We start from the raw sequence: 51,017 nt of genomic DNA, 5'->3' as shown, positions 1-51,017 counted from the left end.
ATACCTTTAAATTTTTCTGTTAACCTACTTACTGTATAGTTAGTATTTTTTTGCTTATTCTTCATAAAAAATCACTTTTTTAGAGCTAGGCAACATTTGATGCTAATTATTTATGTTGATGAGTTTTTATTAATACCAATTTTAAAAATATTGCAGGAGATGCAAAACTGTAAAGCTGATACAGTAAGTATTTTAAAAATAAAAATCTAAAATCTAAAATCCACAATGGTATAAATGAATAATTCAAATTCAGATGAGAGTAAATATATTCATCAAGCTTTTATATATAAAGTATCTTAATTTACTTTTTCTTCATAATTTATCATTAATTTACAGTTAAATTGTTTCTAGATAGTTGGTAGAGAAAAATCACTATATGAAAAGAAATTTTTTCTCTATTCTTTGTGCATCCTCTTCATCCCGATAACTTAAATTATAACCTGCCTGCAAATCTTCGAGGAATTAATTGCATGAAAGCGGTGATTTTAGCTGGAGGACTTGGTACACGCCTCAGTGAAGAAACCAGTATCAAACCCAAGCCGATGGTTGAGATTGGTGGTAAGCCAATTCTCTGGCATATCATGAAAATTTATTCTTCCCACGGAATTAATGAATTTATCATTTGTTGTGGTTACAAAGGTTACATCATTAAAGAGTATTTTGCTAACTACTTCTTACATATGTCAGACGTGACATTTGATATGAGATTTAATCAAATGAGTATACATTCTGGATATGCTGAACCCTGGCGCATCACCTTAGTAAATACAGGTGATAATACCATGACAGGTGGGCGCTTAAAAAGAGTCAAAGAACACATTGGTAATGACACTTTTTGCTTTACCTATGGTGATGGTGTCAGTGATGTAAATATCACAGAATTAATTAAATTTCATAAAGAGCAAAAAAGTTTAGCAACACTCAGTGCCGTACAACCAGCGGGAAGATTTGGCGCAATTTCTCTCGGACAAGAACAAACCAAAATTGCGAGTTTTCGAGAAAAACCTGAAGGTGATGGTGCTTGGATTAATGGCGGTTATTTTGTTCTAGAACCAGAAGTAATCAACTTTATTACTGATGATGATACTGTTTGGGAAAAAGAGCCATTAGAAAAATTAGCTGATATGGAACAATTATCGGCTTTTAAACATAATGGATTTTGGCAACCAATGGATACTTTAAGAGACAAAAACTACTTAGAGGATCTATGGCAAAGTAATAAAGCTCCGTGGAAAATTTGGTAATACCAATTTTAGATGTTAGATTTTGGATAGGGGAAAAATTACTAATGTATGATTTTGCGATTATCGGCGGGGGAATAGTTGGACTTTCCACAGCAATGGCTATAGGAAATCGCTATCCTGATGCACGGATATTAGTGCTAGAAAAAGAAAGTCAATGGGCATTTCATCAAACAGGCAATAACAGCGGTGTAATTCATTCAGGAGTTTACTACAAACCAGGCAGCTTTAAAGCTAAATTTTGCCGTGATGGTAGTCGCTCAATGGTAGAATTCTGCCAAAAATATGAAATTGAACATGATATTTGTGGTAAAGTTATTGTTGCTACAGAAGAACAAGAACTCCCACGATTAGAAACTCTCTATCAACGAGGTTTAGAGAACGGTATACCAGTTCAAAGAATCAGTGCTGAAGAAGTCAAAGAAATTGAACCTCATGTCAGTTGTGTAGGTGGAATTCGGGTATTTTCAACAGGAATTGTTAATTACAAACAAGTTTGTTTAAAATACGCTGAAATCATTCAACAGCAAGGTGGAGATTTACGCCTCAATACCAAAGTTTTACAAATTTCCCAAAGTGGGAAGAATCAGGTAATTGAAACCAATAAAGGTAGTTTTGAAACTCAATTTGTGATCAATTGTGCCGGATTGCATAGCGATCGCATTGCAAAATTAGGTAAAGCTGACCCCCAAGCCAAAATAGTTCCTTTCCGGGGCGAATATTACGAACTAACCCCAGAAAAACGCTATTTGGTCAAAACGCTCATTTACCCGGTTCCCAACCCCGATTTCCCCTTTCTGGGTGTCCACTTTACTCGGATGATTGACAGTAGTGTCCATGCGGGACCAAATGCAGTTCTCAGCTTTAAACGTGAAGGTTACAAAAAAACCGACTTTGACTTGCGAGATTTTGCCGAAGTAATCACCTATCCTGGTTTCTGGAAACTAGCAGCTAAACACGCTGATGAAGGAATTCAAGAAATCATTCGTTCCTTTAGTAAAGCCGCTTTTGTCAGAAGTTTGCAAAAGCTAATTCCTGAAGTCCAAGCCGCAGATTTAGTTCCCACTCATGCAGGAGTTCGCGCTCAAGCATTAATGAATAATGGTTCCTTGGTAGACGACTTTTTAATCGTCCAAGGTAACAACTCTATTCATGTTTGCAATGCTCCCTCTCCCGCTGCGACTTCTTCTTTAGAAATTGGTAAAGCAATTGTGGCGCAAATACCCCAAGAGTCCTTTCTTGTAGAAATGGCAGCAAAAAATTAACTTTTGATGAATTACGAATATAGCGGTTATCGGTTGAGTGAGGGACAAAAACCCCACCCCCAACCCCCTAAGAGCAAGCGATGAGGGGGCTATGATGTACCTAACGCTATAACTGCTGCATTGACATGAAATCTTCGTCAAGATGGCGGGATGTTTTTTGGGGAATGGTGAGGCGAAAATCCATGAAATTAACATCAATAACTACCTCTAAACTCTAAAAATATTGTGCAGAAATACTCATTTACTGATTCTAAATGAGTCATGAACACATATTTTATAGTGGATGTTGGTTTACAACATAGTTTGGTGATTTATCTGTGAGCATTATCAGTTAATTACCGCATCTAACCCAACTAACAAGATGTTCACAACCTCCGCAAAGATTGCTATACATCCTTTGCTGTTGGTGCTATGGCAAAGAGAATTTATCCCCAAAAAAGCACCCTTTAATGGAAATAATCCACAAACAAGGAAATAAAAACAATGAAAATATTAGTAACAGGAACAGAAGGATATCTTGGTTCTTTACTACCTCCTATGTTAATTGCCAGAGGTCATGAAGTTCTCGGTGTAGATACTGGATTTTATAAAGTTGGTTGGTTATATAACGGGACTGACGTAACAGCTAAAACCCTCAACAAAGATATTCGTAATATTACTCCTGAAGATTTGCAAGGTGTGGAAGCAATCGTTCACATGGCGGAACTTTCCAATGATCCTACAGGACAATTATCACCCAATATCACCTATGAAATTAATCATTTAGGTTCGGTTCGTCTTGCTAATCTAGCAAAAGCTGTGGGTGTACGTCGCTTTGTTTATATGTCTTCTTGCAGTGTTTACGGCGTTGCTAGTGAAGATGATGTTACAGAAGAATCACCTGTTAATCCACAAACAGCTTATGCAGAATGTAAAACATTAGTAGAAAGAGATGTTCAGCCATTAGCTGATGATGATTTCTCTCCTACTTTCATGCGGAATGCTACTGCTTTTGGTGCTTCTCCGAGAATGCGATTTGATATTGTTTTAAACAACTTATCAGGATTAGCATGGACTACCAAAGAAATTAAAATGACTAGTGACGGTACACCTTGGCGGCCATTAGTTCATGCTTTGGATATTTGTAAAGCCATTGTTTGCGCTTTAGAAGCACCTAGAGATGTTGTCCACAATCAAGTCTTTAACGTCGGAGATACAACCAATAATTATCGGGTTAAAGAAATCGCAGAAATTATTGCTGATACTTTCCCCGGTTGTAAATTATCTTTTGGTAATAACGGTTCAGATAACCGCAGCTATCGAGTTTCATTTGAGAAGATTAATACAATTCTTCCCGGATTTAAGTGTGATTGGAATGCTCAACGCGGCGCTCAACAATTATTAGATTTATTCAGTCAAATCCACATGACTGAAGATACTTTCCTGTTCCGAGGATTCACAAGATTAAAGCAGTTAGAGTATCTAATTCGTACTCAACAAATTGATCAAGATTTTTTCTGGAGTCAACAATAGTTTGAAGATAAATTAGGACGATTTTCCGAATCAAATCAAATATATTTGGTTCGGAATTCTTTAATATACTCAGTAGAATTCTGATTTTTTCACCAAGGAAACTCCTAATTATTGAGGATTGATTAACATATCATGAATAAATTACTTACCATTGCTATTCCTACATATAATCGTGCTGCTTTGCTAGATAAACAGTTAGCATGGCTGGCTAAATCTATCAAAGGTTTTGAATCTGAATGTGAAATTATTGTTTCTGATAATTGTTCAGAAGATAATACACAGGAAATAATTAAGAAATGGCAGTTACTTTTAGCAAATTCAACATTTCATAACAACAAAAATAGCGAAAATGTTGGGGTAATGAAAAATATTGCTTATTGCATACAAGCCGCAACAGGCAAATATGTTTGGACTATTAGCGATGATGATATTATTGCCGATGAAACTATATCTTACCTCGTCAATACCTTAAAGCAAGAGCCAGATTTAACTTTACTGATATTAAATTTTTCCTGTCGTCATGAAGTCACAGGGGAATTATTATATCAACGCTGTTATGAAGTTGATCATGAACAAGTTGAGCATGATGGCAAAGCAGCATTTGAGCGTTCTATACAAAAACATCGCGCTGGTGTACAACTAATGACTGCTCAAGTATACAGGACAGAATTAGCTCAGTCCGCTCTGCAAAAATGGCCTGATGGTTTAAAAAACTTAGATTACCAGGTCTTTTTAACTGGTTTTTGTGCTTGTCATGGCAGCGTCAAAATAACTAAAGATGCTTATTTGGAAAATGCTTTTGGAGCTAGTCATTGGATGGTAAAGCCAAAAATATTGCTGAAAATGCAATATACTTATTCACCGGAAGTTAATATCAAACTAAGGGAGATAGGATATTCTCACAAGTTTTGTAGTCAATTAGTTGTCGCTCACTTCAAAAATAATAATTGGAAAGTTTTTTTTGGTGCTTTGAGAAGATGGCCTATCATGGCAGTTACCACCATAATTCCTTATCTTAGTTTAGTGAGTGTGTCAATTTTAGAAAGCGCTGTTGCTTATCAGCAAATGGAAGATAAAACTTCATAAGCGAGAAGTGTAAGCAATGAAAAATTCTCCTGAATCTACATATTGTTTGATGAAGTGAGAATCTGATATTGAACAATTAAAAAAAGGGGACAGGAAACTATTAACAGATAAGAAACACTCATTTGCTGAGTTTAAAGCTCAGTCAAAAAAAGATGTTTTTAAAAGATGCGTAGCACGAAAAAAACAGTTTCATTATTTCAACCTCATGTTTTTAAACATGAGTTTTTTCTGTTCCCTCTGAACAGGTTTTACGTTAACCATCCATATTGAGGTAATCGATGATTTTTACATCCACTAATCTCCCCGGCGCTTTTATTATTGATTTAGAAGAAAAGCCTGATTCTCGTGGTTTCTTCGCTCGGACTTTCTGCGCTGAAGAATTTGCTGCTCATGGTTTAAAGCCAACAGTTGCTCAATGTAACTTGTCTTTTAATCATAAAAAAGGCACATTGCGGGGAATGCACTATCAAGTTCTCCCCGCAGCAGAAACAAAATTAATTCGCTGTACTCAAGGAGCAATTTATGACGTAATTATTGATATGCGTCCTGAATCTCCCACTTATCTATCGCATATTGGTGTAGAACTAACTGCGGAAAATCGCCGCGCTCTTTATGTACCAGAAATGTTTGCTCATGGCTATCAAGCTTTGACAGATGGTGCAGAAGTTGTTTATCAAGTGGGTGAATTTTACACCCCTGGATATGAGCGTGGTTTGCGTTATGATGATCCGATTTTAGAAATTTCTTGGCCTTTGAGTGCCACGGAAATGTCTGAGAAAGATCGGAATTGGCCTTTACTAGAATCTATTTTGATAGGAGTTTAAAATGATTATTGTAGATAAAGCTCTTCAAGCACGCGCTGCATTAGGTAAGCCAGTCAAAGTAGCCATGATTGGTGCGGGTTTTATGGGACGTGGAATTGCTAATCAAATTATCAATTCTGTTCCAGGAATGAAGTTAGTTGCTATCTTCAATCGTCATATAGATACAGCTAAACGAGCTTATTTAGAAGCAGGAATCGAGGATATTCAGGTTGTTACTAATGTAGCTGATTTAGAAGCGGCGATCGCCCAAGAGCAATATGCAGTCACTGAAGATGCCATGTTGCTGTGCGAAGCAGAAGGCATAGATGCAATCATTGAAGTTACAGGCACAATTGAATTTGCGGCTCATTTGGTCATGAGTGCGATCGCTCATCAAAAGCATATCATTTTGATGAACGCAGAACTCGACGGTACAATTGGTCCCATTCTCAAAGTCCATGCAGACCGCGCTGGAGTCATTCTCAGCGCCTGTGACGGCGACCAACCTGGGGTAGAAATGAACCTGTACCGCTTTGTCAAAAGCATCGGTTTAACCCCCCTACTGTGCGGCAACATCAAAGGTCTACAAGACCCCTACCGCAACCCCACCACCCAAGAAGGCTTTGCTAAACGCTGGGGTCAAAATCCCGCTATGGTAACAAGCTTTGCAGACGGGACAAAAATTTCTTTTGAACAAGCAATTGTTGCCAATGCTACAGATATGAAAGTAGCAAAACGGGGAATGTTGGGATATGACTACACAGGTCATGTGGATGAAATGACCAAAATGTACGATGTTGACCAACTCAAAGAATTAGGTGGCATCGTTGATTATGTCGTTGGCACAAAACCAGGCCCAGGAGTGTTTGTTTTTGCCACCCACGACGACCCCAAACAGCGCCATTATCTCAACCTCTATAAACTCGGTGAAGGACCCCTCTACAGCTTCTATACCCCCTATCACCTCTGCCATTTTGAAGTTCCCTTATCAGTAGCGCGTGCAGTCCTGTTCCATGATGCCGTTCTGGCTCCCATAGCAGGCCCTGTTGTCGATGTCGTCGCTACTGCCAAAATCGACCTCAAAGCCGGAGAAACCCTAGATGGTATTGGTTATTACATGACCTATGGACAATGTGAAAACTCAGAAATTGTCCAGCAAGAAAACTTACTACCAATGGGGATAGCGGAAGGATGTCGGTTAAAGCGTGATCTTGCTAAAGATCAAGTCCTCACCTACGACGATGTGGAATTACCAGAAGGTAGACTTTGCGACAAACTCCGATCTGAACAAACAGTTTACTTTGCTCCTGCAAAAACCCTGTTATTTGCAAAATAGCAGTTAGTTAATTGACCGCTTAAGGGTTATTACCACACCCTTAATACCATTTCTTGATGAGGATGCGCTTTATTCGCAGATGTAGAGACGTTCCATGGAACGTCTCTACTATATTTATTCGGCGCAACTTTACACAGAATTGGTATAAGCAAGCATGGGTTTGTTCTCAATGAGCGAATAATTAAAATTTTTCCTGATATTCTTATTCAACTGCTGATTCTTATTTATAGGTAGTAAAGATTTTAGTCCATAGTATTTACTTAGTTTTTGTTCAAAACAAAGAACTTCTTTATTAAGTGTAACTTACTTGACTAAAATTTTTGCAAAAATCAGTAAAATTTCCAAATTCTTTCAAATTCTTTATATTTTCCCAAGGGCATTATCCAAAATTCAAAATCTCTACCACTATCTAAAGATGGGTTTAGTCTAGACAATATACTGATATAAACATATCGGTACATCCTTGTTAATTAACCCTGAATTTAATCAACATTGAAATATAAGGCATCATCCATGAAAATTGCTCTTGTCCATGATTATTTAACCCAGCGCGGTGGGGCAGAGCGTGTGTTTGAATTGCTTTGTAAACGTTATCCAGAAGCGGATATCTTCACCTCATTATACGAGCCACAAAAAACTATTGATATCAGTGAGCGGATAGTTAACACCACGTTCTTACAAAAGATTCCCGGTGCAGCCAAACATTTTCGCTTGATGGCTCCTCTATACTTTCCTGCTTTTCGGGCTTTGAATTTACAAGACTACGATTTAATTATCAGTAGTAGTACTAGTTTTGCGAAAGCAGTCAGGAAAAAACCACAAGCACGTCATATTTGTTTTTGTCATAATGTTACCCGGTTTTTATGGGATACAGAAACTTATTTACGAGAATATGGAGACTATCGCTACTTTGCGCCCTTAATTGAAAAAATCTTTCAAATGATGAGAAATGTAGACCTGAAATATTCTCAGGAACCCGACCTCTACATTGCTAATTCCAGCGTTGTTGCCCGTCGTATTCAAAAAATTTACGGGAAACAAGCAATTGTAATTAACTATCCAATTGATACAAGTAATTTTGTCTTTTCAGATACCAAAGATGAATACTACTTGGCATCTGCCCGGATGATAAGTTATAAACGTCTTGATATCATAGTCGAAGCTTTTAATTGGTTAGGGTGGAATTTATTAATCTCAGGTGACGGACCAGAACTAGAACGGTTAAAATCCAAAGCATTAGGCAATATAGAGTTCTTAGGTCATGTTAGTGATGGAACACGTAAAGACTTATTTTCTAGAGCTAAGTCTATTATTGTTGCAGCCTTAGAAGACTATGGATTAGTTCCAGTAGAAGCAAATGCTAGTGGAACACCAGTAATTGCCTATGGAGCCGGCGGGGTATTAGATACTCAAATACCTGGTCAAACAGGGGTTTTTTTTAAGAGGCAAACACCCGATTCTCTACAAGCCGCATTACTAGAAGCTAGAGGAATATCTTGGAATTACGAAAAAATTCGTAATCACGCTGTCAATAATTTCTCAGAGCAAGCATTCTTTAGTAAGGTTGAGCAAATCATTGATCAATCTGGGGAAATGCATCACTCATTCGTTTGATTTGTTAACTGTATCCCTAAAGGGAAGCCATCTCGCAGAGAAGGATAATAACCGTGGTTCAAACCAGCCTAAATCCCCATATAAATTCAGTAGTAGAATCAGAACCAGGCTACGGACAAATGCTAACTGTATTAGTCCGGAGATTTCCCTGGTTTTTGTTAGTATTTCTCAGTTCTACGGCGCTTGCAGGCATTATAACTTTGAAGACAAGTCCCAACTTCAAAAGTACAATGCAACTACTAATAGAACCTAATTATCAAGGTAAAAAAGAAGGAAGTGGGGTAGACAATCAGTTTACCGACACTAACGTGGTCATAGACACTGCAACCCAGCTGAATCTGATGCAGAGTTCTGGACTCATCCAAAAAGCAGTTGATAAACTGAAATCAGACTATCCGAACATCACTGTCGCTGAAATTAAAACCTCTTTAGTTTTAACTCAAATTAAGACGAAAGAAGATAATGTTGCCACTAAAATCTTTCAAGTTGATTATACGGGTGGCAATCCAGAGAAAACCCAAAAGGTGCTGACTGCCATTCGCCAAGTTTATGTAGAATACAATAAACAACAGCAAGATTTACGGTTGCAGAAAGGTTTACAAGTTATTAGGGAACAGTTAAGAAAAGCCAGTGAAGAGGTGAATTCATCTGAATCCAATCTCCAACGGTTTCGCAGAAATCAAAATTTAATTGATCCAGAGTTACAGGCTAAAGCAATTGAGGAAACTTTAAACAATATTCAGAAAGAGCGGCAGACTACTCGTTCTCAATATGAGGAAGCTTTGGCTCGGCAAAAATCTTTAGAAGAACAACTGAATCGTTCTCCAAAAAATGCCTTAGTGTCTTCTCGTTTGAGTCAGTCTACTCGCTACCAAAGCTTACTCAATGAAATCCAAAAAACAGAACTAGCTTTAGCACAAGAACGTTTACGCTTTACTGATGGCACTCCTAGCGTGCAGAAGTTGAACGAACAACTTCAAAGTCAAAAAGAACTATTGCAAAAAGAAGTGAGTAGAACTTTAGGTGGACGCTCCACTGCTGCATTCAGTTCTAGAGACACTCTTCTGGAACAAGGACAGCTTGGTGAAATAGATCTTAACCTGACTGGTCAGTTAGTAGACAACCAAACCAATATAGTTGCGTTGACTGCCCGTGATCAAACCTTGGCACAAAAAGAGAGCGAACTGCGATCGCAACTGAAACGCTTTCCTTCTCTGTTAGCTTATTACAATCGCATACTCCCACAATTACAATTTAGCCGGGAAAGAATGGAGCAATTGTTGAGAGCAGAACAGCAATTGCGGCAGGAACTTTCCAAAGGTGGATTTAATTGGGAAGTAGTGGAAGAACCACAAAAAGGCATACTCACTGGTCCTTTCCTCAAACAGAATCTTTTGTTAGGTGCAGTGGTGGGATTAATGTTAGGCGGTATTGCAGCCTTTATTCGAGAAGCATCTGATGATTCATTGCATACTACTGCTGAGTTGGAAAAACAATTTTCTCTGCCATTATTAGGCACAACGCCCAAGTTGCCACCGGCTAAACCGAGAGAATCAGTGATCAAATTGCCTTTTGGTAAGCCTGAAGTTCTCGCTCCTTGGACAATTCAGGTGCTGCAATCCCCTCCTCGTTGGGAATCCCTAGATCTGATTTATAAAAATATAGAACTTCTCAATACTGTATCCGACTTGAGGTCGTTGATGGTGACATCAGCACTTCCGGATGACGGTAAGTCAGCTTTGGCACTAGGTCTGGCTATGAGTGCGGCTCGATTACACAAAAAAGTCCTGCTCATTGATGCCAATTTACGCGCTCCTAGTTTACATCAACAGCTAAATCTGCCTAATGAACAAGGGCTTTCCACTCTACTAGCTAGTGATGTCAATCTACCCAATCAAATTGGAATTCAATACTCAGGCTCATCCTACATCGATATTTTGACTGCTGGACCCATACCTCTTGACTCAGCTAATCTCTTGAGTTCTCCACGGATGATGCAATTAATGGCAGCATTTGAAGAGAACTATGATTTGGTACTCATCGATGCTCCACCAGTTCTGGGTTTAGTAGATGCCATGCTCGCAGCATCATCTTGTCGGAGTGTGATTATGGTCGCAAGCATTGGTAAAGTTACACGAACTCAACTTTCCCAAGCTACAGCTATGTTGAGCAAGTTAAATCTGATTGGGGTTGTGGCAAATGGAGTATCCAACTCTGACAGTGCTTATGTACCTTATCTCAAACAGCAACAATTGGCGCTACAACAAATTGTGGAAAAATAGCTAAATGATTTCCACTTCAGTATTCTGTTTATTAATTCATTCCCCAGCCCGATCAGGGCTGGGCTTCTAGCCGAAGCTGAATGGAGGGGAAGGGTGTAGAGAAAGATGTCGTTTTCCTCTATAAAAACTACCTTCTGCCTCATGTATTTTCCCATTTAATTTGTTAATATTGGGGCTATTTATATTGTTTGTATTCTTAGCTATAAATATAACAAATTATGTTTTAGGGATGATAAAATATAATTTTATTCGCTGCATTATCCAGTCAGTAAATTTATCGTAGCTTAATATTTTGTCCAAAATCCAAGCTTTATTTAAAGAGTGAATAAAGAATTTATTTCAGCATTAGTTATTTCTGGTGATTACTATATTGTAGAAGTTGAAGACAAAACTCCAAGCTAAAAGGGTAAAAGTAAATAGGTTTTGTGATGATTGTCTCAAAATTAATTCAGAGGTAACAGGAAGCAACAGCGAACAGAAAAAACTCATGTTTAAAAACATAAGATTGAAATAATGACACTGTTTTTTGACTGAGCTTTAAACTCAGAACTAAAGTTTCTTATCTGTTAAGAGTTCCCTATTCCCTTTTTTTGTAAGTGAACTTAAATTGATGTCGTGATAAGGCTATAGGGTGATTACCCTCTACAAATCTCCAGAGAAAATACTAAGTGCGATAACGCCTCTATCTTAATTGCTGCTTGCTTAACTTCTATTATTGCTTTCTGTACATTTTGACACCGACAACATTAAGCTAGGTGCTTGCTCAGAAAACAGGTTTTAATAGCTTGTTTTTACCTTGATTTATCTCAGCATTTTAGAGCAACAACAAAACTCGCATCTCAATATTTTGCATTCCTAGCCGGAGCGATCAAATCAGTAATTTGCTACTATATACATTCAAAGGAATATGACAACATCAATCATTCCCAATTTACATAATCACTCTACTATACCCCAACAGCATCAAAATTATCACTCTCAATACTGCACACTTCAATGGCGCAGGGGTCAGTTGTTGGTGAAGGTTCCTGGAAACTTAAAACAGCCATATTTACCTTCACTAGATAACAAACAATTATTGGTAGAGTGTTTAAAACATTCTCCCATTAGTTTGGTAAGTATAGATCCAAAACTAGGTGGTACTTCGCTACGATTTTGGGCAGATGCTTGTAAACAGGCTAAAAAACCAATCTTCCTTAGCCCAGTTTTTGGTAAGAAATTGCCTAAACAAGATCAGCAAACCTTGCGGACTATACAAAGACTAATTGACTGGATTTTAGCTTTCTTTATCCTGTTATTAGTTAGTCCTGTCATGCTGGTATTGGCTTTACTTATGCAGTTGTACTCGCCGGGGTTACTATTTTCTTATGAGTGGCATATTGGCGAGAAAGGTAAACTTTTTCAAGTCATCAAGTTTTGTACAACAGGAAAAGATAATATCACCTTTTTAGGTTTTTTGATGCGTAAATATCGTCTAGATAATTTACCAAAATTATTAAATATCCTCCGTGGTGATATGAGTTTAATTGGCTCTCATTGTTGGGCTTTAGCAGATGTAGTTCAGCTAGGTTTAGAAAATGAAAAACTGCAACCTCAGCTAACAGTAATTACAAATAGATGGTAAATATCAAGATTCTAATCTGTTGCATTTAGATAGACACTGTAATTTCCCGATACCATTTGCATTTTCAAGGATATAATTATTAGCTGTTAGTGCGGTAGGTTGATATTTGAGTTATCGCACTAAAAGCCAGAATTGGTTGCATCTTATTTATGGGAGACTACCTGATTTGACTAAATACTCTTAGAAAATACCAATGAATCTTAAAGTTTTTAATCCACTCCGCCATCTGCTCAATACTACTAAATTTTGGAAAGAAAATTATTTGATTTTGCGAGAGTTTAAACACTTTCGTAAAATCACTATACTCGCCTTAGTTTTTACATTTTTAGCTGCCACATTTGAAGGTATTAGTATTGGTTTTTTGCTATCATTTTTGCAAAATTTAACGAATCCTAATTCTCAGCCAATTCAAATAGGAATAGGTTGGTTTGATCACTACATATTGGGAATTCACACATCAGCAGTTAGCCGATTATATCGCGTATCGTTTTTGATTTTATTGAGTACTTGGATACGTGCAGCTTTTAACTATTTTGCCCAAATATACACAGAATTTTGTCAATTATATCTTGGAGATCGGTTACGAAAACAAATTTTTGAGCAATTGCAATCGTTATCTCTTAGTTACTTTAGTACCACTCGTTCAGGTGAAATAGTTAACACAATCACTACAGAAATTGAGAGGATTAGACAGGGTTTTAGTGGCGGAGCCTTTTTGTTTACTAGAAGCTTGACGGTTGTTGTCTACTTAACTACAATGGTTTTGCTATCATGGCAACTGACGCTAATAGCAGTATTTCTATTCACTCTCTTAGCTGTCGGCTTATCAACTCTCAATGCCAGAGTGCGAGAATCTAGTTTTGGTACGTCAGTTGCTAATGGTAATTTTACATCAATAGCCCTAGAATTTATCAATGGCATTCGCACTGTTCATGCTTCTGGTACTCAAGAATTAGAGCGTCAACGTTACTACAACGCTAGTAATCAAATAGTCAGTAGTTCAACTAAAGTTATTTTAACTTGGACATTGGTAAGACCAATTGCTGAAAGTGCAGCTACTACTGTGCTGGTAGGTATGATTATTTTGGCTTTTAGTAGCTTTGTAGTTAACGGTGCTTTACAAGTTAGTTCTTTACTCACTTTTTTCTTTGTACTGTTTCGTCTCGTACCATTTATTCAAGATATTAATGGCACAAGAGCATTTCTTAGCACTCTCCAAGGTTCAGCCGAAAATATTAAAACCTTGTTGAAAAGTGAGGATAAAACCTACTTTCAAAATGGCACAATTCAATTTACAGGTTTTAAAAGATCAATTGATTTAGTATCTGTAGATTTTGGCTATAGTCAGAATCAACGAGTGCTGCACAATATCACTCTCACGATTGAACGAGGTAAAATGACAGCTTTAGTCGGTGCCTCTGGTGCTGGTAAAACCACAATTGCCGATTTAATTCCTCGGTTTTATGATGCTACAGATGGCTATCTTTACATCGATGAAGTTGATGTGCGACAATTTGAAATTAACTCTCTCCGGCGCAAAATAGCTGTTGTTAGTCAGGATACTTTTATTTTCAACACTTCTGTGTGGAACAATATTGCTTACGGGACACCAGAAGCAACAGAAGCGGAAATTAAAGAAGCGGCTCGATTGGCAAATGCACAAGATTTTATTTTAGAAATGCCCGAAGGGTTTGATACACAATTGGGAGATAGAGGTATCCGCTTATCTGGTGGACAAAGGCAGCGACTTGCAATTGCACGTGCCTTATTACGTAACCCAGAAATTTTGATTTTAGATGAAGCCACTAGTGCTTTGGATTCTGTGTCTGAGCGATTAATTCAGGATTCATTAGAAAAGCTCGCTGTTGGTCGAACTGTAATTGCTATTGCTCACCGTCTTTCTACAATTTCTAAGGCTGATAAAGTAGTAGTTTTAGAGCAAGGACGGATAGTAGAACAGGGCAAATATCAAGAGCTTTTAGAACAGCAAGGTAAGCTTTGGGAATATCACCAAATGCAGTATGAATTAGGTAAATCGAAATAGATTTTCATGGTGTAATTAAAAATATTCATACTTTAATTACACCTCTAGCTCAGGTTGTGAATATTCAAATAAAAGATTATTGCTAAATAATTGGAGAGAAAAATGGTAAATATAGGCTATCATTCTGCAAAACTTCAAGGAAGATTTAATTGTTTTATATACACAAAAGCAATTAATAACATTGTTAATTTTCCACTTAACCAAAATCGAAAAGTTAACGTCAACGTCTATTCATTTTCTTGTCAACGAGATTTAGCTATCCAAGTAGCCAATATTCGCTCATTTATTCGTCATGTTGGTATTCCTAACAAATTTACTGTGATTTCTGACGGTAGCTATTCGCCAAATTCTAGCAAGATTTTATCTCAAATAAATGCTTGTGTTGATGTTGTTGAATGGAAAGATTTAGCAACAGGTAATATTCCTGAATTTATTTGGGATTATGCCCTTCATCATCCTCAAAAACCAGTAATGGCAATGTGGAGGAGAATGGCAGTATTGATGTCACTTTCAATTGAACAGCCAACCATTTATACCGATGCCGATATTTTATTTTGTCCAGGTGGCGAAGAAATTATTAATTTATGTGAGTCAGATGATACTTCGCCTTGGTATTTGCCTGATTGTCTAGCTTCACTGGACGAGCGAATACTTTTACATGATCATGAAAAAATCAACCCGGTAAATGCAGGATTTTTCTTACTTAAGCAGCAAATAGATTGGCTAAAACCACTAAATCGTGTGGCAGAATTAGTAGATTCACCAATATATTTTACAGATCAAACTGTAGTGCATTTGGCTATGCATAATGCTCAGGCAAAGCCACTTAATCAAGAGAAGTTTGTTTTAAATGTTGATGATCAATTTAGTTATGCAGACAATTATGATAACAGGAAAATTGCTTTGAGACATTATGTCAGTGATATCAGACATAAATTTTGGTTAAATTTGGGAAATTAATTTATTGCAGAAGAAAACTAATGTTGACATGACGAATATCTATGCAGAATAATTTTTTCTCAAAAGCTTGATTTAGTACAGGAAATAGCAAAGAAAATAAATTAGCATCTACCGAAAATCCATTATGAAAATTACACTTACTTGCAATACAGGTTTAGGAACAGGTGGACAAGGTGTTTGTTTAGAAAATGCTGCATTAGGATTAAATAAACTAGGAGATTTAACTGTATTTTGTAGTGATTTAAAAGCACCAAAAACCGATTTTCCTATATATCCTGTGGGGAATTCTTCCTGGAGTAAAAGATTATTAAGTACCCCTCTTTTACGTCGTCGTCATGATTTAGCTGTATTACTGAGTGACTTGTATTTTGATCACCAGGTAAGCAATAAATTAAAATCATATTCCTGTGATTTAATTATCGGAGTAGCAGGACAAACTAATTTAGCATTTAAAGTAGCTAAAGCTCAAGGTGCAAAAGCTTGGCTATATTGTTTGAATAATTATCTGCCTTTTATGCAGCAACAAATTCAACAAGAATTAGATTTTTTATCTGATTCAACTGTAGCCACAATGAATTCTAAAATGCTAAATAGATTCGCTAATGAATGTGAACAAGCAGATTTAATTGTTGTACTTTCAGATGTAGCTAAAAAAACTTTTGTTCAAGCTGGCTTTGCACCAGAAACCATTAAAGTTGTCACTCCTTTCATAGATACTAAGAAATTTTATCCTACTTTAAAAACTGATCAAATATTTCGTGTTCTTTATGTAGGAACTATTGAACCAAGAAAAGGAATTCCTTATCTAATTAAGGCTTTTTTACAAGCTGCTATTCCTAATTCTGAATTATTAATTATTGGTGGTGTTTCTACTCGTGGGCTAAAAAAATTCATGGCGGAAACATTAAATAAACATACCAATATTAAACAAGAATTCTGGAATTTTAGTCTAGATGATCCTACTAGAGTTTTTGGTAAATCTTCAGTTCTAGTTTTACCTTCTGTAGAAGATGGTTTTGGTTTAGTTGCATTAGAAGCTATGGCTTGTGGATTACCTGTAATTGTAACTTCTCATTGTGGTGCTGCGGATGTGGTAAATAATGGCATAAATGGTTTTATTGTTCCTCCTAGAGACGTGGAAATTATGGCTACTCACTTGAGTTTTTTAGCAGAAAATGAATTCTTAAGAACAAGAATGGGCGAATTGGCGAGAATTAATTCTCAACAATATAATCAGGAACTTTATCAACATCAATTCCGCGAAATATTCTCAGAACAAGGTTTAATTACACCCGTTTTTAGTTAAGAAGGAAAAATAATGTTAACTATAAATGAAACCATATCTTCTCAAGAAAAGATGCTCTACCAATGCTCTAGTATTGATATTAGTGGGAGTGGTGGAGTAGAAACTTACATATCTTCTTTGATAAATTCGCCAATTCATGGTGAGAGCAATCACCATATTAATTCTTTCAAAAATTTAGACCAAAGTCAATGTAAGTTACTCCACCTTCACGACCCAGGACTTTTAGCAGAATGGAGTGGCGAATGTCCAGCAGTCTTTACACTGCATAATCACTGTAGCTACTGCCCCAGTGGGACAAAATATTTAGCAGATCGCCAAAAACCGTGCGATCGCAATATGAACCTCCTAGGCTGTACTTGGGGGCATTTGGTAGATGGTTGTGGCAGTCGCCGACCGCACAAAATATTTCAGAATTTGCAGAATGGTTATAATTTTCTCAGCACTGCCAAAAAAATCAAGATTCCTATAATTGCTAATAGTAATTATGTAAGGGAGCAAATTATTAGTAATGGGTTATCACCCGATCAGGTGATTACACTTCACTGCGGTGTGCAAGATTCTCAATATCCCACTGCATCTTTAACTAAAGAAATTCATCAAAATCAGCGAATTTTGTTTGTGGGTCGAATTGTCCCAGATAAAGGAATTGAATGGTTGATCAAAGCTTTAGCAAAGACAGATTCCCGCATTCATCTTGATATTGCTGGTGAAGGTTGGATTAAAACCAACATGGAAAACTTAGCAGTAAAAATGGGTTTGAGCGATCGCATTACTTGGCATGGTCGATGTCATAAAGAAAAACTAGATACACTTTATCAACAGTGTTTGGCGCTAGTTTTTCCTAGTCTTTGGCCAGAACCTGCCGGTCTGGTAACTTTAGAAGCTTATGCTCATTATCGTCCTGTAATTGCTAGTGCTGTTGGCGGAATTCCTGAATATGTGCAAGATGGTCAAACAGGAATCCTCATCCCAGCTAATCATATTCAAAAATTGGCAGATGCCATCAACGAACTAGCTACAAACTATCATAAAAGCCGATTAATGGGTGAACAAGGTCGGCATTGGTTTGAGCAAGAATTTACTCTTGATGTTCACATTCAGCGATTGGAAAAAATTTACACCAAAACCATTGCTGATTTTCGATCTTTTTAAGACTAAAGATGAAAAAATAACGAATTGTAATTATGTCTATTAATACTAAACTACCCGAACCTCTTGTCAGTGTAATTATTCCTACTTATAATCGCCCCGATTACCTAAAGCAGGCGATTTCTAGCGCAATTCAACAGACTTATCAAAATATTGAAATTATAGTTTCTGATAATTGTAGTCCTGAAAATCCTCAATCTCTAATTGAATCTTTCCAAGATTCACGCATCAAATTTTGGCGACACAAACAAAATATTGGTATGCTGGCTAATCAGCTAAGTGCTTTCAAAATGGCACGAGGAAAATATGTAGCTAGTCTCCATGATGATGATATGTGGAATGAAGATTTTTTAGCCAAGCTTGTACCACCTCTAGAAGCAAATTCTGATTTAATTCTGGCTTTTTGCGATCAATATCTTATAGATTCCCAGGGGAATATCAATCATGATTATACGGCTGGAAATAGCAAGGCTTTCAAGCGAGATATCTTAAAAAAAGGAGTGCATAAATCTTTCAATAAGATTGGGTTAATAGATAAAACTATCGGCACTGCTGTTGCTTGCGTGATTCGTAATCATATTATTGATTGGGATAATATTCCCTCTGAAGTTGGTGGTATGTGGGATTTGTATTTAACATATCTCTCCTGTATCTCAGGTTATGGAGTTTACTATGATCCCGAAAAATTAACGCGATATCGTATCCATGAACAAAGTGATACGATGCTCAGTGGTAGTCGAGATGCTCAAGCAAAAATCCGCAAAGCCAAAAGCGAATTGTTTTGTTACAAACAATTTATGGAAGACCCTCACCTTGCGGAATTTAAATCTCACTTTCAACAAAAATGGTTAGAATCTCATACAACTTTAGGCATTGGCTTGATGCGAAATCAGGAAATAGCAGAAGCGCGTTCTTATCTTTGGCAAGCCCTGAAAGCACAAAAATTTAATGTGCGAACTATGGCATCACTAACTATCAGTTTAAGTCCGCCAGCATTAGCAAATCAATTACTGAAAATAGCAAAATCATAGAGTTAGCAATTCATTTAAAAGTGAGGTGGTATGTGAGACTTTGTATTGTAACTCATAAAGTTAAAAAAGGTGATGGTCAGGGACGAGTAAACTATGAAGTTGTTCAAGAAGCAATTCGTCGTGGTCATCATCTGACATTATTAGCAAGTGAAATAGCACCAGAGCTAGGACAAAATAGCTCTGTAAATTGGGTTCCGATTCCCGTGAAAGAATATCCTACAGAATTTATTCGCAATTTTATATTTGCCAAAAAAAGCAGCGACTGGTTACGTCAACATGGTAGAGAAGTTGATTTAATTAAAGCCAATGGTGCCATTACTATAGGCGCTACTGATGTGAATGCTGTGCATTTTGTCCATAGTTCATGGTGGCGATCGCCTGTGCATATTTCTCGTTACCGTCGAGATGCTTATGGGCTATACCAATGGCTTTACAGCGCTATCAATTCTTATTGGGAAAAACAAGCTTTTCAGCAATCTAAAGTAGTCGTCGCCGTATCTGCAAAAGTAGCTGAAGAATTAGTTAATATTGGCGTACCTGTGGGCAAGATTCGTGTCATTGTCAATGGAGTTGACTTGCAAGAATTTTCTCCTGGTATAACTTCTCGCCAAAAATTAGGGCTACCAGAAAACGTAACTTTAGCACTTTTTGCTGGCGATATTCGCACCACCAGAAAAAACTTAGATACAGTGCTGCAAGCTTTAGTAAAAGTTCCTAATTTACACCTAGCGGTAGTAGGAACAACAGAAGGTAGCCCCTTTCCAGAGTTAGCAGAGGCTTTGGGCATAAGTGAACGAGTGCATTTTGTGGGATATCGACGGGATATCGCCGAGATTATGCGGGCTGTAGATTTATTTGTCTTTCCTTCCCGATATGAAGCTTGTAGCCTTGTTTTGTTAGAAGCATTAGCTTCAGGATTACCAGTCATCACTGCTACTGCTACAGGAGGTGCAGAATTAGTCACACCAGAAGCGGGAATTATTTTACCTGACACAGATGACATAGATGCTTTATCTACTGCCTTGTTTTCCTTAAAAGATGACTCACTACGCCAGCAAATGAGTAAAGCGGCTCGTACCGTTGCTGAACAACATAGCTGGGCGACTATGGCACAAACTTATCTAGATTTATTTGAAGAGTTAATTAAAAATGAGGAATACAGTTCTCATCCCCACCTATCGCCGTCCTTTGGATCTTCATCGCTGCCTTTTAGCGCTCCAAGCCCAAACTAAACCAGTTGATCAATTAATAGTAGTTGTCCGCGATTCTGATGTGGAAACTTGGCAATTTCTTTCCGAATTCCAGTCCCACAACCTGCCACTACAAACAGTCACAGTCACCCTTCCAGGGATGGTAGCAGCCCTCAATACAGGACTAGCAGTAGTAGAGGGAGACATTGTTTCCATGACTGATGATGATGCCGCCCCCTATCCTGATTGGTTAGAAAAAATCAATGCTCACTTTCAAAGCGATGGTTGCATAGGTGGTGTTGGCGGACGTGATTGGATACACCAAGCCAACAGAATCGAAGACGGCTCCCGTTCAATAGTAGGGCGTTTACAGTGGTGGGGGCGAGTAATTGGCAACCATCACCTAGGAGTAGGAGCAGCCCGCGAAGTCGATGTTCTCAAGGGCGTGAACATGAGTTATCGTCATCAAGCGATTGGGCAATTGCGTTTTGATGAAAATTTGCGAGGTACAGGAGCGCAAGTACATTGCGATATGGCATTTAGTCTAGCTTTAAAACGGGCTAGTTGGAAGATAATTTATGATCCTAGTGTTGCCGTAAATCATTATCCAGCCCAACGTTTTGATGAAGACCAACGCCAACATTTTAATGAAATTGCCTACACTAATTTAGTCCATAACGAAACGCTAGTTTTATTAGAACATTTCTCTCCTCTACGACAAATTATTTTTTTATTGTGGGCAGTATTAGTAGGCACGAGAGATAGTTTAGGGCTGGTGCAATGGCTGAGATTTCTCCCCAGTCAAGGCAGATTAGTCAGTAAAAAAATGCTGGCATCTTTGCGTGGACGTTGGCAAGGATGGCAAACAAATCAATTACGGCAGGGAACAGGGTTGAAACTCTCTTTCTATATAGCTTTGTTCTTAAATTCTGTACCTCCTGCAAGCTGAAATCTGCTGTGAAAATTAAACATACCTTTTTCACAGGAACTTACACTCACCAAATTCGAGAAAGCTCCTGTCTGCAATTAACAATTACCAATCACCAAAAATAAAGTGATTTCCAAACAAATACTTTTTAATAGCTTTTCACGACAAAACTTTTATCCTCAACAACGAGCAGCACAGGCTTGGATAGTCATTATTGGCTTCCTTTTTGTCATAACATCTGGTTATTTTATTAGTGCTGGGATGTTGCGCTTAGTTTTTCCTGCAACCGCTTTGATGGTAGCTATATTTTTATATTTGCGGCATCCCTTACTCTACATTGGCTTCACTTGGTGGATATGGTTTCTTTCACCCTTGCTGGCTCGGTTAGTTGACTATCGTGTGGGCTGGGACCCTACCCGTCAAATGCTCATAGCACCTTATTTAGTGGTGTTTGTGACTATTGCAACTTTCTTAAAATATATTCCTAGCACAATTCGTCAAGGTGGTTTGCCTTTTCTTTTAGGTTTTATTGGGGTATGTTATGGTTGTTTGGTTGGTCTAATTTACAATCAACCAATTCCGGTGATCCGGGGTTTTCTAGACTGGGTGAGTCCCATTATTTTTGGGTTTCACTTATTTACAAATTGGCGAGATTATCCCAGTTACCGTCAGCACATTCAGAGGACATTTCTCTGGTGTGTTTTAATCATAGGAGCTTACGGTATATATCAATTTGTGGTTGCTCCTGAGTGGGACACATACTGGTTGATAGAATCAAAAATGTTTACCAGTTCTGGAGATCCTGTACCTTTTGGGATGCGCGTTTGGAGTACAATGCATTCAGTCGGCCCATTTGGTGCTGTTATGCAAGCTGGGTTGTTGTTATTATTCACCAGTTCAGGTCCTTTAATTTTTCCGGCTTCAGCCGTGGGCTATTTATCATTTTTGCTGGCACAAGCAAGGACTAATTGGGGCGGTTGGTTACTGGGGATAATTATGATTATGGGTTCGGTTAAAGCCAGAATTCAAATGCGCTTAATTACTATCATTTTGGTGATGGCAATGTGTGTTTTACCCTTGCTAACTATAGAACCAATTAACAAAGTTGTGACTTCTAGATTAGAAACTTTTACTAATTTGCAAGAAGATGGCAGCTTAAAGGATAGATCAGGGAGTTATGACAGAAATCTCAGTTTAGCCCTGACTAATGGGTTCGGTAACGGTTTAGGAAATATCTGGAAAGTCAACGAAAAAACGGGACAAATAGAAGTACTGGTCATTGATAGTGGCATTTTAGATATCTTTTTTACATTGGGTTGGTTCGGAGGCATTCCTTATCTGGGTGCATTAATCTTAATGATTTTTACCGTCAGCCAATATACTGAAGCGCGGTTTGATAGTTTTGTCAGTGCTGCCCGTGCGATCGCAATTAGTTCTTGTACACAACTAGTTATTGGTAGCGGGATGTTGAGTGTAGCAGGTATGATTCTCTGGGGATTTTTTGCGATGGCTATGGCAGCACATAAGTATTATCAACATCAAGGAATTAAGGCTTAAATTATGAAGGTAATCGCGATTATGCCGTTAGCCGAGCAAAGAGGCGGCGGTGAAATGATGTTTTGGGATTTGATGCAACAAGGACGTAATGCCGATGTGGAATGGTTGGCGATCTTCTTAGAAGATGGTCCAATGGTGGAACAAGTGAGGAATCTGGGCATTGATACAAGAGTTGTCGAAAGTGGCCGTTTGCGTCAAATCCATCGTTTTGTTGCGACTATTTTCCGCATCGCCGCGATCGCACGCCATGAAGGTGCAGATATGATCCTCAATTGGATGTGGATCACCCACATCATTGGGGGACTAGCGGCAATGTTGGCAGGGTTGCCTGCTTTGTGGTATCAACTAGAAGTTCCTAATCACAAATCTTGGTTGGTGCGTCTTGCTACTTTCATCCCAGCCCAGGCAATTATCACCCTCTCCCAAGATGGACAACAAGCACAGTCACAAATTTGGCCTCACAGACCAACACCCTTAGTTTACCCCGGTGTCGCCTTAGACCGATTCGAGCCTGCTGTGTTGCCCACTCCAGCAGAAGCACGCCAAAAGCTCGGTTTACCAATGCATGGTCCTTTGATTGGCATTGTCGGCCGCTTACAACGCTGGAAGGGAATGCACGTATTGGTTGAAGCAATGCCCGAAGTTTTGCAAAAATATCCTGATGCTCATGCTGTGATAATTGGTGGTAAGCATGATTTAGAAGCAGATTATGAGGATTTCTTAAAAAAACAAATAACAGATTTGGGACTGAGCGATCGCATAATTATGGCAGGGTTACAGCGTAACGTCCCGGAATGGGTACAAGCAATGGATATATTTGTTCATGCTTCTGATCAAGAGCCGTTTGGGATTGTAATTATCGAAGCTATGGCCTTGGGTAAACCAGTTATTGCTGGCAGTGCTGGGGGGCCAAGGGAGATTATTACCGATGCTGTTAATGGATTGTTAACACCTTACGACAATAAAGACGCATTAGCCCAAGCTATTCTCCACTATCTTCACAACCCAGATTTTGCCCAAACTGTGGCATTAGCAGCACGACAACGCGCCCTGCAATTCTCCACACAACGTTATGCCCAAAACTTGATTAATGTTATTCGCTCACAGGTGCCAACTGTTTTAGAAAAAATGCCCAAAAGAATCACATCATAAGGGTCATACTATAGATGTGTAACATCATGTTTGTTGCATAGACCATAATCAAAAAAATACGAAACAATGTAGAGACGTTGCATGCAACGTCTCTACTTGAATGAACTGGGGTACGACTTCAATTCGCTCGATATTTTGGCTTTTTCCTAAAAATCAAAACTATGCAGTTTAAATATGCCGTTGAGTGAAAACAGAGGACTAACCTATTATGTGTCCTATAAATTAAAATTGGCAGACAATTTCCGCTATTATGATAATAATTTATACATGAGGCGCTTATGAATCAAATCAACCGGGTGGCAATTGTGGGAGGAAGTCACGGTAATGAGTTAACAGGAGTTTACCTAGTTAAAAAGTTTCAGCAATATCCAAATTTAATTAATAAAGCAAGTTTTGAAACTTTGGCATTACTCGGTAATCCCAAAGCTATCGCTGCCAGAAGACGATACATTGATAAAGATTTAAATCGTTGCTTTACTGTTGACAATTTTCAATCTCCTACCTCCTCCATTTACGAAGAATTGCGGGCTAAAGAAATTAAACAAATATTGCAACCACAAAACCAGGAATTCGTGGACGCAATTATTGATTTACATACCACAACGTCCAACATGGGATTATGTATTATTCTTGGTAATATGCATCCGTTTCTACTTCAGTTAGCAGCTAATTTGAGTGCGATTAATCCTTTGGTAAAAGTTTATAGTCATCAGCAACTCAGAGGTAGTGGTTTTCTTCGTTCTTTATGCCAATTGGGTTTTGCTATAGAAGTTGGTGCTGTAGCTCAGGGTATTTTAGATGCAGAACTATTCCAACAAACGGAACAGCTTATATATGCAATTTTACAGTATTTTGAAGAATATAATCAAGGTAAAATTCCTTTAATTAACAATACCCTGACACTTTATAAATCTATTGGTTCTGTTGATTACCCTAGAAATAAAGATGGGGAAATTGAAGCGATGATTCATCCCCAACTTCAGTTTAAAGACTATGAACCCTTGCATCCAGGTGATCCCATATTTCAAACTTTTACAGGCAAAGATATTCTTTATCAGGGAGAGTCTACTGTTTATCCCGTCTTTATCAATGAAGCAGCTTATTATGAGAAAGGCATTGCTATGCATCTGAGCCAAAAGGAATGGATTCATCTTGATTAAAGGTTTCTCGCTGATTTCAGTAATGATAATTAATATCTATAGCAATCCTAAATGAGATGTGAACACCTTGTAGGTTGGGTTAGACGCGGTAATTAACTGAATAACGCTTACAGATATAGCAGGAGTCAGGAGTCAGGAGTCAGGAGTCAGGAGTAAAACCCTCTTGTAGTGGGAGTTCCATTATCAATTGATGTCCTAACCACCCTGTCCACGGCTATAAATCACCAAACCTTGTCATAACCCAACATTCACGATTCATGGTGACAACAATTTTCCATCTGGCAATCTATTTACCGACTACCAATTCTCTTGTTCTCATGATTCTGAAGACATCATAATTTCTGCTTAACTCACGGTATACAGCCAGTGTTTCTTCATTTACCCGCGCTACACTGAAGCGTTCTAGGTTTTGTGTGGCACGGAATTTCCACTTGTCTAGTAGTTCAGGATTGCTGAGTAATTGCGTCAAAGCACTAGCTAAGGTTTGGCTATCTTTGGGTGGTACTAATACACCAGCTTGACGATGATCCAAAGTTTCAGGAATACCATCTACATCACTCGCTACAATTGCACAACTGGCTTCTCGTGCCTCTGTCAGCACCAAACCAAAAGATTCGCAATGTGAAGCAAGGACAAAGATATCCGTTGCTAACATATAGCGTTGCGGTTCTGGTTGGAAACCTTCAAAATGGATGCGATTACCAAAAGCTGTACGTTGCGCCATTGCCTCGAATATAGACCGATCTGGACCATCTCCTACTAAATAAAGATGGGCTTGGGGAAAATCTTTCGCAATCATGGTGAATGCGTCAATCAACTCACTAATACCTTTGCGGCTATACATCCCAGCTACAGTAGTGATAGCCGGATGATGCAGTGGTAGCGGTTGGTAATCTTGAATTTTTTTATGCCGAGGACTGCCTAAAGTACCGTTACCAACCACGCGCAACTTTTTAGCTGGGATACCACGCCGAACCATTGAATCAGCAACTGCATGACTAACGGCAATTACCCGATCTGCTAATCCCATGAGGACGGCACTACGTTGAAATTCATTATGTACGGTAGAAACTAAACTATATTTACCACTATTTCTGAAAATTCCCGCCAGCACAACTCCTGTCATCATATGAGCATGAACAATATCCGGTTGAAATTCTTTGATAATTTCTCGATAACGCCAAGAGGCTTTAATCATATTTAATGACGTTCTTGATTGATCTAGTTGAAAATGGCAAACACCATGATCTGCTAATAATTCTTCGTATTCTCCACCTGCTGATGCGACAGCAACATCAAGACCTTTTTTGGTTTGTAAACAAGCTAAGTCTACTGCTACATTGACAATGCCGTTACCGATTTTTTGGACATGATTTGTAATATGAAGGATTCGCATTTAAATTTTCTCCACGGTAATAATTTAGCTTCACTGTCATGATGCTTACCGGTAGAAATTTCACCTTGATTTAATTAAATACTAGAAAATATGTCCGATACTAAAATTCAGTTTTAAAGAATATTTCTTCTGAATTTAAAAATCGCTTGATGAAGCCACGAGGTAACATTTGAACTTGGGAAGGATAGGCAGAAATTGCTCTCTGTTTTTTATCTTGCACTGATGTAATTGACAATCGATAAGCTGCGGCAATATCTTGTAAATTCAAGAGGATAAATAGCGGCGCTCTCCAGAATACCCAGATAGGATATTGTAGTAATGCAACTGTAATTCCTGTTTGTGCAATTGCCTCTTTAACTAAGTTATATGTAGCCTCATGATCTTGATGACAATCTTTATGATGAGGCACATAAATTTCTCCAGGTTGATAACGCTGAAGCAATTCACAAATTTGGGAAATTGTCTGTTGCTTTTCTTCTAACTTTAAATATTTCAGCGTTCCATCTTCTTTGTCTAAAAAGTGAATTTTTGAAGGCTCTACTCCCAAAATATTTAATGCTGTCAACGATTCTTGTTTGCGAATATTGATGATTTTATTTTGAATATGTGGATCTAAACCATGGGAACCTCTTCCATCTGTGAGAAAAGTTACAACTACTGGTATACCCTGTTCCCTTTTTCTGGCAATCATACCACCACATCCTAATGTTTCATCATCTTGATGGGGAGAAAAAACCATTGCTAATTGTTGATTAAATACTAGCGGTTTACTTCCACAAGTTAAAATCCACCATGAGAGTAAACTGGAATGGATATATTGAATTTGATTTAGTAAATTATTCGGAATGATTTTTTCTAATTTGACGAGGCTGTTTTTATGCTTCATATTTTGTGGTAACTGGTAAGTAGTAAGACTGAAGAAAAGAAAAGTTAGTAGTAAGGGCTTTAGCCCGATCAAACCTAGCAAGAGAGCGATAAATCGCTCACTACGACAAAAATTTTATCTGACATTTAATTCTGTCTACCTACTTATATAGAAATATAAGGCTTATTTAATTGCTGAAATTTTAATGTGGTAAGTAGTAAGACTGAAGTTGAATATGTGGATCTAAACCATGGGAACCTCTTCCATCTGTGAGAAAAGTTACAACTACTGGTATACCCTGTTCCCTTTTTCTGGCAATCATACCACCACATCCTAATGTTTCATCATCTTGATGGGGAGAAAAAACCATTGCTAATTGTTGATTAAATACTAGCGGTTTACTTCCACAAGTTAAAATCCACCATGAGAGTAAACTGGAATGGATATATTGAATTTGATTTAGTAAATTATTCGGAATGATTTTTTCTAATTTGACGAGGCTGTTTTTATGCTTCATATTTTGTGGTAACTGGTAAGTAGTAAGACTGAAGAAAAGAAAAGTTAGTAGTAAGGGCTTTAGCCCGATCAAACCTAGCAAGAGAGCGATAAATCGCTCACTACGACAAAAATTTTATCTGACATTTAATTCTGTCTACCTACTTATATAGAAATATAAGGCTTATTTAATTGCTGAAATTTTAATGATTACCAGACTTATAAATATCCAAAAAGTCTTTGATCATAGGTGTTGACAAATTCCTTTAAATTCAGCGCTCAACGATTATTTTTATAATAATTAACTACAACATATGCTATTTATTTTTTTTGTAAATTTACAGTGGAAATATGAAGACAAAATCAGATGTATGCAAGATTTTAGGTAATGGTAAATAAATTGAATAAGAGACGCACGGACGCGGGGAAATTTTAATACGTACCTATACTCATATCTTGCACCATCATCTGCGCCGCGAAAATAAAAGTCTATTATGATTGGCGGGCTTTTCGTCCCGCACCACAAGAAACTTTTGGGTATTTTTTTAAATTGGAAGTCCTTAAATGAACCACATTAATGACAACTATTCAACGAGATACGAAATGACTCATTTTATCAAATTGGTAAATGATAAATAATCACCTTTCCTTTCCAATTTTCTTCCACAAATACTAAATATTCACCATTAGAACGGCGAAAAGCTCGGATACCATAAGGTATATCAATCCAACCACTTTCTCCACCAACTTCCGGTCCCGGACCGAATTTGTGTACCATTTTACCTGTGGTGGCTTTGTAGACATATACCTCTGCGGTTTTCACAGTCACTGCAAACACATAATCGCCAGCTATGCTCATAGCTGCGGTAGAAACTTTTCGTTTGCCAGTCGTGTCGTAAGGAACTACAGTGCGCCATTTGGGAGTGCGATTTCCTTGACTCCAATTATCAAAGCGGACAATTTCCGATCCCACAACTCCAGTGTCATCACCAACTGCGGGATGTTCTGCGGTAAAGCCTGACAAATACATAGTATCTGTTTTGGGAAAATACTCAATCCGGCGCAAATCCTTAAATAGGTTGGGAGTCTTTTCCTTTTGCATGGAACTATAAGTGTAGATAGGATTCCCTTTGGCATCCATTCCCTGTAAAGGATAATGGCGAATGCCATCTTGAGTTCGCAAGGTTTTCCAAACATCACCTTTGCTATCTACCCACCAACCACCTATGTAGGGATAATCTTGGCCTCTGTCATACTCATTTTGCTCAAATGCACCATTACCATTACTATCCCGCCAAATCCATTCCCCTTTGGCTGGTTGATAGGGAGGCCAATTACCAGTAATGGATTTACCACTTTCATTAGTACCAACAAACAGTCCCGCAGGAATAGCAATTTTACCGTCTGTAGCTGGTTGAAAACGATAAATTTGTAGAAAGCTGCCATACATATCTGTGAGGAATAAAAAAGGCTTTCCTTGGATACGACGGAAAAAAGTACCATCTGGGGATGTATGCAAGCGTGGATCTTGAGGATATTTGAAAGGATTAACGGTGTAGGCTTTATAAGTCCATTGTTTACCAGATGGTTTACTATAATCCATCAAGTATTCTTCTTGCTTGGTGAAGACATTTACACCATCACTTTTGGGATCAGCATCGGCATTATCTACAAATATCAAGCCTAGTAATTGCCATTGTTGTTTTCCAGATGAGGAAAATTTTCTTAAATCTGTGCCTGATTTGTTAAACCCATTGTTGTTGATATAGATATTGCCTGCGGTATCTGTACCGACTCCTGTAATTCCATAAAGTTTTAAATTTTGAACTTCTCCAACTACGCCACTATAAATGCCATTTTTATTTCCGAAAGTTCCTACTTGTAGAGGCTGTTTTTCGATGTTATAAATTAGTATTTGTTGCCGGACTCCATTTTCTGCTACTAAGAGTTTACCTTGATGATCAATAGCTATTGCTGTTGGGTCTACAACATCTGTAATTTGTTCTGGGAGCTTTTTACCCGTTTGCGAATAATGTAATATTTTCGCAGAGGCGCTACCTTTTTTATTTTGAATAATCCACAAATTTCTTTGCTTATCAATAGCTATTGCCCCCGGATTTGCAACAGTAAATTTGCCCAGTTCCTGCATTGTTTCTGTATTAAAAATACGAACTATGTTAGCAGCAGCATTACTCACAAATAACTGATTGTCTACAATTGCTAAACCAGTAACTTCACTTTCATTACTGATAATTAACATACTTTTATCCCAGCCTCTCCCTCCAGGAAAAGGTGCAGTTTTTCCCGCTAAATCATAGCGTCGTACACAATACCAAGTTTTACCTTCGGGAGGATAATCATCTTTCTGATTATTCATCCCACCTTGAGCCATAGCAATGTAAATATATTTGCTATTTACTATTACAGCTTTACCACCAAGACGATTCCAGCCGTGAGTATCCTCAAGGGCAGCAATTACTTTACCATCTTTATATATTCCTGCTTCTATTCCTGCTTCATCCCACTGACTATTAGTGTAAATCTCTCCATTGGCTGTTACATACATTCCCTCTATATTGTTTTGCACCCGCAATTTTCCCTTACCAATGGTATTACCAAGCCAAGAGGTTTTATAGGTGAGTGTGGCTGGTGTTTTATCAGCTTTAGTCGTAGCTAAATCCATTGTCATTCCTACGAATGTCACCATTAATCCACAGGTGAAAAAGAGTAAAATATTAAAAGCTGTTTTTGTCCACCATTTTCTCTGATTAAGCAAACCTATGAGGTGTTGACTAAGTTTTTGGCGATTTTTATGGAACTGTGATAATAATCTATTTTTCATAGAAAAGCTCTAAGTAATTTTTGATTAATGTACTTATAAATATTTATTTTGTTCTCCACATCTAAAAAAGTAATTTATGACTTGAGTTGTTTATATAGCTGATGAGACTACACATATAAATTAACAACTAAATAGTGTTTCTAATCTATTTTCATCAAAGCTTTATCAATAAAATATATTTTTTACATTATGGTTACACCCAATTTTATTTACTTATATAATATTTTACAAATAGATAGCAATGTTTAATACATTAATAGTGCTAATTAAGTTATTTTTTGATATGAAGTATAGTTCTCAAATACTTATCTATTAGTCATCCTAGCCAAAATAGAATCTAGGGATATATTTATTATTAGTAATAGTCCTGAGTTAACAATAAAACATTTGGTAATTTATTGTTTGACAGGGAGATAAAAATAGGTTATAAAAAAGTATCCTGTTTTCCCCAGCTAAATACGGAATATATAACAATATTCTCTAATTCATGACCCGGATGTTTTTAAATGTTTTTGAATTTCTAGATAACTGCTCCCTATCAGTTAGAATACCAATAAATTCTTTGGTACAGGTTTTATTTATGACTCCTAAATATACAGAAAATTTCATCCAAGATACACTCAAACTTTGCTCTTTCGACAGCTTTTAAGTTTAACGCAATTGATTATTTGATAATTAAGTTGTATCTGGAGTTAAGTCGGTAAATATTAAAAATATCAAATAGATCTAACTCTTGCTTAAATACTAAAGAAGAAGTTTATCAGAAAGTTCTTACATCTAATTCAGTCGATCTATCTACAAACTTTCATGATTAGCAATACTCATTAACAACTGAATGGAAAAACGGTGAACTTGAGCGTTTAACTGCAAAAAAGCAAACTTAATTCATCCCAGGAGAGAAATAGGTGGAAGATAACCCAAAAATTTCTAAATTAGCCTCTGCATCTATCCTAACATTGGGAACAGGTTGGTTTCCTAAAAACCCTGGAGGTTTGGAAAGATATATTTATGAACTAACTCATAAATTAGCTGCACATCAAGACCAAGTAGAATTATGTGGAGTAGGTCTACCAGTGGGTGAAAAAAATACACCTATTAAGTTAACCAATTTAGCTTCCCCAGATAGTTCGATTTCCCAAAGGTTTTGGTCAATTCGTCATCAATTTAAGAAAACAAGATTAGGTAAGCCTGATGCAATTAATCTACATTTTGCATTATACAGTTTTCCGATTTTAGATCTTTTACCCAAGGGAGTACCAATTACTTTTAATTTTCATGGCCCTTGGGCTTCCGAAAGTCAGGAGGAAGTAGTAAATAAGAAACTGAGTATTTGGCTAAAGCAGCAGCTAATAGAAAAAAATACTTATAATCGATGCGATCGCTTTATTGTTCTTAGTAAAGCTTTTGGTCATATTTTACATCAAAAATACCAAATTCCCTGGAACAAAATCCACATCATTCCCGGTGGAGTTGATATTAATCACTTTCAAACCAATTTATCACGTCAAGAGGCAAGAATAAAACTAGGTTGGCCTAGTAATAGGCAAATATTATTTACATCTCGTCGCTTAGTACATAGAATGGGAATTGATAAATTATTGCAGGCAATAGCGATAATTAAGCCTCATATTCCTGAGATTTGGTTAGCTATAGCTGGTCGTGGTCATATCCAAGAGTTACTTCAACAACAAGCTATAGAATTAGGACTAGAAAACAACGTTAAATTTTTAGGCTTTTTACCGGACGAAGAATTACCAATTGCTTACCAAGCTGCTGATTTAACTATTATGCCTAGTCAATCTTTTGAAGGTTTTGGATTAGCTATTCTTGAATCTTTAGCTTGTGGTACTCCTGTTGTCTGTACTCCTGTAGGAGGTATGCCAGAAATTTTACAGGGATTTTCACCGGATTTAATTACTAGTTCTATCGCTGTTGAAAGCATTGCTGAAAAATTAGAACAAGCGCTATTAGGTAAAATTTATTCACCTTCTAGAGAAGAATGTCGTGATTACACAATTACAAATTATGACTGGACTAATATTGCTCAAAAGGTGCGGCAGGTTCTTTTAGCTTAAGCTGCTGAATTTTGAGGAAAATATTAACTAAATTTCAAAGCAGATTCCCGATGATTTGGAGATGATATGAAGATTCTTTTCTTAGATCAAAGTGGTAAACCAGGTGGTGCAGAGTTATGTTTAATTGATATTGCTAAATTCTATGGTAAAAGCGCATTGGTAGGTTTATTTGCAGATGGTGATTTTAGGAAGTTACTAGAAAAGAATCAAATTCCTGTTGAAGTGTTAGCGACTCAAGCTATTAATGTTCGTAAACAAAGCAGTTTATTACAGGCTTTAGGTAGTGTGGGAAAACTCACTCCCCTCATTTATAAGGTTGTTCAACTTGCAAGGGAATATGATTTAATTTACGCCAATACTCAAAAGGCTTTAGTTGTAGGGGCAATAGCTAGTTTTTTCGCGCGTCGTCCTTTGGTTTATCATTTACATGATATTCTTTCTACAGAACACTTTAGCAAAACTAATCTGCGGGTTGCTGTTACTTTAGTTAATCAGTTTGCTTCATTGGTAATCGCTAATTCTGAATCTAGTAAAACTGCATTTTTACAAGCAGGAGGTAAACCCAATATTATTGAAGTTGTTTATAATGGTTTTGAATCGAATAATTATCAAATTTGTGAAGCTGATATTCAAAAGTTAAAGCATGAATTAGGACTAGATGATAAATTTATAGTTGGACATTTTAGCCGTCTTTCTCCCTGGAAAGGACAGCATATTTTAATTAATGCAATGGTTCAATGTCCGCAAAATGTGATAGCACTTCTCGTTGGTGATGCTTTATTTGGTGAACAAGATTATGTAAAAGATTTACACCAAAAAGTCGCTGCACTGGGTTTAGAAAATCGGGTAAAGTTTTTAGGTTTTCGCTCAGATATTCCCCAATTAATGGCAATGTGTGATGTAGTGGCTCATACTTCCACTGCACCAGAACCTTTTGGAAGAGTGATTGTGGAAGGGATGCTGTGTGGTAAACCTGTGATTGCTGCTAAAGCTGGTGGTGCAATGGAATTGCTGGAAGATGGAATTAATGGTTTTTTAGTCACACCAGGAGAATCTCAAGAATTAGCACAAGTGATTAATAATTGTGTTCAGGAACCAGAGAAAATTGCAACTATTGCCAATTATGCTAGAACTAATGCTAGTGAACGTTTTGATGTGAATATTATTAATCAGCAAATTCAAAAGTTACTGCAATCACTATTTTAATAATTTAAAACTTACGCACTATAGAAATGAGACATGATCTGTATCAACTGGAATTAGTTACAGCAGGAGTCAGTAGAGACGTTTCGCCGAAACGTTTGTACAGGAGTCTCATTCCTGTGTAGCGGTAATTCATGAATTACCGCTACTTTGGTTCGGTTTTGCGTAAGTCCTAATACTATAGAAGCGCAGACACTGCGCCCTAAAACATTTGGTAATTTTTAAGCTGCTTCGCGCAGTTGTGATGGGAGGTTGACTTCTGGGAAAGTCAGGGAAAGTTGTTCTGCTGGTGATGGGGATGCTTGTTCTAATACTGTGACTTCAATATTTACACTTACTAAATAATTGCCTGTCTCTGCACCTACGGCTTCGGAAATTAATTTAGCTATATCTGGACGTTTTGCAGTGAGAGGATCACGTAAAATACAACGATCCCATTCATGCTTGGCAGTTGGATTGAGGCTGAGAATATAATGCTTCATCATAGGTATAATCCTTTAAATCCATCTTCCATAAGTCTTTCGAGGTTTGAAGACTATTTTCATAGTATAGTACAAATATACTATTTTGCCAAGAGGGCAATCAAACATTATTTCTAATCACACAAGCTACTTTATACAAGTAAGTCAACAAAATAAAATTCTTTTTCTTCTGCAATAGCAGCCTGATGGCAACAATAATTATTTACATACAGCACTTCCCAGTGTTATGAGGTACAAGAACCCCACCCCCAACCCCCTCCCCGCAAGCGATGATGGGGCTAAGATGTACTTCATAAGAGTGGAAACCGCTGTATACCTAATTATATAAATAAAATCATGTAGAGACGCTTCATAAAACGCCCCTACATGATTATTTCCCGAATGGGAAAAGGGTTAGGTGATTAAAAAACTTTGCAGTATTTAGGTTTCCGGTGCTGTAATTGAAGGGAATTCAGACTTGCCATTATTCTGAGAGTTCAAAAACTGAGGATGATTGATCCAAACGGCTTGTTGCGGGACGGGAATGGAAACTCCGGCCTTATCTAAGGCAACTTTTACACGACGACGATATTCTCGCGCTACATCCCATTGTTTGAGAGGCTGGGTTTTAATCCATACACGGATGATCAAACCGCGATCGCTAAAATTATCAATTCCCAACACACTGGGCTTTTCGATAATTTGCCGTCGCCATAGGGGTTCTTCATTCATTGTCAAAGCCACATCTTCAATTAATTTCAAAGCATTGTCAATGTTGGCTTGGTAGGAAACTGGTATTGTTAAATCTGCCCGTGACCAGCGACTAGAAAGATTAGCAACAATCTTAATTTCGCTATTGGGAATGGTAATTAAGCGTCCTTCCGAATCCCGGACTTGAGTCATTCGCAGATTGAGATTTTCTACCAAACCACCCACATCTCCCACATTAATGACATCACCAAGAGCATATTGATCTTCAAGAATAATTAGAAAACCATTAATTGCATCTTTGATTAAGTTTTGGGAAGCTAGGGACAAAGCCACACCGACTAATCCAGCACCTGCGAGGAGGGGAATAATATCTATCCCCAAGGAAACTAACGCTAATAAAATGCCTGTTCCCACCCAGAGAATAGTGGCAATACTTTTCGTCACGCCGGAAAATGTGGAAATTCGCAATTGTAGACGTTCGTAAGTTTGTGGGGTTAATAAAGCACCACTGCTAACGATAGTCGAGGTAGAGTGATCTATTAAGGCATAGGTAAAGCGAATTGCTACGTAAGTTCCTAAAACAACAGCTGCCAATCTTAAAGGAATTTGAGCAACGACGAGAATTCCTAATTGCAGCGCCCTAGTGTAAGGAAATAGACCGAGAATCAGAAAACTACCACTTCCCCAAATTCCAGTTTGTGCGATTTGGAATAGTCGTTTTTTAACTTCTTGAAGATGCTGCTCTTGTTGTTGATTGAGTAGGACGGTAATTGGTTGATCTGTTTCTAAAGTCGGGGGGATAAAGTTTTTTGCTTTCTGATTTAAACGCCTTTGCCAGCGTTTGATTCCCCAACTTAGTAAAATCATCCCTAGTCCAATACCAACAGCAATTTTACCGTTGTCGATTAAAGATGAAGTTTGGCGTTCTTGCTTGGCTCGTTCCAAGTATTGCTGCAAATCTCCGGCAATTTGATTAGCCAGTGTCAACCTATCTACTTGACGTAATTTAGCATCTTCAGAATTGACCGTCATCAAGTAGTTTTCATTGATGTAAATTACTGGTAAGCCATTGACAGTGCGAATTTGTACATTGAATGCTTGTGTGGGTGAATTAAAGTAATTTTGGCTGATTTTTTGCAAATTTTGCTGGATATTTTGTGACCGCTCGAAAATATTGTTTTTCGATGCTGCTATCCGAAATAATGGGCGACCATCTAAATAAATCCATTCCGAAACATTTTTGTTTTCTGAATCATTACTCACACTGCTAGGAGTTTGTAAGTAAGGTAAAAGAGGGATCTGGGCTGTAGCTTTTGGTACAGATACAATGGCTATTGCCACTGCGCTTGTTATCCCCAAAAATTTAAAGCGCACTCACATACCTCCTTGAGCAAAATCTACTCTTGAGTACTTTTATGGTCATTTTCAACAAATAATTGCTGTTATCTATCACAGGTTGAATCTTTCCTGGATTATCTTGATTTCTATCTGGAGATAGATAAAATTTGTTGATAGTCATGACTAAATTTGTTGTTCATAATACTCATAACAGATATCAGTCAAAAAAGAAAACTTGGATGTAGACATTGACAATGCTTTAATCCAACGTCAAGCTAGTGTAGAGTACCATTGACTAGCTAGTTGGCAATTACAGCCAAAAATTGCCAGTCATGGAAAAATCTATTAAAGTACGTAAAGGTCTGAGTACCTTTTTTGTTTTTTAGAGGATAATTTTTCATGACCGCAACAACTCCCAGATTAAAGCACGAGGTTAAAGACCTCGCCCTTGCTCCCTTGGGAAGACAACGGATTGAATGGGCTGGACGGGAAATGCCCGTATTGAAGCAAATCCGCGATCGCTTTGAGAAAGAAAAGCCATTTGCAGGATTGCGTATTTCAGCTTGCGCCCACGTCACCACAGAAACTGCACATTTAGCGATCGCCCTCAAAGCCGGTGGTGCTGATGCAGTTTTAATTGCTAGTAACCCCTTATCAACTCAAGATGACGTAGCAGCCAGTCTTGTAGCTGATCATGAAATTTCCGTATTTGCTCAAAAAGGCGAAGATGCCGCTACATATAGCCGCCACGTGCAAATAGCATTAGATCATCGCCCCAACATCATTGTTGATGACGGTAGCGACGTGGTAGCAGAATTAGTTCAACATCGTCAGAACCAAATCGCTGATTTGATTGGTAGCACCGAAGAAACCACCACAGGTATCGTGCGGTTACGCGCCATGTTTAAAGAAGGCGTTCTCACCTTCCCCGCGATGAACGTCAACGACGCAGACACCAAGCACTTCTTTGATAACCGCTATGGTACTGGTCAATCTACCTTAGACGGGATTATTCGCGCTACAAATATTTTGTTGGCTGGTAAAACTGTTGTAGTTGTCGGTTATGGCTGGTGTGGTAAGGGTACAGCCCTCCGCGCCCGTGGGATGGGTGCAAACGTCATCGTTACCGAAATTGACCACATCAAGGCTATTGAAGCCGTTATGGATGGTTTCCGCGTCCTCCCAATGGCGGAAGCAGCGCCTCACGGTGATATCTTCATTACTGTCACAGGTAACAAGCACGTCGTTCGGGGTGAACACTTCGATGTGATGAAAGACGGTGCGATCGTTTGTAACTCTGGTCACTTTGATTTAGAACTTGATTTGAAATACTTAGCCGCTAATGCTAAGGAAATCAAGGATGTCCGTCCTTTCACAGAAGAGTATAAATTGACAAATGGTAAATCCGTTGTTGTTCTCGGACAAGGACGTTTGATTAATTTGGCTGCGGCTGAAGGACACCCCAGCGCAGTTATGGATATGAGTTTTGCTAACCAAGCTTTGGCTGTTGAATACCTGGTGAAGAATAAGGGTAATTTAGCTGCTGGTTTGCATTCTATTCCTAGAGATGTGGATGAAGAAATTGCTCGTTTGAAGTTGCAAGCTATGGGCATTTTCATTGATAGTTTGACCGCAGATCAAATTGACTATACCAATTCTTGGCAGTCTGGAACGTAAGTTATTAATTATTTGATTTTTTGGGGATAGGCGTTTTGCTTATCCCTTTTTTTTGGGTTTTGTGTTGTGGATTTATTTAACGAACCACGAAGGAGCGAAGAGCGCATAGAAATAACACATACAAGTCATTAAGATAACAAATTATCTGTATTAATCCTTTCAAGAAAATCTAATAAATTTGGTTGATAATTTTCCTGTTGAGATTTTTGTATTCTCGGTTGATTTTTCAAATCACAATCTGAAGCTTTTCCCTTTTGTTTTCCTTTTTTGGAATTAATAGGTATATATATATACTGATCGTGTCTTATTTCCAGTAATCCTGCAAATAAAAACCATGATAAACACCTACGGTAATCCTTGATATCTCCATTATTACTCACATATTCATTCTCTAATAATATTTGATCAAACTGATCGCGAGTAAAACGTTCATCAGGCTGATATTTTCTGTAAATTTCACTAACTAATATATCTGCCACTAAGTAATCAGCCAATTTTTCGGCAATTTCATAGTCGGTTAATTTTCTAAAATTTTCAGATACTTTAACTAAACCAGAATTCTTCTCAGGTTCAAGAGGTAAAAACTTTTGTAAATCTCGAATAGCATGGTCAACTGTATCCGTTTTGTTAATTTGATATGTTAAATTTAGTTTGTTAGCCACCTCAAATTTAGTTAAGTTACTATTTAATAAGTGAAATACTTGTATTGCTATTAATATTCTAGTATTAGGTTTAAATCTTATATTTAATGATGGTAACGTGCCATTTATAATATATTCACGAAATATATCAGCATAAATTTTGTAATTGCTTTCTGTTTCAATGACTAGACGATTACTTAAAAGTTTATAAATAATATGATCTCCATATTTATCTCTTACCTTTTCTATTGAAACAGGAGAATTAACAGCAATATACTTTAAACAATCATAATAATTTTCACCAATTGCTTTTATATTATCTCTATCTCTATCAAATATTTTTTCGATACTAGTATAATCTACTAAATTAACAGTTTCATCATATTCATCATATATTTTATAACAAATTTTCTTTAATAGCCAAGGCATATTTTGGCAATTATCTGACAACCAATATTTAAGATTATCTTCTAATCTCTTTATGTGAGTATTATTAATTAAAAAATTCTCAAATTTCTTTAATACTTGTTCTGTGTCTTTTTCTGAGAACATAAACTTATTTAAATCTATTATTTTACTACTACGTTTAATTTTTTGCCAGAAGTGATATTTGGGGTTGTTAGGTGAAATACTAACATCTTCTCGCCAAGAAAAACCAAAAACTATATTTTCTTGAATATAATTAATTTCATTAGCAACTTCCCTGAAATCTTCATACATAGATTCCCATGAATTTTTAGTTAAAACTTCTTCAAATTGATCAAAAAACATAACTATTATTTTACTTTCTTCTCTTAACTTATTTCTTAATAAATTAATGGAGTCACTTTCAAAAAAAGGATACTCTAAACTATCTATCTTTATTTGATGATTCGGTATATTAATAAATTCTTTATCAATAGCTTCTTGCAATGTAGTTTGAATAGCATTTGCTAGAAAATACTTTGCTTTATTATCATTAACACCGCTAATATCAATACCACGTATATGAAGAAACTTATATTCTTCTTGACTAGATTCTTCTATTAATTTAACTAATAATGATGATTTACCTACACCTGTATTACCAGTTAAACAGACTATTCTTGAATCAGCTTGATTATCTTTTACCTCTTTTATAAATTCCCAAAATATCTCTTTTGGTTTTAAACGTCCAACAAAATCTTCTGGATTACAAGGTAAATGATACTCATCAAACTTATCTGCTTTGCGTATTCTGGGTATAACCATTTTCTTAAATTCAGATTCTCTTGCTATATTAAATGCTTGATAAACATTTGTGTTTAAATTATTATTATCAATAACTGTTAAATTATATTTTTGATATTCATCAAATTTCTGAAAATAATCTTTCCAATAATCTTTAGAATAATTGCGAGTTAATTTAGTAGGAATAATAAAAACTTGGCTATTTTCAATATCATCATCTATTTTTTCTAAAACCCAAACAAATTCTTTCTCATATGTTATTAAAAATGTAATCCTACTAACCGATACATTTCCTAATCTATCTAAGTTAGGCTTTTCGATATGATAGGCATTTATAAAAATTTCAACCAGGTCTTTACCAGCCCATACAGTTAATTTATTATTATTTTTCTGATTAAAATTATCCGCAAATGTTCTACCTTCACCTTCTAATTCAGATGCAGATAATAAAAATCCACGACTAAAATCATAAGTTGAAAGTATTGATATTATCTTTCCTACTTCATCAGAACCAATTTTATCTTTATGAAATTTACATTCTACAGCAGCTTTTGATTTTGTATCTTTATCTTCTAATCCGATATCAATTTGTACTCCCGGCAACCTTATATTATGAGTAATCTCCAATCCTCGCTGTCTAAATAAACAAGCTGTTACTTCTTCAAAAAAATCACCCTTTGCTTTTTTACTTAGTGAATTAGGTATTAACATTTTAAATATTAAATTTGTATGGTCATAATTCATACTCATTTTTATCCTTTATTGTTAGATGCAATACCATTGTACTATTTTGCACTAAAATGTCAATTATACCAACTGGCGAATATAATTCGCGTCTACACAGACAAAACCCGCCTTCGCGGGTTCAAAAATCTTGTTATTAGTCCACGCAGGTGGACTTCGTTTGTATAGCCGCGATTTCTAATCGCCAGGGCTTCTCAATCATCCATTGATTCTGTAAACAAAGATTCCAAATTTCGATAACCACTAACGACACGCACAATTTCAATTCCACCATCAATAACTCGATAAAAAATAACGTAACCATCCAAAGGAACACCCCGCAAATCAACCCTAATATTTTCATAGCTACGCCCCATATTAGGGAAATTAGCTAAATATTTACATTTCTTCTCAAACTCATCAACAAAACGCTCTCCAGCATCAATATTTCTATTTGCAAAATAATCAATAATTTCTGATAAATCCCGACTAGCTTCTGGAGAGATAATATGTATTATCATCCTTGTATTTCTCTCGCTTGACGCAACTTATCCCGCAATTGTGAAATCACAACATCCCCATCAATACCTTCCCCTCTATCTAATTGTTCAATAGCAACATCCACCTTTTCCCGTGTTTCCTCCACCCAATTTTGATAACCCTTATCCCACTCTAAAAGCAACTTCAAAGCCTTACTAATTACATCTTCAGGATTTGTATATCTACCCGTTGCAATTTGCGCTTGAATAATTTGCTCTAATTCCGGTTTAATTTGGATATTCATGATTTCACCTTATCATCATTAAAAGCTGCTGCTAACTCAGGACTAATAATAGCTATAGAACTTTCTTTCCATTCATAAATAATAGCATCAATCAAATCCCAAGCCTCATTAGAAGTATCAGTTAAACGAAAAGCCTCACTCACTTCTTTAATAAAATCTTGCAATTCATCAGCATCAAAAACCCGCAACCATCCATAAGGATGCTCATAACCAATTTCTTGACCCAACAACAACCGAAACGCCACCGATAACACCTCAAAAACAGCCTTACTTTGTGTTACCCCCTTCACTAAATAAGCCACATCTTCACGACGCAACAGTGCAAAAGATTGGTCATTTCTAGTGATAGTAATTGGGTGTTCATAAGCCTTATCTAGAACCTTTCCAGGTTGACGATTTAACTCAGTGGCTGTCACTAACTCATCTGAGTAAGCATTGCTAAAAATTGCAATTGACATGATACCTGCGTTTTCCAGAAACGCTGACTTAATCTGGATATGATATTACGTAATATTATACGTAACCCTTATCATTTGTCAATAGGTAACATTACAAAAACCTTTGTACTTGCAATTCTTCCTTTGCGTCTTTGCGCCTTTGCGTGAGATAAAAATATTCATAACTTCTTGATATACTAGAAACATTCTTAAATAATCATCTCATGTTAACCATAACCATTGATGAAATCCAAAAAAACCTCACTAGCTATCTTCATCAAGTAGCAGCAGGAGAAAGTATTATTATCATTGAAGCAGGTAAAGCGATCGCAGAAATAAAACCAGTTCCCAATGTTATGGAAAAATTAGATTACCCTGAATTAGTACAACAAGTATTAGCAACACATACAGACGGTCATTGCTCTGAAGGAACAGAAATCGAGTTAATATTTGATATTCAAAGAAATCGCTATCTAGTAGTTCATATAGGTTGGGAAGGTGAAAATAGAACGTATGGTACAATGATTCATGTAGATATTAAAGATGGAAAAATTTGGATTCAGCGCGATTTTACAGAAGAAGGAATTCCTAATCAATTAGTAGAGTTAGGAGTACCGAAAACAGATATTGTGTTAGGTTTTAGAGCGCCTCATATTAGGCAGTTTACTGGTTTTGCAGAGGGTTAACTTTTTTGCGTTCTTCCTCTGCGTTCTCTGCGTCTCTGCGTGAGACAAAAAGATTCATAACAATTGCTATACTAGAAAGATTCCCACCCAATCATCTCATGTTAACCGTAACCATATATGACTCTTAGCCAATTTCACCCCTATCTTTCCCCAGAAGAATATTTAGAAGCTGAAAAATCTAGCCCTATTAAACATGAATATATCCAAGGGCAAATTTACGCAATGGCTGGTGCTAGTGACGCTCATGTGACAATTACCGCTAACTTAGTCGCCCTTTTAAGAAACCATATTCGTGGTACAGGATGCCGTCTTTACGTCGCTGACATGAAAGCGAGAATTGAATCTTTAGATATTTTCTATTATCCTGATATTATGGTAACTTGCGATTCAAGAGATACACAATTTGAATATTTTAAACGATATCCGAGTTTAATCATTGAAGTTTTATCACCTTCTACAGAAGCCTTAGATAGAGGTGATAAATTTAGTGATTATCAAGAATTAGACACTTTACAAGAATATGTTTTAGTTAGCCAAAATCGTCAAAGAATTGATTGTTTTCGGCGTAATCCTGAAGGAAGATGGGAACTTTATAATTATAAAGGAAATCAACAATTAGAATTAAAAAGTGTGAATTTTTCTTGTCATCTAACTGATGTTTATGAAGACGTTACTTTTCCTACAAATTTGACTAAATAAAAGATGATTTTTTAGCTCTTCCTTTGCGTCTCTGCGCCTTTGCGTGAGAAAAAAATATCTCCAACCTCAACACCAGCAACTCTCAACTTCTATTAGGCACAAAAAAACCCTAAACTAGGGTTGAAACTGAAATTTAATTTCACAAAAAGCTGAAAAAATCAAACACCATACCGATTTTGATAGTAAGCCAAAATTTGTTTGACTCTCTGTCGGTTTTCTCCCTTAGCATTTGCTGTCCAGGAAATCTGCAAACCATCAACTTGACTTTGACTATAATCAAACTGCGAAGAAGTCTGGGAAATTAAATCCACCTCTATTCCTTCTACTTGACGCAAATGAGCCGCTATCTCTCGATATACAGCCAAAGGTAAATTTGGGAATTCAACTTTTTCTTTAATCTGCTCCATACAACTAATATAAAACCGGAAATCTCCGGTCATTAAACTTTATTTCCTGTTTTTTCTCAATCCTTGAAAGCACTCCCAAACTATATCTAAACGATTGATAGCCGCCTTCAAATCACAGTTATGTTTGAGAGTATCACAAAATTTTAAAGCGGTGTTAGCATCGAAATAGGATCGCCAGCGGAAGCAGTTGTTGAGGGCTGAGAGTTAACAGGTTTTTCACCTACTGCTTTACCTACTTCAATACCATATTGTTCCAAAATTACAATAGGGTTTGAACCTCTGTTCATTTCAATCCGTTTAATCAAAACGCCATTACCTAATAATTGCCCCGCTTGTACATAGCGACTGGTTTTTTCCTCAGGTACTTTGATAATTGCCTGGGGTTGTCTCCCAATTAAAACTACACCACTCACTAAAACTGCTTTGGCCGCTTCAGGTTGTGGTTGTGGTGGTAATAAAGGCTTTATAGGTTGGTTGGCGACAATTTGGGGTAAAACCTTAGGCAGCGGTGAATTTAGTTGAGGTTTAGGTTTGGGCTTAGGTAGAGTGGCAGTTACTTTTGGATTAAGATTGCCATTTTTGACCAACGCTGGATTTGTGGGTTTGATTGGAGTTCTATTTTGTACCGTTTGCGTCTGTTGTGGATTGGTGACTGTAGTAGGCAGAGGAGGTATTTTGGGAACTTCTAGTTTTGTACCTTCATTGCCGGGTATTTGGGAAATGGTCGGCTTAATAATTTCACCGAAAGGATCAGGTCGTCCTTTTGCTATCAGACCCGGTTGCAAATCGCCGTTAGTCGATTGAATGATGCCATTATTAATTAAAGCAACAGGTCGAGTAGCACTAGGTGGCACTACAGGATTTGGAAAAGTTGGATTTGTTGGTGGTTTCTGGGCTGCTACTTGGGGAGTAGGCACAGGGCTAGGAGTATTAGTAGCTTCTGGAGTGTTTCCTGAACTACATCCAGCGATCGCCAACATGAAAATAGCTGTAGCTGTAATTTGTGATTTTATACCCATTAGCTGTTCTCGAAAGCTATAGGAACGTTTACTTGTGGAAATCAGCACGCCCAAAATTGGTATTAAAGGCGAAGTCTGTTTTCTTTATAGCCTACATTTTTACACTTTTAGGGTTCTTTTTAACACTGTCAGTCCAGCATAACTACAGTTTGAGTTAGTTGATCGGAAATTCAAGAGTTTGAATCTGCGAATGTATCCTTTACGGCAGCAGTACCCATAATAACGTTTCACTTTAAGGTGGATACAAATGGACAGACGCTCTTACGTGGAAGGAGATTCATACAGCAGAATTCAGGAGTCAGGAGTAGGGGCGTATTGCAATACGCCCGTACAGGAGTCAGGAGTAAAACTGGCTTGCTGTCTAGGTTTCAATTTTGATTGTGTACCTCATTGATCTGCAATCTGCTATATGTAGTTTTAATTAAGTGAATTGATACAACCCTCTTCACTATGGGAACCTGCTGCGAATAAGCAAAAATTTGATTTGAATTTTGATTTGAATTTTGATGTGAATTTTGATTTGTTAATCTTCTGCTGCACCCATCAGATTTTTCAATAAATCCAGTCCTTTTTTGACTCTACGAGACACCGTAACCACGCTAATACCCAAATGTGCTGCCACTTGCTTCTGTGTCAAATCCTGCAAAAATACGCATTCTAAAACTTCGCGGGTGCGGTTCTCTAGCTGGACTAATGCTTGTTGCAGACGCATTTGGTCTTCTTGAGCTAGTTGAAAGCTGCGGTAATGAGGATCAGGAACCAATTCACCCAAAGAAGTAGCCCCTTCTTCTCCATCTTGTATTGGTACATCCAAACTCAGAGGAGAGCGGTTGACCCATGCTAATTTAATCTCTTGCCATTCACTCACAGAAATTTCTAGTGCTGCGGCTAATTCTGAATCAGTTGGTTGGCGGTTATATTTTTCGCGCAAAGAACGGGAAACTCCGATGGCTTGCTGTTGCAGTGCCAACCACCGTCGGGGTATTCGCATAGTCACACCTTTATCTCGCAAATAGTGTTGAATTTCCCCGCGAATATATGGCATTGCATAAGAACTAAAGGCGTGTCCTTTAGAAAGTTCAAATCTTTCAATCGCTCTAATTAAACCTAAGCAGCCTACCTGGATCAAATCGTCATAGCCTTCATTGCATTGATTGATCCAGTAGTGAGCTTCTTTTCTCACTAATCCAAAATTTAGTTTCACTAGTTGATTGCGAATGCGTTCTGAGGGATTTTGCTCATACTCTCGCAATAACAGGGAAATCTTATGTTTTAGTTCGTTTGTGGCTGTAGTATGCATGGCACATTGGGTATTAAGCAAATAATTGAGTTGAGTAATCGCTGTTCAATTGCGCTCCGATGCCTGCGATGAGTGCATCTATCGCACCGGGAACTAGACTAAAATCGTTCTTGCCGAACCCACAAAACCCTATGGCAGTCAGAACTTTTTGCTAAAAAGCATTCCATCAGTAGATTCAGAGTCCAGCCTAATTTTTAGCGAAATTGATATGTTTGTTTTTTATTCAAACGAGTCTGGTCTATGTTGTAGCTTATAAAACAATTACCATAGAATCAAAATATACAATTACCGCTCGAATGTCAAACGGAGATCGTACTTAATTTAACAAATTCAATATGAGGTTTACTTATAAGTATTTGATCAGAGTATTCTTTCTTGTTTTCGGTCTGTAAAAGTTGCCCATTAGTGATATTGCGTATTTAATTTTCTTAAATTCACATAATCTTTACATAAAAAATATAATTTACGTTTATTTTCTCAGTGAATAAACGAGATTGGGCATAAGACAACTGTTACCAGCCCCCTGAAAAAAAACCAGATGCTCCCTGAAAAAACAGGAGGCATCTGATTAACTAATACATTTACTTCAGTCGGACAATACGGGGAAAACCGATATCCCGCACGATAGCAATCTTGTCAACAAGAGGATTTAGACGCGATTACCTTCAACACGACCGTAGAATAAACCGCGAATCTTCACTTCTTTAGGCTCACCAGCACCTAAATCTGTGTCCGATGGCTGTTCACTCTCGAACGTACCAGCTATTTCGCCACTAGCGCTATCTACTTTAGCTACTCGTAAAGAAATTTTGCCACTTAGGATTTCTGCACGTTTAACGTTAGTACGAGTTAATTCTTCATCATCCGCTTGAGCGGGAAGAGCCACAGCATTATCGTAACCAGAAACCACACCACGACCTTTAGGATCTAGGAAAGCAGCACCACGATAGGAAGGAACCTTAAAAGTACCTTCAAAGTCGGTAGAAGTGTTAATACTGGTCGAATTTGGTTGTGTTTGAGCAACCAAGTTTTTAATGGTAAACAGGAAAGGAACTAGTTCACCACCAGGAAGTTTAACAGTGATGGCTTGGAAGTCAAGACCGTCTGATTCTACAAAGGTCAAGCTATTGTCGGAATTGATTTTTAGGTTGCCTTGTACTTGGTCAATGGTAGATGTGTACCTAGTCAATAAGCGACCAGGAACGAATTCTGCCTCTAGGCGTTTGTTAGCGGGTTCTTCTTTGACAAAGAAATTTGTTGGTTCTAAGCAAAGCTCTTTGATGGTGTAGGACTGGCTGCCATCCAGTCCAATGGAACCACGGCTTGTTTCTGTCAGTTGAGGACATTTGTTAGCCAAGCCAGTACCTCGAATTTGTTCGTAGGTAAGTAGATCTTTACCACTCGAAGCGGGAGCATCACTACAAGCAGTGATTAGCCCTAAACATAAAGCCAAGAAAGCCACAATTAAAGCGCGATACCTCATGGTCAACCTCAATGTCAAAAATTAATATCTAAAGTTGTCTACAAAAAGAATACAGGAGTATGGCTAACGCCACGCTATCAGCAGTTCAGGAACCGCTGCCGGGAAGCAAGCTACAGAATTCTTCTCAATTTCTGGATCAGATCATACGATTTTTCTTAACTCAAAATCAAAGCACTCCAGTTGGAAATAAGAACTTGTTGATCCCAGTTAGCTTCACTAGAGGCTGTGTTACACTTACCTCCTCTGTTTTAGAAGCGATCTCTTCTCTGGAGGCATCGCAATTACCTTTCCCATCTCGATTGGGCTTTAGTTTAACCTAACGAAAGCACTCAAGAAAGCTGTATTTAGCGGAGATAGGTAAAGCTAAAACCCTCTATAAACAATTAAAAAATCACAATCTTCGGTAAATTTGAGTTTACCTTGTATGCACGGAGAGATTTACATGAGCAGCGATAAAAATTCTGAATTAGAGAAAATTTCTAGTAAGTTACAAGTAATTGCTACAGCGGTAGACGATGCAGCAAAAACCTGTCACGGTGATGTGATAGCTCTACTGGCTCTGCTGCGACAGTTAGAGCAATTACATAGAGATATTCGAGATGGAATGTTTCAAGATAGCTTACCTGATAACCGTCAGAGACTCTACTCACTGCTGAAAGATATTCAGTCTGAGGGTGGTTGGCCTTATATTGAACGGATGCGACTCAAAGCCTTTTTGGTGAATTTGCCAGTAGAAGCTATTCCCGAAAATACTCCACCCAAAAACACTCATGATGTTTTCCCAAGCGATAGCTCCTTGGAATGGTAAGTTAGGAAATAGTTTTGAGTTTTAAATTTATAAATTCATAGCTCTGCAATCAACTCTCAAGTCAGTGCTTGAGGTTGATGCCATTTTCTAATCTCCTTTGGGTTCAAGATAGTTACCTGAGCTTGCCATATTCTCAAAGGTTTTTAGGTATCTTTCTGATAAATTAATTGATCAGAAGAATGTATCTAATGAATTAGACTAAAACCAAAAAGGAGTTTGAATGGCTGGCATGATCTCAGTTTCCCGCAGGGATTTAGCCCACCGTCGTAAGAAATTACGTCAGCAACGGCAAATAAAAATTATTCAGACTATTTGGCGAACTTTTGCAGCTTGTGGTCTGGCAAGCGGATTAGTATGGGCAATAATCCAACCAATGTGGGTACTAAAGGCTCCTGCACAAATAGTGATGAGATCGGGCAACCAGCAATTTTCAGAGCGAACTATTCGGTCACTGTTGGTGTTATCCTATCCTCAGTCTTTGTGGCGGATCAAACCAAATGCGATCGCACAATCTTTGCAGCAACAACCAACTATTGCTCAAGCCACCGTCAGTCGGCGTTTGTTTCCTCCTGGGTTAATTATCGAAATTCAACAACGACTACCAGTAGCAATAGCACAAACGAGCAAACAGCAAAAAACGATTGATTGTAGCAGTAACCCTCAATCCTCCGAAAAGTCTCCTGGAGAACAGCCACAGAACTGTCTACGAAATACCAGTACTGCCAACAAACAGGATAATTGGGGCTTAATAGATGCTTATGGGGTTTGGATGCCTTTAGCAAAATACACTTCACTTAATCCCACTGGCAAACTACCTAGTCTCAAAGTTATTGGCTCACCACAACAGTACCGCCCCTACTGGACTCAACTTTATCAAGCTCTCAGCCAAAGTTCTGTAAAAGTCACGGAAATTGATTACCAAAATCCCACCAATTTGATTTTGAAAACAGAACTAGGAAATGTGCATCTCGGCGTACCTAGTACCCAATTACCTGATCAGATCAAGCTACTTGTGCAAATGCGACATTTACCTGCAAAATTTAATCCTGGTCAAATAGAGTATATTGATCTCAAAAATCCCGATTTTCCATCAGTACAAGTGAACCAAAAAACCAATATTAAGTCTCAAGACCCCTAAGAACATTAGATCTGTTTGCTTCAACCAGCCTTGGGAAATAAACAAGTTTTCTAGTGATCAAGATATGAGTTAATTGTAGTGTTTTCGCCACCAAAACAAAAATTAGCATTAAGTTTTATTAAAATGACAGGATAAATGATAGAAACTCATTTGAGATGAACAGATACTCAGTTGTTAGCCTAACATCGGGTTTCTCGAAATTAAAGGCGGTCGGGGGGAAATACCGCCTGAATTTCTGTATGTGTTGCTCCTGTGACATGAGTTCAGACTTTTCTGTGCCGTAACTTCTCTTGAGTAGCAGAGCGTATCTGGCTCTCCTGGTTGATGACCGCTACTGATTAAGCAAGGTTTGTGTCTAAAGCTGCAACCATCTCTAATGGTGAAATCTATTGATTATGTGATTAACGCAGAGAAGATTGTCCGCAAAGCATTTTTACAAGTTCTATCGTCTTGTGAAAATTCGGGGTGTGGAGTTGCTTTTACTCTGCTAAGGTGTATAAGAACTACTTTAAACTCTTTAGGGGAATCAACTCCAAAATTAAACAGAGTGGATTTTAAAGGTATTTTACACTATAAAGAGTTCAAATTATACAATTATTTAAGATATTTTCTAGTAAATGATACGGAAGGATCGACGATAGTTGTAAAAATGCTCACAAAATAAAACTTTTAGCAAAAATAGGGGAAGGATATTGGGCATACCAAAAGCATACCGGGACAGATTAGCAACATATCATTGAAGACATTGATGTCTAGATCAATTTGTATAGACCAATTGTCGGACAAAATAAGTATACTTCTCTAGAATTTAGTGGTGCGATAGCCTATGTTTAAAGCTTATCTCATAGCTAATTATCGCACGTCCAATCCGGTTAGGGTTGTTCGTGTTGAGAACAATAAAAAACACTGCCACAATCTATGGCATGGTCAAACTATAGTTGACTCTTAGGTGAATAACACCGGAAAAAGTCGTTTATCTACCTTTCAAAAATCCAATGACACTCGATAATAACCAAGAGCTTACCTATAAAAATTCGCAATCTGTCGGACAGCCAGGTTTCTCTTTAGCAGTTAACGCCAACAATCCCTTTAATAGTTCTGGGTTGAACTACGGACAAAATCACGATAGTAAGAAAATTACTGAAAATAGCCGCATTGGTGAAATTGTTCCCGGACGAGTCGCCAACATTAAAGTGATTGGTGTCGGTGGTGGCGGTGGCAATGCTGTTAACCGCATGATAGAGTCTGATGTCTCTGGGGTGGAATTTTGGTCAATTAACACCGATGCCCAAGCTCTTACCTTAGCTGGCGCTCCTAGTCGGTTGCAAATTGGACAGAAACTAACAAGGGGTTTAGGTGCAGGAGGTAATCCTGCTATTG

Annotated in this window: 41 protein-coding genes and 1 pseudogene (1 of these 42 running past the window's edge); 28 read left to right on the top strand and 14 right to left on the bottom strand. The window is 37.5% G+C overall.

The genetic code is table 11. The features are described 5' to 3' along the window. Window positions 1-470 precede the first annotated feature (470 nt). The 19 genes from rfbF (at window position 471) to A9Y75_RS10140 (ending at window position 25,240) form a co-directional block, all read left to right on the top strand. Window positions 471-1,244 (top strand): glucose-1-phosphate cytidylyltransferase, encoded by a 774-nt coding sequence (gene rfbF / locus A9Y75_RS10230; protein WP_071189455.1) that lies wholly within the window; start codon window positions 471-473, stop codon window positions 1,242-1,244. A 44-nt stretch (window positions 1,245-1,288) separates the two neighbouring features. Next, complete coding sequence (lhgO, locus tag A9Y75_RS10225; protein WP_071189671.1) at window positions 1,289-2,506, top strand: L-2-hydroxyglutarate oxidase; 1,218 nt, start codon at window positions 1,289-1,291, stop codon at window positions 2,504-2,506. A 483-nt stretch (window positions 2,507-2,989) separates the two neighbouring features. Continuing rightward, window positions 2,990-4,018 (top strand): SDR family oxidoreductase, encoded by a 1,029-nt coding sequence (locus A9Y75_RS10220; RefSeq protein WP_071189454.1) that lies wholly within the window; start codon window positions 2,990-2,992, stop codon window positions 4,016-4,018. Between the two features lie 132 nt (window positions 4,019-4,150). Beyond that, window positions 4,151-5,104 carry a glycosyltransferase family 2 protein gene (locus A9Y75_RS10215; protein ID WP_071189453.1) on the top strand — a complete coding sequence of 318 codons (954 nt, stop codon included), beginning with the start codon at window positions 4,151-4,153 and terminating at the stop codon, window positions 5,102-5,104. Window positions 5,105-5,382: 278 nt separating this feature from the next. Continuing rightward, window positions 5,383-5,928 (top strand): dTDP-4-dehydrorhamnose 3,5-epimerase, encoded by a 546-nt coding sequence (rfbC, locus tag A9Y75_RS10210; RefSeq protein WP_071189452.1) that lies wholly within the window; start codon window positions 5,383-5,385, stop codon window positions 5,926-5,928. 1 nt (window position 5,929) lies between these two features. Beyond that, window positions 5,930-7,243 (top strand): Gfo/Idh/MocA family oxidoreductase, encoded by a 1,314-nt coding sequence (locus tag A9Y75_RS10205; protein WP_071189451.1) that lies wholly within the window; start codon window positions 5,930-5,932, stop codon window positions 7,241-7,243. A 513-nt stretch (window positions 7,244-7,756) separates the two neighbouring features. Beyond that, window positions 7,757-8,857, top strand: coding sequence for a glycosyltransferase (locus A9Y75_RS10200; RefSeq protein WP_071189450.1), 1,101 nt, complete (start codon window positions 7,757-7,759; stop codon window positions 8,855-8,857). A gap of 53 nt (window positions 8,858-8,910) precedes the next feature. After that, window positions 8,911-11,139: a polysaccharide biosynthesis tyrosine autokinase gene (locus A9Y75_RS10195; RefSeq protein ID WP_071189449.1), complete on the top strand. Its 2,229-nt coding sequence runs from the start codon at window positions 8,911-8,913 to the stop codon at window positions 11,137-11,139. A gap of 907 nt (window positions 11,140-12,046) precedes the next feature. After that, the gene (gene hepC, locus A9Y75_RS10190; protein ID WP_071189448.1) at window positions 12,047-12,763 is read left to right on the top strand and encodes a heterocyst development glycosyltransferase HepC; all 717 of its coding nucleotides are present in this window, start codon (window positions 12,047-12,049) and stop codon (window positions 12,761-12,763) included. 193 nt (window positions 12,764-12,956) lie between these two features. Continuing rightward, the gene (gene hepA, locus A9Y75_RS10185; protein WP_071189447.1) at window positions 12,957-14,807 is read left to right on the top strand and encodes a heterocyst formation ABC transporter subunit HepA; all 1,851 of its coding nucleotides are present in this window, start codon (window positions 12,957-12,959) and stop codon (window positions 14,805-14,807) included. Between the two features lie 102 nt (window positions 14,808-14,909). After that, a complete protein-coding gene (locus A9Y75_RS10180; protein WP_071189446.1) occupies window positions 14,910-15,767 on the top strand; it encodes a hypothetical protein in 858 nt (285 codons plus the stop codon). A gap of 124 nt (window positions 15,768-15,891) precedes the next feature. Beyond that, entirely contained in the window at window positions 15,892-17,073 is a 1,182-nt protein-coding gene (locus tag A9Y75_RS10175; RefSeq protein ID WP_071189445.1) for a glycosyltransferase family 4 protein, read from the top strand. Window positions 17,074-17,094: 21 nt separating this feature from the next. Further along, on the top strand, window positions 17,095-18,225 hold the full coding sequence (locus tag A9Y75_RS10170) for a glycosyltransferase family 4 protein (RefSeq protein WP_071189670.1): 1,131 nt from the start codon (window positions 17,095-17,097) through the stop codon (window positions 18,223-18,225). Between the two features lie 32 nt (window positions 18,226-18,257). Next, window positions 18,258-19,253 carry a glycosyltransferase gene (locus A9Y75_RS10165; protein ID WP_071189444.1) on the top strand — a complete coding sequence of 332 codons (996 nt, stop codon included), beginning with the start codon at window positions 18,258-18,260 and terminating at the stop codon, window positions 19,251-19,253. Window positions 19,254-19,285: 32 nt separating this feature from the next. Further along, window positions 19,286-20,485 (top strand): glycosyltransferase family 4 protein, encoded by a 1,200-nt coding sequence (locus tag A9Y75_RS10160; RefSeq protein WP_071189443.1) that lies wholly within the window; start codon window positions 19,286-19,288, stop codon window positions 20,483-20,485. After that, entirely contained in the window at window positions 20,403-21,392 is a 990-nt protein-coding gene (locus A9Y75_RS10155; RefSeq protein ID WP_071189442.1) for a glycosyltransferase family 2 protein, read from the top strand. Before A9Y75_RS10160 ends, A9Y75_RS10155 begins: the two co-directional genes overlap by 83 nt. A gap of 105 nt (window positions 21,393-21,497) precedes the next feature. Next, window positions 21,498-22,928, top strand: a complete 1,431-nt coding sequence (locus A9Y75_RS10150; protein ID WP_071189441.1) for a glucose-6-phosphate isomerase — start codon at window positions 21,498-21,500, stop codon at window positions 22,926-22,928. Between the two features lie 3 nt (window positions 22,929-22,931). Then, a complete protein-coding gene (locus tag A9Y75_RS10145) occupies window positions 22,932-24,080 on the top strand; it encodes a glycosyltransferase family 4 protein (protein WP_071189440.1) in 1,149 nt (382 codons plus the stop codon). Between the two features lie 278 nt (window positions 24,081-24,358). Continuing rightward, on the top strand, window positions 24,359-25,240 hold the full coding sequence (locus A9Y75_RS10140) for an aspartoacylase (protein WP_071189439.1): 882 nt from the start codon (window positions 24,359-24,361) through the stop codon (window positions 25,238-25,240). Window positions 25,241-25,526: 286 nt separating this feature from the next. Here the strand turns inward: A9Y75_RS10140 and A9Y75_RS10135 are convergent, their stop codons facing one another. From A9Y75_RS10135 to A9Y75_RS10120, 4 genes and pseudogenes are all read right to left on the bottom strand, one after another. Continuing rightward, window positions 25,527-26,636 (bottom strand): glycosyltransferase family 4 protein, encoded by a 1,110-nt coding sequence (locus A9Y75_RS10135; RefSeq protein WP_071189438.1) that lies wholly within the window; start codon window positions 26,634-26,636, stop codon window positions 25,527-25,529. Between the two features lie 100 nt (window positions 26,637-26,736). Continuing rightward, complete coding sequence (locus A9Y75_RS10130) at window positions 26,737-27,522, bottom strand: PIG-L family deacetylase (RefSeq protein ID WP_071189437.1); 786 nt, start codon at window positions 27,520-27,522, stop codon at window positions 26,737-26,739. Window positions 27,523-27,730: 208 nt separating this feature from the next. Next, window positions 27,731-28,018, bottom strand: a pseudogene (locus A9Y75_RS10125) (PIG-L family deacetylase); the annotation flags it as partial. Between the two features lie 594 nt (window positions 28,019-28,612). Then, entirely contained in the window at window positions 28,613-30,838 is a 2,226-nt protein-coding gene (locus A9Y75_RS10120) for a hypothetical protein (RefSeq protein WP_071189436.1), read from the bottom strand. A gap of 905 nt (window positions 30,839-31,743) precedes the next feature. Here A9Y75_RS10120 and A9Y75_RS10115 point away from each other — a divergent pair. Continuing rightward, a complete protein-coding gene (locus tag A9Y75_RS10115) occupies window positions 31,744-32,913 on the top strand; it encodes a glycosyltransferase family 4 protein (protein WP_071189435.1) in 1,170 nt (389 codons plus the stop codon). A gap of 66 nt (window positions 32,914-32,979) precedes the next feature. Continuing rightward, window positions 32,980-34,119 carry a glycosyltransferase family 4 protein gene (locus tag A9Y75_RS10110; protein WP_071189434.1) on the top strand — a complete coding sequence of 380 codons (1,140 nt, stop codon included), beginning with the start codon at window positions 32,980-32,982 and terminating at the stop codon, window positions 34,117-34,119. Window positions 34,120-34,337: 218 nt separating this feature from the next. Here A9Y75_RS10110 and A9Y75_RS10105 read toward each other — a convergent pair whose 3' ends face one another. Further along, window positions 34,338-34,601 (bottom strand): hypothetical protein, encoded by a 264-nt coding sequence (locus A9Y75_RS10105; RefSeq protein ID WP_071189433.1) that lies wholly within the window; start codon window positions 34,599-34,601, stop codon window positions 34,338-34,340. A gap of 417 nt (window positions 34,602-35,018) precedes the next feature. Further along, window positions 35,019-36,662, bottom strand: a complete 1,644-nt coding sequence (locus A9Y75_RS10100; protein WP_071189432.1) for a mechanosensitive ion channel family protein — start codon at window positions 36,660-36,662, stop codon at window positions 35,019-35,021. A 363-nt stretch (window positions 36,663-37,025) separates the two neighbouring features. Between A9Y75_RS10100 and ahcY the strand changes: the two genes are divergently transcribed. After that, window positions 37,026-38,303, top strand: a complete 1,278-nt coding sequence (gene ahcY / locus A9Y75_RS10095; RefSeq protein WP_071189431.1) for an adenosylhomocysteinase — start codon at window positions 37,026-37,028, stop codon at window positions 38,301-38,303. A 128-nt stretch (window positions 38,304-38,431) separates the two neighbouring features. On the opposite strand, the gene A9Y75_RS10090 is transcribed toward ahcY, so the two are convergent. The 4 genes from A9Y75_RS10090 to A9Y75_RS10075 form a co-directional block, all read right to left on the bottom strand. Continuing rightward, window positions 38,432-40,897 (bottom strand): restriction endonuclease, encoded by a 2,466-nt coding sequence (locus A9Y75_RS10090; RefSeq protein ID WP_177176144.1) that lies wholly within the window; start codon window positions 40,895-40,897, stop codon window positions 38,432-38,434. Window positions 40,898-41,091: 194 nt separating this feature from the next. Further along, window positions 41,092-41,397 carry a type II toxin-antitoxin system RelE/ParE family toxin gene (locus A9Y75_RS10085; RefSeq protein ID WP_071189429.1) on the bottom strand — a complete coding sequence of 102 codons (306 nt, stop codon included), beginning with the start codon at window positions 41,395-41,397 and terminating at the stop codon, window positions 41,092-41,094. Further along, a complete protein-coding gene (locus A9Y75_RS10080) occupies window positions 41,394-41,660 on the bottom strand; it encodes a type II toxin-antitoxin system ParD family antitoxin (protein WP_071189428.1) in 267 nt (88 codons plus the stop codon). The genes A9Y75_RS10085 and A9Y75_RS10080 overlap by 4 nt, the downstream gene beginning before the upstream one ends. Further along, window positions 41,657-42,118, bottom strand: a complete 462-nt coding sequence (locus A9Y75_RS10075) for a hypothetical protein (protein ID WP_071189427.1) — start codon at window positions 42,116-42,118, stop codon at window positions 41,657-41,659. The genes A9Y75_RS10080 and A9Y75_RS10075 overlap by 4 nt, the downstream gene beginning before the upstream one ends. Before the next feature lie 335 nt (window positions 42,119-42,453). Between A9Y75_RS10075 and A9Y75_RS10070 the strand changes: the two genes are divergently transcribed. Both A9Y75_RS10070 and A9Y75_RS10065 read left to right on the top strand, forming a co-directional pair. Further along, window positions 42,454-42,783 carry a XisI protein gene (locus A9Y75_RS10070; RefSeq protein WP_071189669.1) on the top strand — a complete coding sequence of 110 codons (330 nt, stop codon included), beginning with the start codon at window positions 42,454-42,456 and terminating at the stop codon, window positions 42,781-42,783. Between the two features lie 117 nt (window positions 42,784-42,900). Then, window positions 42,901-43,482 (top strand): Uma2 family endonuclease, encoded by a 582-nt coding sequence (locus A9Y75_RS10065; RefSeq protein ID WP_071189426.1) that lies wholly within the window; start codon window positions 42,901-42,903, stop codon window positions 43,480-43,482. A gap of 158 nt (window positions 43,483-43,640) precedes the next feature. On the opposite strand, the gene A9Y75_RS10060 is transcribed toward A9Y75_RS10065, so the two are convergent. Both A9Y75_RS10060 and A9Y75_RS10055 read right to left on the bottom strand, forming a co-directional pair. Next, the gene (locus tag A9Y75_RS10060) at window positions 43,641-43,922 is read right to left on the bottom strand and encodes a hypothetical protein (protein WP_236721367.1); all 282 of its coding nucleotides are present in this window, start codon (window positions 43,920-43,922) and stop codon (window positions 43,641-43,643) included. 110 nt (window positions 43,923-44,032) lie between these two features. Then, the gene (locus A9Y75_RS10055; protein ID WP_343232397.1) at window positions 44,033-44,956 is read right to left on the bottom strand and encodes a hypothetical protein; all 924 of its coding nucleotides are present in this window, start codon (window positions 44,954-44,956) and stop codon (window positions 44,033-44,035) included. A gap of 199 nt (window positions 44,957-45,155) precedes the next feature. Between A9Y75_RS10055 and A9Y75_RS28385 the strand changes: the two genes are divergently transcribed. Continuing rightward, complete coding sequence (locus tag A9Y75_RS28385) at window positions 45,156-45,302, top strand: hypothetical protein (RefSeq protein ID WP_177176143.1); 147 nt, start codon at window positions 45,156-45,158, stop codon at window positions 45,300-45,302. 129 nt (window positions 45,303-45,431) lie between these two features. On the opposite strand, the gene A9Y75_RS10050 is transcribed toward A9Y75_RS28385, so the two are convergent. Further along, the gene (locus A9Y75_RS10050; RefSeq protein ID WP_071189424.1) at window positions 45,432-46,208 is read right to left on the bottom strand and encodes an RNA polymerase sigma factor SigF; all 777 of its coding nucleotides are present in this window, start codon (window positions 46,206-46,208) and stop codon (window positions 45,432-45,434) included. A 649-nt stretch (window positions 46,209-46,857) separates the two neighbouring features. After that, complete coding sequence (locus A9Y75_RS10045; RefSeq protein ID WP_071189423.1) at window positions 46,858-47,691, bottom strand: photosystem II manganese-stabilizing polypeptide; 834 nt, start codon at window positions 47,689-47,691, stop codon at window positions 46,858-46,860. A 442-nt stretch (window positions 47,692-48,133) separates the two neighbouring features. Between A9Y75_RS10045 and A9Y75_RS10040 the strand changes: the two genes are divergently transcribed. From A9Y75_RS10040 to ftsZ, 3 genes are all read left to right on the top strand, one after another. Continuing rightward, window positions 48,134-48,499, top strand: coding sequence for a hypothetical protein (locus A9Y75_RS10040; RefSeq protein WP_071189422.1), 366 nt, complete (start codon window positions 48,134-48,136; stop codon window positions 48,497-48,499). A 220-nt stretch (window positions 48,500-48,719) separates the two neighbouring features. Beyond that, window positions 48,720-49,637: an FtsQ-type POTRA domain-containing protein gene (locus tag A9Y75_RS10035; RefSeq protein WP_071189421.1), complete on the top strand. Its 918-nt coding sequence runs from the start codon at window positions 48,720-48,722 to the stop codon at window positions 49,635-49,637. 995 nt (window positions 49,638-50,632) lie between these two features. Then, window positions 50,633-51,017, top strand: partial view of a cell division protein FtsZ gene (ftsZ, locus tag A9Y75_RS10025; RefSeq protein WP_071189419.1) — the 5' end (the start) only. It continues 902 nt past the right edge of the window; the window shows 385 of its 1,287 coding nt (coding positions 1-385); it begins with the start codon at window positions 50,633-50,635; the stop codon falls past the right edge of the window.

The sequence above is a fragment of the Trichormus sp. NMC-1 genome (assembly GCF_001858025.1).
Classification (GTDB): domain Bacteria; phylum Cyanobacteriota; class Cyanobacteriia; order Cyanobacteriales; family Nostocaceae; genus Anabaena.
This window is presented reverse-complemented; position numbering and strand designations above follow the sequence as displayed.

Bases quoted from the DNA above. Each gene is read 5' to 3' on its own strand.
- rfbF (WP_071189455.1), top strand. From the start codon at position 471: ATGAAAGCGGTGATTTTAGCTGGAGGACTTGGTACACGCCTCAGTGAA.
- lhgO (WP_071189671.1), top strand. From the start codon at position 1,289: ATGTATGATTTTGCGATTATCGGCGGGGGAATAGTTGGACTTTCCACA.
- A9Y75_RS10220 (WP_071189454.1), top strand. From the start codon at position 2,990: ATGAAAATATTAGTAACAGGAACAGAAGGATATCTTGGTTCTTTACTA.
- A9Y75_RS10215 (WP_071189453.1), top strand. From the start codon at position 4,151: ATGAATAAATTACTTACCATTGCTATTCCTACATATAATCGTGCTGCT.
- rfbC (WP_071189452.1), top strand. From the start codon at position 5,383: ATGATTTTTACATCCACTAATCTCCCCGGCGCTTTTATTATTGATTTA.
- A9Y75_RS10205 (WP_071189451.1), top strand. From the start codon at position 5,930: ATGATTATTGTAGATAAAGCTCTTCAAGCACGCGCTGCATTAGGTAAG.
- A9Y75_RS10200 (WP_071189450.1), top strand. From the start codon at position 7,757: ATGAAAATTGCTCTTGTCCATGATTATTTAACCCAGCGCGGTGGGGCA.
- hepC (WP_071189448.1), top strand. From the start codon at position 12,047: ATGACAACATCAATCATTCCCAATTTACATAATCACTCTACTATACCC.
- hepA (WP_071189447.1), top strand. From the start codon at position 12,957: ATGAATCTTAAAGTTTTTAATCCACTCCGCCATCTGCTCAATACTACT.
- A9Y75_RS10180 (WP_071189446.1), top strand. From the start codon at position 14,910: ATGGTAAATATAGGCTATCATTCTGCAAAACTTCAAGGAAGATTTAAT.
- A9Y75_RS10175 (WP_071189445.1), top strand. From the start codon at position 15,892: ATGAAAATTACACTTACTTGCAATACAGGTTTAGGAACAGGTGGACAA.
- A9Y75_RS10165 (WP_071189444.1), top strand. From the start codon at position 18,258: ATGTCTATTAATACTAAACTACCCGAACCTCTTGTCAGTGTAATTATT.
- A9Y75_RS10155 (WP_071189442.1), top strand. From the start codon at position 20,403: ATGAGGAATACAGTTCTCATCCCCACCTATCGCCGTCCTTTGGATCTT.
- A9Y75_RS10145 (WP_071189440.1), top strand. From the start codon at position 22,932: ATGAAGGTAATCGCGATTATGCCGTTAGCCGAGCAAAGAGGCGGCGGT.
- A9Y75_RS10140 (WP_071189439.1), top strand. From the start codon at position 24,359: ATGAATCAAATCAACCGGGTGGCAATTGTGGGAGGAAGTCACGGTAAT.
- A9Y75_RS10135 (WP_071189438.1), bottom strand. From the start codon at position 26,636: ATGCGAATCCTTCATATTACAAATCATGTCCAAAAAATCGGTAACGGC.
- A9Y75_RS10130 (WP_071189437.1), bottom strand. From the start codon at position 27,522: ATGAAGCATAAAAACAGCCTCGTCAAATTAGAAAAAATCATTCCGAAT.
- A9Y75_RS10120 (WP_071189436.1), bottom strand. From the start codon at position 30,838: ATGAAAAATAGATTATTATCACAGTTCCATAAAAATCGCCAAAAACTT.
- A9Y75_RS10110 (WP_071189434.1), top strand. From the start codon at position 32,980: ATGAAGATTCTTTTCTTAGATCAAAGTGGTAAACCAGGTGGTGCAGAG.
- A9Y75_RS10105 (WP_071189433.1), bottom strand. From the start codon at position 34,601: ATGATGAAGCATTATATTCTCAGCCTCAATCCAACTGCCAAGCATGAA.
- ahcY (WP_071189431.1), top strand. From the start codon at position 37,026: ATGACCGCAACAACTCCCAGATTAAAGCACGAGGTTAAAGACCTCGCC.
- A9Y75_RS10090 (WP_177176144.1), bottom strand. From the start codon at position 40,897: ATGAATTATGACCATACAAATTTAATATTTAAAATGTTAATACCTAAT.
- A9Y75_RS10085 (WP_071189429.1), bottom strand. From the start codon at position 41,397: ATGATAATACATATTATCTCTCCAGAAGCTAGTCGGGATTTATCAGAA.
- A9Y75_RS10080 (WP_071189428.1), bottom strand. From the start codon at position 41,660: ATGAATATCCAAATTAAACCGGAATTAGAGCAAATTATTCAAGCGCAA.
- A9Y75_RS10075 (WP_071189427.1), bottom strand. From the start codon at position 42,118: ATGTCAATTGCAATTTTTAGCAATGCTTACTCAGATGAGTTAGTGACA.
- A9Y75_RS10070 (WP_071189669.1), top strand. From the start codon at position 42,454: ATGGAAAAATTAGATTACCCTGAATTAGTACAACAAGTATTAGCAACA.
- A9Y75_RS10065 (WP_071189426.1), top strand. From the start codon at position 42,901: ATGACTCTTAGCCAATTTCACCCCTATCTTTCCCCAGAAGAATATTTA.
- A9Y75_RS10060 (WP_236721367.1), bottom strand. From the start codon at position 43,922: ATGACCGGAGATTTCCGGTTTTATATTAGTTGTATGGAGCAGATTAAA.
- A9Y75_RS28385 (WP_177176143.1), top strand. From the start codon at position 45,156: ATGGACAGACGCTCTTACGTGGAAGGAGATTCATACAGCAGAATTCAG.
- A9Y75_RS10050 (WP_071189424.1), bottom strand. From the start codon at position 46,208: ATGCATACTACAGCCACAAACGAACTAAAACATAAGATTTCCCTGTTA.
- A9Y75_RS10045 (WP_071189423.1), bottom strand. From the start codon at position 47,691: ATGAGGTATCGCGCTTTAATTGTGGCTTTCTTGGCTTTATGTTTAGGG.
- A9Y75_RS10040 (WP_071189422.1), top strand. From the start codon at position 48,134: ATGAGCAGCGATAAAAATTCTGAATTAGAGAAAATTTCTAGTAAGTTA.
- A9Y75_RS10035 (WP_071189421.1), top strand. From the start codon at position 48,720: ATGGCTGGCATGATCTCAGTTTCCCGCAGGGATTTAGCCCACCGTCGT.